General features: G+C 72.1%; 52 protein-coding genes, 2 pseudogenes and 1 riboswitch (1 of these 55 cut by a window edge). Of the genes and pseudogenes, 7 read left to right on the plus strand and 47 right to left on the minus strand.

Going from position 1 to position 56,788, the window contains the following annotated elements; all coding sequences use genetic code 11:
* From ACFW6P_RS14960 to ACFW6P_RS14985, 6 genes are all read right to left on the minus strand, one after another.
* Positions 1-132, minus strand: partial view of a phosphoribosyl-ATP diphosphatase gene (locus ACFW6P_RS14960; protein ID WP_137305876.1) — the start only. The gene continues 141 nt to the left of window position 1, outside the view; 132 of the gene's 273 nt are visible here — the first part of the coding sequence; its start codon is at positions 130-132; its stop codon lies off the left edge, out of view.
* Positions 133-166: 34 nt separating this feature from the next.
* Positions 167-652 (minus strand): 6,7-dimethyl-8-ribityllumazine synthase, encoded by a 486-nt coding sequence (gene ribH, locus ACFW6P_RS14965; protein ID WP_386358136.1) that lies wholly within the window; start codon positions 650-652, stop codon positions 167-169.
* Positions 653-671: 19 nt separating this feature from the next.
* Positions 672-1,964 carry a bifunctional 3,4-dihydroxy-2-butanone-4-phosphate synthase/GTP cyclohydrolase II gene (locus ACFW6P_RS14970; protein ID WP_386423827.1) on the minus strand — a complete coding sequence of 431 codons (1,293 nt, stop codon included), beginning with the start codon at positions 1,962-1,964 and terminating at the stop codon, positions 672-674.
* Positions 1,961-2,602: a nicotinamide riboside transporter PnuC gene (locus ACFW6P_RS14975; RefSeq protein ID WP_386358139.1), complete on the minus strand. Its 642-nt coding sequence runs from the start codon at positions 2,600-2,602 to the stop codon at positions 1,961-1,963. Before ACFW6P_RS14975 ends, ACFW6P_RS14970 begins: the two co-directional genes overlap by 4 nt.
* Positions 2,599-3,207 carry a riboflavin synthase gene (locus tag ACFW6P_RS14980; RefSeq protein WP_386358141.1) on the minus strand — a complete coding sequence of 203 codons (609 nt, stop codon included), beginning with the start codon at positions 3,205-3,207 and terminating at the stop codon, positions 2,599-2,601. Before ACFW6P_RS14980 ends, ACFW6P_RS14975 begins: the two co-directional genes overlap by 4 nt.
* A 146-nt stretch (positions 3,208-3,353) precedes the next feature.
* Positions 3,354-3,484, minus strand: a riboswitch (FMN riboswitch).
* Positions 3,485-3,640: 156 nt separating this feature from the next.
* On the minus strand, positions 3,641-4,951 hold the full coding sequence (locus tag ACFW6P_RS14985; RefSeq protein ID WP_386358143.1) for an ROK family transcriptional regulator: 1,311 nt from the start codon (positions 4,949-4,951) through the stop codon (positions 3,641-3,643).
* Positions 4,952-5,087: 136 nt separating this feature from the next.
* Here ACFW6P_RS14985 and ACFW6P_RS14990 point away from each other — a divergent pair, with 136 nt between their 5' ends.
* A complete protein-coding gene (locus ACFW6P_RS14990; protein WP_386358144.1) occupies positions 5,088-6,293 on the plus strand; it encodes an MFS transporter in 1,206 nt (401 codons plus the stop codon).
* Here ACFW6P_RS14990 and ACFW6P_RS14995 read toward each other — a convergent pair.
* Positions 6,253-6,711, minus strand: a complete 459-nt coding sequence (locus tag ACFW6P_RS14995) for an acyl-CoA thioesterase (RefSeq protein ID WP_386358146.1) — start codon at positions 6,709-6,711, stop codon at positions 6,253-6,255. The genes ACFW6P_RS14990 and ACFW6P_RS14995 overlap by 41 nt on opposite strands.
* A 187-nt stretch (positions 6,712-6,898) precedes the next feature.
* Here ACFW6P_RS14995 and ACFW6P_RS15000 point away from each other — a divergent pair, with 187 nt between their 5' ends.
* Entirely contained in the window at positions 6,899-8,278 is a 1,380-nt protein-coding gene (locus ACFW6P_RS15000) for a uracil-xanthine permease family protein (RefSeq protein WP_386423829.1), read from the plus strand.
* Between the two features lie 287 nt (positions 8,279-8,565).
* On the plus strand, positions 8,566-9,279 hold the full coding sequence (locus ACFW6P_RS15005) for a DUF5995 family protein (protein WP_386358150.1): 714 nt from the start codon (positions 8,566-8,568) through the stop codon (positions 9,277-9,279).
* 10 nt (positions 9,280-9,289) lie between these two features.
* Here ACFW6P_RS15005 and ACFW6P_RS15010 read toward each other — a convergent pair whose 3' ends face one another.
* Both ACFW6P_RS15010 and ACFW6P_RS15015 read right to left on the minus strand, forming a co-directional pair.
* Positions 9,290-10,987: a flavin monoamine oxidase family protein gene (locus ACFW6P_RS15010; RefSeq protein WP_386358152.1), complete on the minus strand. Its 1,698-nt coding sequence runs from the start codon at positions 10,985-10,987 to the stop codon at positions 9,290-9,292.
* A 50-nt stretch (positions 10,988-11,037) separates the two neighbouring features.
* Complete coding sequence (locus ACFW6P_RS15015; RefSeq protein ID WP_386358154.1) at positions 11,038-11,826, minus strand: carbon-nitrogen hydrolase family protein; 789 nt, start codon at positions 11,824-11,826, stop codon at positions 11,038-11,040.
* 299 nt (positions 11,827-12,125) lie between these two features.
* On the opposite strand from ACFW6P_RS15015, the pseudogene ACFW6P_RS15020 reads away from it, so the two are divergent.
* A pseudogene (locus tag ACFW6P_RS15020) lies at positions 12,126-12,663 on the plus strand (Repetin).
* On the opposite strand, the gene ACFW6P_RS15025 reads toward ACFW6P_RS15020, so the two are convergent.
* The 7 genes and pseudogenes from ACFW6P_RS15025 to rpe all read right to left on the minus strand — a co-directional run bounded on the left by ACFW6P_RS15025 (position 12,632) and on the right by rpe (position 18,649).
* Complete coding sequence (locus ACFW6P_RS15025; protein WP_386423831.1) at positions 12,632-13,828, minus strand: MFS transporter; 1,197 nt, start codon at positions 13,826-13,828, stop codon at positions 12,632-12,634. The pseudogene ACFW6P_RS15020 and the gene ACFW6P_RS15025 sit on opposite strands and share 32 nt — an antisense overlap.
* Before the next feature lie 137 nt (positions 13,829-13,965).
* Positions 13,966-14,418 (minus strand): Lrp/AsnC family transcriptional regulator, encoded by a 453-nt coding sequence (locus tag ACFW6P_RS15030; RefSeq protein ID WP_031116678.1) that lies wholly within the window; start codon positions 14,416-14,418, stop codon positions 13,966-13,968.
* 10 nt (positions 14,419-14,428) lie between these two features.
* Positions 14,429-14,830 (minus strand): annotated as a pseudogene (locus ACFW6P_RS15035) (amino acid permease); the annotation flags it as partial.
* Between the two features lie 82 nt (positions 14,831-14,912).
* Entirely contained in the window at positions 14,913-16,355 is a 1,443-nt protein-coding gene (locus ACFW6P_RS15040) for a GuaB1 family IMP dehydrogenase-related protein (RefSeq protein WP_386423859.1), read from the minus strand.
* A 107-nt stretch (positions 16,356-16,462) separates the two neighbouring features.
* Positions 16,463-16,816 (minus strand): barstar family protein, encoded by a 354-nt coding sequence (locus tag ACFW6P_RS15045; protein WP_386358192.1) that lies wholly within the window; start codon positions 16,814-16,816, stop codon positions 16,463-16,465.
* Between the two features lie 24 nt (positions 16,817-16,840).
* Positions 16,841-17,884 (minus strand): sugar-binding domain-containing protein, encoded by a 1,044-nt coding sequence (locus ACFW6P_RS15050; RefSeq protein WP_356445108.1) that lies wholly within the window; start codon positions 17,882-17,884, stop codon positions 16,841-16,843.
* 78 nt (positions 17,885-17,962) lie between these two features.
* On the minus strand, positions 17,963-18,649 hold the full coding sequence (gene rpe / locus ACFW6P_RS15055) for a ribulose-phosphate 3-epimerase (RefSeq protein WP_386358158.1): 687 nt from the start codon (positions 18,647-18,649) through the stop codon (positions 17,963-17,965).
* Positions 18,650-18,729: 80 nt separating this feature from the next.
* Between rpe and ACFW6P_RS15060 the strand changes: the two genes are divergently transcribed.
* The gene (locus ACFW6P_RS15060) at positions 18,730-20,868 is read left to right on the plus strand and encodes an MMPL family transporter (protein WP_386358159.1); all 2,139 of its coding nucleotides are present in this window, start codon (positions 18,730-18,732) and stop codon (positions 20,866-20,868) included.
* On the opposite strand, the gene ACFW6P_RS15065 is transcribed toward ACFW6P_RS15060, so the two are convergent.
* Both ACFW6P_RS15065 and fmt read right to left on the minus strand, forming a co-directional pair.
* Positions 20,849-22,276, minus strand: coding sequence for an RsmB/NOP family class I SAM-dependent RNA methyltransferase (locus ACFW6P_RS15065; RefSeq protein ID WP_386358161.1), 1,428 nt, complete (start codon positions 22,274-22,276; stop codon positions 20,849-20,851). The two genes, ACFW6P_RS15060 and ACFW6P_RS15065, sit on opposite strands and share 20 nt — an antisense overlap.
* Before the next feature lie 118 nt (positions 22,277-22,394).
* Positions 22,395-23,327, minus strand: a complete 933-nt coding sequence (gene fmt, locus ACFW6P_RS15070) for a methionyl-tRNA formyltransferase (RefSeq protein ID WP_386358162.1) — start codon at positions 23,325-23,327, stop codon at positions 22,395-22,397.
* Between the two features lie 296 nt (positions 23,328-23,623).
* On the opposite strand from fmt, the gene ACFW6P_RS15075 reads away from it, so the two are divergent.
* On the plus strand, positions 23,624-24,160 hold the full coding sequence (locus ACFW6P_RS15075; protein WP_386358163.1) for a hypothetical protein: 537 nt from the start codon (positions 23,624-23,626) through the stop codon (positions 24,158-24,160).
* Between the two features lie 349 nt (positions 24,161-24,509).
* On the opposite strand, the gene ACFW6P_RS15080 is transcribed toward ACFW6P_RS15075, so the two are convergent.
* The 14 genes from ACFW6P_RS15080 to pyrR form a co-directional block, all read right to left on the minus strand.
* On the minus strand, positions 24,510-26,669 hold the full coding sequence (locus ACFW6P_RS15080) for a primosomal protein N' (RefSeq protein ID WP_386358165.1): 2,160 nt from the start codon (positions 26,667-26,669) through the stop codon (positions 24,510-24,512).
* A 113-nt stretch (positions 26,670-26,782) separates the two neighbouring features.
* Positions 26,783-27,991, minus strand: a complete 1,209-nt coding sequence (metK, locus tag ACFW6P_RS15085; protein WP_386358166.1) for a methionine adenosyltransferase — start codon at positions 27,989-27,991, stop codon at positions 26,783-26,785.
* A gap of 236 nt (positions 27,992-28,227) precedes the next feature.
* Entirely contained in the window at positions 28,228-29,430 is a 1,203-nt protein-coding gene (coaBC, locus tag ACFW6P_RS15090) for a bifunctional phosphopantothenoylcysteine decarboxylase/phosphopantothenate--cysteine ligase CoaBC (RefSeq protein WP_386358168.1), read from the minus strand.
* Positions 29,431-29,544: 114 nt separating this feature from the next.
* Positions 29,545-29,817, minus strand: a complete 273-nt coding sequence (rpoZ, locus tag ACFW6P_RS15095) for a DNA-directed RNA polymerase subunit omega (protein WP_003988945.1) — start codon at positions 29,815-29,817, stop codon at positions 29,545-29,547.
* A 69-nt stretch (positions 29,818-29,886) separates the two neighbouring features.
* Positions 29,887-30,480, minus strand: coding sequence for a guanylate kinase (gene gmk / locus ACFW6P_RS15100; protein WP_386358170.1), 594 nt, complete (start codon positions 30,478-30,480; stop codon positions 29,887-29,889).
* A 57-nt stretch (positions 30,481-30,537) separates the two neighbouring features.
* Entirely contained in the window at positions 30,538-30,861 is a 324-nt protein-coding gene (locus ACFW6P_RS15105; RefSeq protein WP_003977346.1) for an integration host factor, read from the minus strand.
* Positions 30,862-31,149: 288 nt separating this feature from the next.
* Entirely contained in the window at positions 31,150-31,995 is an 846-nt protein-coding gene (pyrF, locus tag ACFW6P_RS15110; RefSeq protein ID WP_386358172.1) for an orotidine-5'-phosphate decarboxylase, read from the minus strand.
* On the minus strand, positions 31,992-33,098 hold the full coding sequence (locus ACFW6P_RS15115) for a quinone-dependent dihydroorotate dehydrogenase (RefSeq protein ID WP_386358174.1): 1,107 nt from the start codon (positions 33,096-33,098) through the stop codon (positions 31,992-31,994). The genes pyrF and ACFW6P_RS15115 overlap by 4 nt, the downstream gene beginning before the upstream one ends.
* Positions 33,099-33,167: 69 nt before the next feature.
* A complete protein-coding gene (gene carB / locus ACFW6P_RS15120) occupies positions 33,168-36,476 on the minus strand; it encodes a carbamoyl-phosphate synthase large subunit (RefSeq protein WP_386423833.1) in 3,309 nt (1,102 codons plus the stop codon).
* Positions 36,469-37,608, minus strand: coding sequence for a glutamine-hydrolyzing carbamoyl-phosphate synthase small subunit (carA, locus tag ACFW6P_RS15125; RefSeq protein ID WP_386358178.1), 1,140 nt, complete (start codon positions 37,606-37,608; stop codon positions 36,469-36,471). The genes carB and carA overlap by 8 nt, the downstream gene beginning before the upstream one ends.
* On the minus strand, positions 37,605-38,174 hold the full coding sequence (locus ACFW6P_RS15130) for a hypothetical protein (protein WP_386358180.1): 570 nt from the start codon (positions 38,172-38,174) through the stop codon (positions 37,605-37,607). The genes carA and ACFW6P_RS15130 overlap by 4 nt, the downstream gene beginning before the upstream one ends.
* The gene (locus tag ACFW6P_RS15135; RefSeq protein ID WP_386423835.1) at positions 38,171-39,457 is read right to left on the minus strand and encodes a dihydroorotase; all 1,287 of its coding nucleotides are present in this window, start codon (positions 39,455-39,457) and stop codon (positions 38,171-38,173) included. The genes ACFW6P_RS15130 and ACFW6P_RS15135 overlap by 4 nt, the downstream gene beginning before the upstream one ends.
* A 5-nt stretch (positions 39,458-39,462) precedes the next feature.
* Positions 39,463-40,491 (minus strand): aspartate carbamoyltransferase catalytic subunit, encoded by a 1,029-nt coding sequence (locus tag ACFW6P_RS15140; RefSeq protein WP_386358184.1) that lies wholly within the window; start codon positions 40,489-40,491, stop codon positions 39,463-39,465.
* Positions 40,492-40,593: 102 nt separating this feature from the next.
* Entirely contained in the window at positions 40,594-41,160 is a 567-nt protein-coding gene (pyrR, locus tag ACFW6P_RS15145) for a bifunctional pyr operon transcriptional regulator/uracil phosphoribosyltransferase PyrR (protein ID WP_386423837.1), read from the minus strand.
* Between the two features lie 266 nt (positions 41,161-41,426).
* On the opposite strand from pyrR, the gene bldD reads away from it, so the two are divergent.
* Complete coding sequence (gene bldD, locus ACFW6P_RS15150) at positions 41,427-41,930, plus strand: transcriptional regulator BldD (protein WP_161229145.1); 504 nt, start codon at positions 41,427-41,429, stop codon at positions 41,928-41,930.
* Positions 41,931-42,137: 207 nt separating this feature from the next.
* On the opposite strand, the gene nusB is transcribed toward bldD, so the two are convergent.
* The 15 genes from nusB to rpsD form a co-directional block, all read right to left on the minus strand.
* Complete coding sequence (gene nusB / locus ACFW6P_RS15155; protein ID WP_386423838.1) at positions 42,138-42,572, minus strand: transcription antitermination factor NusB; 435 nt, start codon at positions 42,570-42,572, stop codon at positions 42,138-42,140.
* A 2-nt stretch (positions 42,573-42,574) separates the two neighbouring features.
* Positions 42,575-43,141 carry an elongation factor P gene (efp, locus tag ACFW6P_RS15160; RefSeq protein ID WP_070030057.1) on the minus strand — a complete coding sequence of 189 codons (567 nt, stop codon included), beginning with the start codon at positions 43,139-43,141 and terminating at the stop codon, positions 42,575-42,577.
* 49 nt (positions 43,142-43,190) lie between these two features.
* Positions 43,191-44,303, minus strand: coding sequence for an aminopeptidase P family protein (locus ACFW6P_RS15165; protein WP_386423840.1), 1,113 nt, complete (start codon positions 44,301-44,303; stop codon positions 43,191-43,193).
* A gap of 441 nt (positions 44,304-44,744) precedes the next feature.
* On the minus strand, positions 44,745-45,581 hold the full coding sequence (locus ACFW6P_RS15170) for a Pro-rich N-terminal domain-containing protein (RefSeq protein ID WP_386356137.1): 837 nt from the start codon (positions 45,579-45,581) through the stop codon (positions 44,745-44,747).
* A 162-nt stretch (positions 45,582-45,743) separates the two neighbouring features.
* Positions 45,744-46,835 carry a 3-dehydroquinate synthase gene (gene aroB / locus ACFW6P_RS15175; RefSeq protein WP_386423842.1) on the minus strand — a complete coding sequence of 364 codons (1,092 nt, stop codon included), beginning with the start codon at positions 46,833-46,835 and terminating at the stop codon, positions 45,744-45,746.
* Positions 46,832-47,347 (minus strand): shikimate kinase, encoded by a 516-nt coding sequence (locus ACFW6P_RS15180; protein WP_386356143.1) that lies wholly within the window; start codon positions 47,345-47,347, stop codon positions 46,832-46,834. Before ACFW6P_RS15180 ends, aroB begins: the two co-directional genes overlap by 4 nt.
* Positions 47,344-48,528, minus strand: a complete 1,185-nt coding sequence (aroC, locus tag ACFW6P_RS15185) for a chorismate synthase (RefSeq protein ID WP_386356146.1) — start codon at positions 48,526-48,528, stop codon at positions 47,344-47,346. Before aroC ends, ACFW6P_RS15180 begins: the two co-directional genes overlap by 4 nt.
* A gap of 317 nt (positions 48,529-48,845) precedes the next feature.
* Positions 48,846-49,085 (minus strand): hypothetical protein, encoded by a 240-nt coding sequence (locus tag ACFW6P_RS15190; RefSeq protein WP_386356149.1) that lies wholly within the window; start codon positions 49,083-49,085, stop codon positions 48,846-48,848.
* 51 nt (positions 49,086-49,136) lie between these two features.
* Positions 49,137-49,964, minus strand: coding sequence for a shikimate dehydrogenase (locus ACFW6P_RS15195; protein WP_386423844.1), 828 nt, complete (start codon positions 49,962-49,964; stop codon positions 49,137-49,139).
* 11 nt (positions 49,965-49,975) lie between these two features.
* On the minus strand, positions 49,976-51,685 hold the full coding sequence (gene mltG / locus ACFW6P_RS15200; protein WP_386356155.1) for an endolytic transglycosylase MltG: 1,710 nt from the start codon (positions 51,683-51,685) through the stop codon (positions 49,976-49,978).
* Positions 51,686-51,806: 121 nt separating this feature from the next.
* Positions 51,807-52,271, minus strand: a complete 465-nt coding sequence (gene ruvX, locus ACFW6P_RS15205; RefSeq protein WP_386356158.1) for a Holliday junction resolvase RuvX — start codon at positions 52,269-52,271, stop codon at positions 51,807-51,809.
* 16 nt (positions 52,272-52,287) lie between these two features.
* The gene (gene alaS / locus ACFW6P_RS15210; protein WP_386423845.1) at positions 52,288-54,960 is read right to left on the minus strand and encodes an alanine--tRNA ligase; all 2,673 of its coding nucleotides are present in this window, start codon (positions 54,958-54,960) and stop codon (positions 52,288-52,290) included.
* Positions 54,960-55,313, minus strand: a complete 354-nt coding sequence (locus ACFW6P_RS15215) for a hypothetical protein (RefSeq protein ID WP_386356164.1) — start codon at positions 55,311-55,313, stop codon at positions 54,960-54,962. Before ACFW6P_RS15215 ends, alaS begins: the two co-directional genes overlap by 1 nt.
* A 9-nt stretch (positions 55,314-55,322) precedes the next feature.
* The gene (locus ACFW6P_RS15220; RefSeq protein WP_386356167.1) at positions 55,323-55,763 is read right to left on the minus strand and encodes a DUF948 domain-containing protein; all 441 of its coding nucleotides are present in this window, start codon (positions 55,761-55,763) and stop codon (positions 55,323-55,325) included.
* A 175-nt stretch (positions 55,764-55,938) separates the two neighbouring features.
* Positions 55,939-56,553, minus strand: coding sequence for a 30S ribosomal protein S4 (gene rpsD, locus ACFW6P_RS15225; RefSeq protein ID WP_386356170.1), 615 nt, complete (start codon positions 56,551-56,553; stop codon positions 55,939-55,941).
* Positions 56,554-56,788: the final 235 nt, after the last annotated feature.

Below are 56,788 nucleotides of genomic sequence, written 5' to 3' on the forward strand. Positions count from 1 at the left end.
CTCGACGACCTTCTTGCCGATGGCGTGGACGCCCTTCCCGACCAGTTCGGCGGTACGGGAGGTGGCGGGGTCGCCCTGAGCGGCCTTCTGCTGGAGCTCGGCGAAGAGCTCCTCGAACGTCTTCTTGGACATGGTGACGCTCAGCCTATGCCACAGGCGGCTCCCGTCAGCGCCAGGGTTCGGATACCGAGCGGAGCGTGGCCGCCGTCGCCACCGCGGCCGTCACCGCCTCGTGCCCCTTGTCCTCGCTGGAGCCCTCGATGCCGGCGCGGTCCAGGGCCTGCTCCTCGGTGTCGCAGGTCAGTACGCCGAAGCCGACGGGGACGCCGGTGTCGACGGAGACCTGGGTGAGGCCCTGGGTGACGCCCTGGCACACATAGTCGAAGTGGGGGGTCCCGCCGCGGATGACGACGCCGAGGGCGACGATCGCGTCGTAGCCGCGGCCCGCGAGGACCTTGGCGACGACCGGGAGCTCCCAGCTGCCGGGGACCCTGAGCAGGGTCGGCTCGTCGATGCCCAGGTCGTGCAGGGCGCGCAGGGCGCCCTCGACCAGACCGTCCATCACCTTCTCGTGCCACTGGGCCGCGATGACGGCGACCCGGAGGTCACCCACATTGCGTACGGACAGCTCCGGTGCACCCTTGCCGCTCACGTCTCTCCCTCGTGCTCTCTTACTGGTTGCCGCAGGCCGGCACGGCGGGCGTGTCCAGCCAGGGCAGGTCGTGTCCCATCCGGTCCCGCTTGGTGCGCAGGTAGCGGAGGTTGTGCTCGCCTGCGCTCACCGGCATCGGCACACGGGCCTTGACCGTGATGCCGTGGCGGACGAGCGCGTCGGTCTTGTCGGGGTTGTTGGTCAGCAGGCGGACGCCGCGCACGCCGAGGTCGGCGAGGATCTGCGCGCCCGCGCCGTAGTCCCGGGCGTCGGCGGGCAGGCCGAGTTCCAGGTTGGCGTCGAGGGTGTCGCGGCCGCGCTCCTGGAGTTCGTAGGCGCGCAGCTTGGACATCAGGCCGATGCCGCGTCCCTCGTGTCCGCGCAGGTAGACCACCACGCCCCGGCCCTCGGACTGGATGCGGGCCAGGGAGGTGTCCAGCTGGGGGCCGCAGTCGCAGCGGGCGGAGCCGAAGACGTCGCCGGTGAGGCATTCGGAGTGGACGCGGACCAGGACGTCGTCGCCGTCGGCGATCTCGCCGTGCACCAGGGCGACGTGCTCGACGCCGTCGGCCGTGGAGCGGTAGCCGTAGGCGGTGAAGGTGCCGTGGGCGGTGGGCAGCTGGGTCCTGGCCTCACGGCGGACGGTGGGCTCGCTGCCGCGGCGGTAGGCGATCAGGTCCTCGATGGAGATGATCGTCAGGCCGTGCTTGCGGGCGAAGGGGATCAGCTCGGGCAGGCGCAGCATGCGGCCGTCCTCGCCGGCGATCTCGACGATGGCGCCCGCCGGGCGCAGGCCCGCGAGCCGGGCGAGGTCGACGGCGGCCTCGGTGTGGCCGTTGCGGGTGAGGACGCCACCGGACCGGGCGCGCAGCGGGAAGATGTGGCCGGGGCGGACGAAGTCGCCGGGGCCGGAGACGCCGTCGGCGAGCAGTCGCAGGGTGGTGGCGCGGTCGGAGGCGGAGACGCCGGTGCTCACGCCGTGTGCGGCGGAGGCGTCGACGGAGACCGTGAAGGCGGTCTTCATCGACTCGGTGTTGTCCTCGACCATCTGGGGGAGCTGCAGCCGGTCCAGTTCGCCGGCCTCCATGGGGGCGCAGATCAGGCCGCGGCACTCGCTCATCATGAAGGCGACGATCTCGGGGGTCGCCTTCTCGGCGGCGATGACGAGGTCGCCCTCGTTCTCCCGGTCCTCGTCGTCGACGACCACGACCGGGCGGCCGGCCGCGATGTCGGCGACGGCCTGCTCGACGGGGTCGAGCGCGAGGTCCTCGAACGCTCCGTCGGTGCTGTACAGGATCGGTGCCGTGCTCATGCCGGCGCTCCTTCCGGGGTGGGCCGCGCGGCCTGACGCGAGCGCAGCCACCAGTCGCGCAGGCCCCACAGGACGAGCGCGCCGTAGATGACGTAGACGAAGCCGGAGAAGGCGTAACCGTTGGCGAAGTTGAGGGGGACGCCGACGAGGTCGACCAGGAGCCAGGCGAACCAGAACTCGACCATGCCGCGGGCCTGGGCGTACATGGCGACGACGGTGCCGACGAAGATGTAGGCGTCGGGCCAGGGGTCCCAGGACAGGGTCGGGTACGCCGTGAACAGCAGTGCCACCGCGACCGTGCCGGCGACGGCGGCCGCGGCCATCGCGGCGCGCTCGCGCCAGGTGGCGAACCGCACGGCGATGTGGCCGTCCTCGCCCTGCCCCTTGCCGCGCTGCCACTGCCACCACCCGTACAGGGCGACGAGCATGACGACCGCCTGCTTGCCCGCGCTGCCGGTGAGGTGGCCGAAGAAGGCGCCGAAGAGGATCAGGCCGGCCAGGAACTGCACGGGCCAGGTCCAGATGGAGCGCCGCCAGCCGAGGGCGAGGGCGGCCAGGCCGAAGAGGTTGCCGACCATGTCGGACCAGAGGATGTGCTGGCCGAAGAGGACGAACGCCTCGGAGTTCAGGGTGTTCACCGGGCCGCCCCCTGCGCGCGCTCGCCCAGCATGCGCTCGACGTACTTGGCGATGACGTCGACCTCGAGGTTGACCGGGTCGCCGGGCTGTTTGTGGCCGAGCGTGGTCAGGGCGAGGGTGGTGGGGATGAGGCTGACGGTGAAGTGGTCGGGGCCTGCGTCGACGACGGTGAGGCTGATGCCGTCGACGGTGATGGAGCCCTTCTCCACGACGTAGCGGGTGAGATCGGCGGGCAGGGAGATCTTCACGATCTCCCAGTGCTCGGAGGGCTTGCGCTCCAGGATCTCGCCGGTGCCGTCCACGTGGCCCTGCACGATGTGCCCGCCGAGGCGTTCGCCGACGGCCATGGGGCGTTCGAGGTTGACGCGGGAGCCGGCCTGGAGGGCGCCGAGGCTGGAGCGGTGGAGGGTCTCGGCCATGACGTCGGCGGTGAACTCGTCGCCCTCGTGGTCGACGACCGTGAGGCAGACGCCGTTGACGGCGATCGAGTCGCCGTGCTTCGCGCCCTGGGTGACGACGGGGCCACGCAAGCGGAAGCGACAGGCGTCGTCGAGGGTCTCGACGGCGGTGACCTCGCCCAGCTCTTCGACGATTCCGGTGAACACTTCCCGGGTCCTCCTGCCTCTTCGGGCACGGACTCCGGGGCTGCCGAGGACGGCAGAGGACACGAGCAGGAACATCGGGGACGACGCCGGAACGGAGCCCGCCCTCGGGACGGACTTCCTCGGCGGCGCGCACGGATGCCCGCTCGCCGCGCACTGCCTCCCATCCGGACTTTAACCGTCGGTCCAGGAATTCCACCTGGTCAACCGGTCGCTGGAGGCGACCGGGTCGCGGACTGTAACCGCCGGTTCGGACTTTCACCGACCCCGGAGTGCGCTGCTGCTGATACAGGGCCAGTGTGCCACGCCCGATCCGTGTTCCGAGAGGCAGGGGGTGTGGGGTGGCTCACAGAACGTGGCCCGGCCCTTGCCGAGCGCGACCGGCACCCGGGCGCCCGCGTCGGCGAAGCCCCCTGGGCTCCGATCTGGTCCAGACCTATTGACCCTTTGGTCTCGTCCTTTCTGCTGACCGGCCCGGCGGCGGTGACGAGGGCCCTTGCCCGCCGTCCGGCCTCTCCCTGCGGACGCCCCCCGCCGTGAACAGCTCCTCCTGGGCGAGGTCCCGCGCCGTCAGCAGGGCCCCCCGCAGGACGGCGCCGCCCCCCAGCGTGGTCGGCCGCACCTCGGTCGGCAGCGGTGTCATCCGGGCGAGGCGCTCCTGCACGCGCCGGGCGAGTTCCTCGCCCCCCGCCCGACCGACCTCGCCGCCGAGCACCACGCATCCGGGGTCGAGGATCGCGACGACCGAGGCGGCACCGACGGCGATCCGGCCGGCGAGGGTGTCCAGGAAGCGGGCGGCGGGGCCGGCCCCCACCTCCCCCACCAGTTGCACGGCCGACCGCACGGCCGCGGCCGCCGCCCGCACCACCGTCGGCTCCTCCCCCGCCGACGCGGCCCCGCGGCGCCCCACCGGAAGTCCGCACTCCGTCGCCAGTTCCACCACCGCGGCCGACGAGGCCAGGGAATGGAAGCCGCCCTCGCAGTCGGTCGCGGACGGCAGCACGGCCGTGCCGGGCACGGGCAGGAAGCCGATCTCGCCGGTACCGCCGGAGGCGCCGCGGCGCAGCGCCCCGTCGAGGACGACCGCCGCGCCCGTACCGTGGCCCAGCCAGAGCAGGACGAACGTGTCGCGGTCCCGGGCCGCCCCGTCGCGCTGCTCGGCCAGCGCCGCGAGGTTGGTCTCGTTCTCCACGCTCACCCCGGCCTCGGGCAGCCGCTCCTGGAGGGCGGCGACGAGGCGGCGGTGCCACTCGGGCAGCCCGGAGGAGTCGCGCAGTTCGCCGCCGTCCGGGTCGATCAGCCCGGGCGCGCCGATGCCGACGGTGTGCAGCCGGTCCGCGCCCGCCTCCTTCACCACCCGCTCGACCAGCGCGACCGCCTGCTCCACCGCGGGTCCGGTCCCCGCGTCGGTGCCGATCGGCACCGACGCCTCGGCCAGCACCCGGCCGACCAGGTCCGCCACGGCCAGGGCGACGCTCTCCGTGCGTACGTCCAGCGCGGCGAGGTGCGCCCGGTCGGCGACGATGCCGTACACCTTGGCGTTGGGGCCGCGCCGCTGCTCCCCCGCCTCTCCGACCACCGCGATCAGGCCGGCGGCCGTGAGGCGTTCGACGAGGTCCGCGACGGTGGGCCGGGACAGGCCGGTCAGCTGCTTCAACCGCCCTGCCGTCAGCGGGCCCTCCTGCTGGAGCAGACGCAGGGCGAGCCGGTCGTTGATGGCCCGGGCGGTGCTCGGGGATGCGGGCATGCCGGGATCCTTCCAGATCGGCGGATCCGTCGACCGGAGCCCGCCGGGAAACCCTCTTATTATCAGGAAGGGTTCCTGATAGTTTACGGCCCGCACGCCGTGTGAGCGCCGCGGAGAACCGGAGGGGGGCCGCAGAATGGGCACAGTGGTCGACGAACTGCACGAGGTGAAGCGGTCGCGGTACGCCGTGGCCGCCGTCTTCGCCGTGCACGGGGCGGTGACCGGCTCGTTCGCCACCCGCGTTCCGTGGATCCAGGACCACGCGGGGGTGAGCGCGGGCCAGTTGGGGATCGCGCTCGCCTTCCCCGCGCTGGGCGCGTCCATGGCGATGCCGCTCGCCGGCAGCATCAGCCACCGCTTCGGCGCCCGCAACGCGCTGCGCGGCCTCATCGCCCTGTGGACGATGTCGCTGGTCCTGCCGTCCCTCGCCCCGAACCTGATCACGCTCTGCGTGGCCCTGTTCGTCTACGGCGCCACGGCGGGCATGGCGGACGTGGCGATGAACGCGCTGGGTGTCGAGGTCGAGAACCGTCTGCGCCGGTCGATCATGTCCGGGCTGCACGGCATGTGGAGCGCGGGCGCCCTGATCGGCTCGGCGGCCGGCACGCTCGCCGCGCACCTCGGCTCGGACGCCCGGCTGCACCACCTCCTGGCCGCCGTGGTCCTGACCGCCGTCGGTGTGCTGTGCTGCCGGTGGGTGCTCGACCTCCAGCCCGCCGAGGACGAGGCAGCGCCCCCGCGGTTCGCGCTGCCGCCCCGGTCGGCGCTGCTCATCGGCGCGATCGGGTTCTGCGCGGTGTTCGCGGAGGGCGCGAGCCTGGACTGGTCGGCGGTCTATCTGCGCGAGCAGCTGGAGACCTCGGCCGGTCTGGCGGCGGCCTGCACGACCGGCTTCACGCTCACGATGGCCCTGGCCCGGATCGCCGGCGACAAGGTCGTGGACCGCTTCGGCGCCGTGCGGACCGTGCGGGCGAGCGGGGTGTTCGCCGTGCTCGGCGGGCTGCTGATCGTCGTCGCGGAGCACCCGGCGACGGCCATGACCGGGTTCGCGCTCATGGGGCTGGGCATCGCCGTCGTCGTGCCGCTGTGCTTCGCAGCCGCCGGGCGCAGCGGCTCCAACCCGAGCCTGGCCATCGCGGGCGTCGCGACGATCACCTACACCTCGGGGCTGATCGCGCCGAGCGCGATCGGCATGCTGGCCCAGGCGACGAGCCTGATGGTGTCGTTCTGCCTGGTGACGGTGCTGTCGGGTGGCCTGCTGGCGTTCGCGGGCGTACTGCGCCCCGGCGAGCGGACGAGAGTCAGGCGGCCGGACGCAGCAGTTCCCGACCCGCGGCCCTGAACTCCTCGCTCCAGGGGGCGGGGCGCAGCGTCGCGGGATCCAGCCGGACCAGCACGCGGGTCCCCTGGGCGTAGGTGGTCGCTCCGTCCGCCGAGCAGAAGCGGAAGCCGTACGTCAGCCCGGTGGTGCCCAGGCGTTCCAGCCAGAGGTGGACGGCGTAGGCGCCCGGACGGTTCACCGGCGCCTCGTAGCCGATCCGCAGTTCCCTCACCGCGTTGCAGGCGTCGCCGGCGGCCGCCCAGTCGCCGTCGAAGCGGATGCCCCGCTCCTGCCACAGCTCGACCCAGGCCCGCTCCACCAGCAGCGGATAGCGGGCGTTGTGCAGCAGTCCGAGCGCGTCGAGGTCGTCGAAGTGGACGGTGACGGGGACCAGCAGGCCGTGGGACAGGGCGGGGGCGGGCAGGGCTTCGGCGGTCACGGCGGGACTCCTGGCGTGCGGGATCGGTGCTCACTACAGCGAACATCATCCTAAGCGGACGCTCACGGGTCCGGGCGCTCGCGTGGACGGACGCTCACGGGTCCGGGCGCCCACGTGGACGAAGCACGCCAGGTCAGCGTCGACAATGGTCCGGACTCAGCTGCCCGCACGACGAAAGCGACACCCCATGGATCTCGGCGTCCGCTGGAAACTGCACGGCGACGGACGCACCCCGGCGCCCGGCGCGGTGGTCCGGCCCGATGAACGGCTCTCCTGGCCCCGCACCGCGGGGCTCGGCGCCCAGCACGTGGTGGCCATGTTCGGGGCGTCCTTCGTGGCCCCGGTGCTGATGGGCCTGGACCCCAACCTCGCGATCATGATGTCGGGCGTCGCCACCGTCGTGTTCCTGCTCGCCACGCGCGGCCGCGTCCCCAGCTACCTGGGCTGCTCGCTCTCCTTCGTCGGGGTGGCGGCGGTGATCCGCGCGCAGGGCGGCAGCAGTGCCACGGTCACCGGCGCGGTCTTCGTCGTCGGGGCCGCGCTGTTCCTGGTGGGGCTCGCCGTGCGGCGGTTCGGGGCGCGGATCATCCATGCCGCGATGCCGCCGATCGTGACCGGCGCCGTGGTGCTGCTGATCGGCTTCAACCTGGCGCCGGTGACGGCCGCGACGTACTGGCCGCAGGACCAGTGGACGGCCCTGCTGGTGATGCTGTTCACCGGCCTCGCGGTCGTCTGCCTGCGCGGGTTCTGGTCCCGGATCGCGATCTTCCTGGGCCTGGTCTTCGGATACGGCATCTCCTGGTTGTTCGACCTGGTCTTCGGGAAGATCCACTCGGCGGACGGCAGCGGCAAGGTCACCGACCACTGGCGGCTGGACCTGTCCGGCGTGGGCCAGGCCGACTGGATCGGGCTGCCCACGCTGCACGGCCCGTCCTTCGAGTGGTCGGCGATCCTCGTCGCCCTGCCGGTCGTCATCGCCCTGGTCGCGGAGAACGCCGGGCACGTGAAGGCGGTCGGCGAGATGACCGGCGACCCGCTGGACGACGAGCTCGGCACGGCGATCGCGGCCGACGGCGTCGGCTCGATGCTGTCCACCGCGGTAGGCGGCCCGCCCAACACCACCTACTCCGAGAACATCGGCGTGATGGCCGCGACCCGCGTCTACTCCACGGCCGCCTACTGGGCCGCCGCCTGCTTCGCCCTGCTGTTCGGCCTCTGCCCGAAGTTCGGTGCGGTCGTCGCGGCGATCCCGGGCGGAGTGCTCGGCGGCATCACCGTCATCCTGTACGGGATGATCGGCCTGCTCGGCGCGCAGATCTGGATCAACGCCGAGGTGGATCTGCGCAATCCGCTGAACCTGGTCCCGGCCGCGGCGGGCATCGTCATCGGCGTCGGCAACGTCTCCCTGACGTTCACCGACACGTTCTCGCTGAGCGGCATCGCGCTCGGCACCCTGGTCGTCATCACCGGCTACCACGCCCTGCGCGCGTTCGCCCCGGCCCACCTCAAGACGCAGGCGCCGCTGCTGGACGAGGGCACCTCCTCCTACGACGAGGACAAGTCGTAGGCGCAGGACGCCGAACGCCCCGGGCCTGCCCGTGCAGCCCTCCGAACCGCCCGGCGGCTCGCGCCACAGGCAGGCGTCGACGCGGGCCTCGCCGGTGGCCGGGGCCGGTGTCCGGCCGAGCTCGCGGGCGGCCGGGCGGGCGGCTCTGCGGGCGGCCAGGCGCCTCGCACGCGAGCCTGGCACGGTGGTGCGCCGCCCTCCCCCTGCGGCGGGCGGTGTTCCCCCGTTTCGGGGAAGTGCCGGGCCCGCCGGTGCTCCCGGCGGCCCGGAACTGGGACTCTGCCCGCATGCCGCGATGCGAACAGGTCCCCCCAGCCGTGGACACACCGGTCGACGGAGTCATCCGCCGTATGCGCGCCCTCGACGCGGCCCTGCACCCCCGTGACGGGGTGGCGGTCTTCAACCGCGTCTACCTCGCCGTGACGGAGGAGGTGGACCGGTACGTCGACACCGGGCGGTTCGCGGACCCGCACGCCGCGATCACGCTGGACGTACGGTTCGCACGGCGGTACCTGGACGCCGTCGAGGCGGTGGCGGAGGAGCGGCGTCCGCCGGCCTGCTGGAGGCCGCTGTTCCAGTTCCGCCGGCATCCCGGCGTACGGCCGTTGCAGTTCGCGCTGGCGGGCATCAACGCGCACATCGGGCACGATCTCGCGCTGGCCGTCGTGGACAGCTGCCGTACGCTTCGCTGCGCTCCCGCCGAGCTGGAGGACGAGTTCGACACCGTGGGCGATCTCCTCGTCTCGCTGGAGGAGCGCGTCCGCGAAGAGCTGATGCCGGGTCCCGACCTCTTCCGGATCGCCGACCCGCTGACCCACCTGCTCGGCTCCTGGAGCCTGGAGCGGGCCCGCGAGGCGGCCTGGACGGCGGCCCGGGCGCTGTGGGTCCTGCGTGAACTCCCCGACATCGCCGAGGAGTTCACCGAACGGCTGGACACGGCGGTGGGCCTCGCGGGGCGCATGCTGCTCACGCCCCTGGCCCAGCCGCCGCCGCGCCACTAGTCCCCGGGCCCTAGTCCTCCGGCAGCTCCACCGGGGCGATCTCGTCGTACACGTCGCCCGGGCCCGGATTGGTCGGGTCGGTCGTGCCGCCGAGGTGGTGCATGACGCCCCACACCGCGTTGAGGGCGGTCTGGATCGCGCCCTCGGCCCAGCCGGCCGTCCAGGAGATGTCGTCGCCGGCGAGGAAGACGCCGCGCTTGTCCTCGGGCAGCCCGTCCTGCATGAAGTGTGTGAACAGGCGCCGTTGGTAGCGGTAGTGACCGGGCAGGTTCGCCTTGAACGCGCCCATGAAGTAGGGCTCGTTCTCCCAGGAGACCGTCACCGGGCTGCCGATGATGTGCTTGCGGATGTCGACGTTGGGATAGATCTCGCCGAGCGACTTCAGCATGACCTCCATCCGCTCGTTCGCGGACAGCGGCAGCCACTTCAGGCTGTCGTCGCACCAGGTGTAGGAGAGGCAGATGACGGCGGGCTTGTCCGGGCCGTCGTCCAGGAGGTAGGTGCCGCGCGTCATGCGGTCGGTGAGCGTCATCGACATGACGTCCCGGCCGGTCTCCTCGTCCTTGTCCAGCCAGAAGGGCCGGTCGACGGGGACGAAGAGCTTGCTGGACTCCATGTAGTGGGTGCGCTCGATCGCCGTCCAGTGATCGATCGGGAAGAGCGAGTCGTCGCAGGCGATCTTCGACAGGAGCATCCAGGACTGGGCGGTGAAGATCGCCGCCTTGTAGGTGCGGATGTCGCCGTCGTCGTCCGTCACCGTGATCCGGTTGCCGGCGGTGCGGTGCAGGCGGGTCACGGCCGGGCGGGGCTCGCCGCCCTCGTGCAGGGTCGCGAGGGAGGTGCCGAGGGCCCAGTGCACGATCTTCTGGGGCTCGCGCACCCACAGGCGCAGCGGCAGCTGCTGGGAGCCGCCGACGATGCCGCGGTGGTGGTCGTCGGCCTCGGTGTAGACGACGCGCAGGATCTCCAGGATGGAGTTGGGGAAGTCGGTGTCCCAGCCGCCGGTGCCGAAGCCGACCTGGCCGAAGATCTCCCGGTGGCGGAAGGACTTGAACGCCTCCGAGTCGCAGAGGAAGCCGTAGAAGGTCTGGTTGTCGAGCTTCTCGACGAGCTTGGACCAGATCTCGCGGATGCGCGGCACGTCCCGCTCGCGCAGGGCCCGGTTCATGTCGGTGAAGTCGGCGCCCTCCTCCAGGCAGCGGCCCCAGGCCTCGGCGACGTCCCGGTAGACCTGCGGCAGGTCGTCGATGGTCTCGGCGTAGTGCGACTCGCCCTTGAGGTCGACGACGGTCGACGGCGTCGCCTCCGCCAGCGGGTTGGGGAACGGCCGGGTCTGCAGTCCGACCAGGTCGATGTAGTGCTGCAGGGCCGTGGAGGACGGCGGGAAGCGCATCGCGCCCATCTCGGCGGTGAGGGAGGTGTCGCACCCGTCGAAGCCGACGGTCCGCAGCCGGCCGCCGATCTGGTCGGCCTCGTAGACGACGGGCTTGAGGCCCATCTTCATCAGCTCGTACGCGGCGACGATGCCGGAGAGCCCGCCGCCGATGACCGCGACCTCCGTGCCGTGCTCGGTCGCCGGGATCTGCCCGAGGCCCGCCGGGTGGGCGAGGAAGTCGTCGTAGGCGTACGGGAAGTCCGGGCCGAACATGGTGATCGGCGGCTGCTGCGCGTCTGCGTGCTCGACGGCGTTGGGCACGGTGGACGTCATGGGGTACGGACTCCTTGCGGGGGACGAACGGGCGGTTCGGGAACAGGGATTCAGACGAGTGACCCGTAGAGGCCGGGCCGCCGGTCGCTCAGATACGGGTTGGCCTCCCGGGAGGCGGCGAGGAACACCGGGTCGACGTCGGCGAGGAGGAGTTCCTCACCGCGTCCGGCCCGGGTCCGGGAGATCCCGTCGGGGCCGGCGAGTGAGGACAGCCCGACGAACTCGAACTCGCCCTCCGGGCCGACCCGGTTGACGTACGCGACGTACATCTGGTTCTCGAAGGCCCGCACCGGGATCACCGACTCGGCGACGAACTGGAAGGGGTGCATCTGCGCGGTCGGGACGACCAGCAGGTCGGTCCCGGCGAGGGCGTGGGCCCGGACGTTCTCCGGGAACTCGACGTCGTAGCAGATCACGACGCCGACGCGCAGGCCGTCGATCTCGGCCTGGACGACCGGCCGGTCACCCGCCGTGAAGTGGTCGCGCTCGAAGCAGCCGAAGAGGTGGGTCTTGCGGTAGTTGGCCAGACGGGTGCCGTCGGCCGAGATCAGCTGCGCGGAGTTGAACACGGCGCCGCCGGACCGCTCGGGGTAGCCGTAGGCGACGGCCAGGCCGTGCCGGGTCGCGGTGTCGGCGATCGCGTCCGCGCACTCGCCGTCGGCGGGCTCGGCGAGCCGGCCGATCCCGTCGCCGATGGCGTACCCGGTCAGGAACATCTCCGGCGTGACGAGCAGCGAGGCGCCCGCGGCGGCGGCCCGGCCCGCGGCCTCGTCGAGGACCTTGAGGTTCTCGACGGTGGAGCCGGGGCGTCCGGAGCTCTGGAGCAGGGCGGTGCGCATGCGTGTTCCTCACCGGGCGGAAGGGTGGTTGGAGGGGCCACGTAGACGGTACGGGCGGCTGACCAGGGGGGACAAGAAGGAGCCGTTGCGCGCCGGTGGACAGTTCGTTGCGTGCGCCGGGGGCCGGGCGGCGATTCGTTGCGCGCCGTGAGGCGTAGCCCGGCTCCTCCTCGGCGCCCGGCCCGGGCCCCTCCGCCCCGCCGTTCGGCGGAGGCGGGGTCACGTCCTGAGCGCGATGTCCCGTCGGCGCCGGGCCGGGAGAGTGAGGGCTGTCCACTCGACCTGCGGAAAGGACGGACATGCGCCGTACGAAGATCGCCGTGCTCGGCCTCGCGGTGGTGCTGCTCACCACCGGGGCGGCCTCGGCCGCGACGGCCCCGGACACGCCCCGGCCGCGGGAGGCCGCGGCCCTCACCGGCACGGCCAAGCTGTACCGGTCGGCCGGGGACGACATCACCTTCTCCTTCGACGCAACACCTGGCGGCGGAGCACGGGGCCGACCCGTCGAAGGCCACCGGCACCTTCACCTTCAGCCACTACCTCGACGACTTCGGCGCCCGGGCCGGGGTGAAGGTCGACTGCCTGGTCACCGGCGGCAAGGTGGCCGTGGTCTCCGGTGTCGTCACCGAGTCCGACCTGCCGGGCGCCGAGGGCAGGCGGGTCGGCGTCACGGTCCACGACCTCGGGCGCCACGACCGGCTCGGCTACAGCTGGGCCGCGACGGGCAGCCCCGCCGAGGGCGCCGAGCCGCCCAAGTGCGTGAGCTCCGCCCCCTTCGAGAGGGTCAGGAAGGGGACGGGCGACTTCACGGTCGTGCCGTGGCGGCCCGCACTCTGACCAGTGCGACGGCGGTCACCAGGTAGGGGATCGCGAGTACCGCGAAGACGGTGCCGTGGGCCAGGCCGGTGCCGAGCAGCGCGTAGACGCCGAAGGTGGCGACGGTGACCAGCTCGGTGCCGAGTCCCGCCACGGAGGTGAGCGTGGCCCGGCGCGACTCGTCGATGCGGTGCTGCAGCCGGACGTCTGCGAGCACCTCCGCCAGCTGGAATCCCGCGAAGGCGAGACCCACGAGGGCGACACCGGCCGGGGAACGGGCCACGGCTCCCGCGGCGAGAGCGAGGGCGGCGCCCGCCAGCAGTGCCGCGAGCCCGGCCGTGCCGAGGCGCTCGGCCGGTCCCGCCAGCAGGCTGCCGGCGGTGACGCACGCCCAGATCAGCATGATCAGGTAGGACACGGTCGCCTCGGCGACGCCGGTCTCCCGGACGAGCAGCGGGGTGTACTCGTCGAGCGCGCCCCACACCGCCGCCACGGCCGGGACCAGCAGCAGGGCGCCCCGCACCGCACGGTCCCCGCGGGCCTCGGCGAGCCCGGTCCGCAGGGTCGCCGCCCAGCTGTCGCCGGTGCCCTCCGGGCGGACGCGGTGCTCGGGGAACCGGGTCGCGACGAGGGCGGTCAGCACACAGGCCAGGAGGCTGGCCGCACCGACGGCCGCGTAGCCGCCCCGGGCGAGGACGGGGCCCGCGAGGCCGATGGAGACCACGGTGCCGGCCAGCCGCGCGGCACGGGCCCGGCCCATGACCCGGGCGTACCGGCCGGCGGCGCCGAGCCGGTCCAGTTCGTCGTACACCAGCGCTTCGAGTGAGCCGGAGCCGAGCGCACCCCCGGCGCCCCACAGGACGAATCCGGCCGCGAAGGCCGCGTACGACGGGACGGCCACCCACAGTGCGAAGCCGGCGGCGGTCAGCAGCGGTCCGATCCACAGCAGCCGGCGGCGCGACATGGCGTCGGCCCAGGCGCCGGACGGTACTTCCAGCACCACGGCGGTGACCGACCACAGGGCGAACAGGGAGGAGATCTGCCCCAGGGACAGACCGGTGTCGGCGAACAGCAGCGCGTACACCGGGTAGAGCAGGACGAAGTCGTCGAGGAACGCGTAGCCGTACAGCGTGGCGGTCAGCCGGCGGATCCCGGCGGCGGGCACGCGTGCGGGTGTGAGTGTCATGAGGCCTTCCCGGAAGGACTGGTCGGATGCCGGAGGTACGGCGTCCGAGGCGGTCCTCGGGAGGCACGGCGGGTGGATCAATGTCGCCAGGTCATGACACCGATGCTAGACGCGTTCGGCGCGGTGCGCCGCCGGTTTCAGGTGGGCGAGCCCGACGAGAAGCGGCGCAGCAGCGGCGACAGCACGAGCACGGACTTGGTCCGCTCGACGAACGGCTCCCCGGCGATGCGCTCCAGGACCCGTTCGAAGTGCCGCATGTCGGAGGCGAAGACCTGGGCGATCGCGTCCGCGTCCCCGGTGACGGTGGACGCGGCCACGACCTCCTGGTAGCGCTCCAGGCCGCGCTGGATGGTCTCCGGGGAGGTGTTGCCGCGGCAGTAGATCTCGACGAACCCCTCGGTCTCCCAGCCGAGCGCCCCCGGATCCACCCGTACGGTGAAGCCGGTGATGGCCCCGGTGGCGCGCAGCCGGTCCACGCGTCGCTTCACGGCGGGTGCGGACAGGCCGACGAGGTGGCCGATGTCGGCGTAGGAGCGGCGGGCGTCCTCGGCGAGGGCGTGCACGATGCGTTCGTCGAGATCGTTCAGCACTGTGGGTCGGTCACTTCTCGGAGGGTGCCAGTCGGGAGCGGCGGTAGCCGTACCCGAAGTAGAACACGAGACCTGCGGCCGTCCAGACACCGAAGACCACCCAGGGCACGGTCGGCAGGCTGCCCGGCATCCAGACGCAGAAGCCGAAGCCGAGCGCCGGCATGACCGGGGACAGCGGCACGCGGAAGGTGCGCGGCATGTCCGGCTTGGTCCGGCGCAGCACCACGACGGACACGTTGACCAGCGCGAAGGCGAACAGGGTGCCGATGCTGGTGGCGTCGGCCAGCTGCCCGAGCGGGATCGCGGCGGCCAGGACACCGCAGAACAGCGGGACGATCAGGGTGTTGGCGCGGGGCGTGCCGGTCTTCGGGTGGACCCTGCCGAACACCTTGGGCACGAGTCCGTCGCGGGCGGTCCGCACCACGCGGAACGGCCCCCGTCCGACCGCGCAGCGGTGCGACGGGAGCCGTTGACAGGGGGTGGCGAGGAGTGCGTCAGCTCCAGCTGGCGTGCAGCGGCTTGCCCTCGGCGTAGCCGGCGGCGCTCTGGATGCCGACGATGGCCTTCTCGGCGAACTCCTCCAGGGAGCCGGCGCCGGCGTAGGTGCAGGAGGAGCGGACGCCCGCGATGATCGAGTCGATCAGGTCCTCGACGCCGGGGCGGGCCGGGTCGAGGAACATGCGGGAGGTGGAGATGCCCTCCTCGAACAGCGCCTTGCGGGCCCGGTCGTAGGCCGACTCCTCCGAGGTGCGGTTGCGCACGGCACGGGCGGAGGCCATGCCGAAGGACTCCTTGTAGGCGCGGCCCTGGGCGTCGTGCTGGAGGTCGCCGGGGGACTCGTAGGTGCCCGCGAACCAGGAGCCGATCATCACGTTGGACGCGCCTGCGGCGAGCGCCATGGCCACGTCGCGCGGGTGGCGGACACCGCCGTCGGCCCACACGTGCTTGCCGTACTTCCTCGCCTCGGCGGCGCACTCCAGGACGGCGGAGAACTGCGGCCGGCCGACGCCGGTCATCATGCGGGTGGTGCACATGGCGCCGGGGCCGACACCGACCTTGACGATGTCCGCGCCCGCCTCGACGAGGTCGCGCACACCGGCCGCGGCCACCACGTTGCCCGCGACGATCGGAACCCGCGGGTCGAGGTCGCGCACCAGCTTCAGGGCGCTGATCATCGACTCCTGGTGGCCGTGCGCGGTGTCGATGACGAGCGTGTCGACGCCCGCGTCCAGCAGCTGCCGGGCCTTGCCCGCGACGTCGCCGTTGATACCGACGGCGGCGGCGACGCGCAACCGGCCCCGGGCGTCGGTCGCCGGCGTGTAGAGCGTGGCACGCAGGGCGCCCTTGCGGGTGAGGATGCCGGCGAGCATGCCGTCGCCGTTCACCGCGGGGGCGTAGCGGCGGTTGGCGTGGTCGAGGGTGTCGAAGGCCCGGCCCGGGTCCATGTCCGCGTCGATGAGCAGCAGATCGCGGGACATGACCTCGGAGAGCTGGGTGAAGCGGTCCACGCCGGACAGGTCGGAGTCGGTGACCACGCCGACCGGCTTGTGGTTCTCGTCTACGACGACGCCGGCGTTGTGGGCCCGCTTCGGCAGCAGGGAGAGCGCGTCCGCGACCGTCTGGTGCGGGGACAGGATGATCGGGGTGTCCAGGACCAGGTGCCGGCTCTTCACCCAGGAGACGACGTCGGTGACCACGTCGATCGGGATGTCCTGGGGCACGACCACGAGCCCGCCGCGGCGGGCCACGGTCTCGGCCATGCGGCGCCCGGCGATGGCGGTCATGTTGGCGACGACGAGCGGGATGGTGGTGCCCGTGCCGTCCGGGGCGCTGAGGTCGACGGCCTGCCGGGAGCCTACGGAGGAACGGCTCGGCACCATGAAGACGTCGTCGTACGTCAGGTCGTACCCGGGCTGGATGTCGTTGAGGAAACGCACGTGCTGCACATCCCAGTCGATCAGAGGCGACCCCCTGGCCGGCCGGCCAGGGGAAAGAGCACGTACTTCATTCTCCCATGCCGGGGGCACGCCCGGCCCCCGGCGAATCATCCAGGCTGGTCAGGAGCCTGTTCGGAGGTTTCTCCAAGTCCGAGGGTGACGAAGAGGCCGGGGCCCCGGTCGGTCGCCTCGGCGAAGATCTCCTCGGCGACCTGCCACTCCTCGGGCCGCGTCTCGGCGTACGTCCGCCAGCCCTGGACGACCAGCAGGAGCCCTCGGTCGCGGGACCCCTCCGGCCAGAGACCGGGGTCGGAGAGGCAGTCGGCGAGGGCGTCCCAGTTGCGGCCGAACCAGTCGGGCAGAGCGAGGTCGCGGGCGCAGCGGTCCATGAGGCCCGCCTTGTCCGTGACCCCGTCGAGGTCCAGGACGACCACGATCCGGCCCGCCGGGTCCTCCGGCACCCCGTGCGTGCGCCCGGCCACCCGTCAGACCCCGTCCGGGTCGGCCCGGTTGAGCGCGGACCTCGGCGTGGGGCCCGCCGTCATGAGGTAGTCCGCGGCCGACGTGTCCGTCACCAGGCTGGTGACGAGCCCGGACCGCAGCACCGCGTCGATCGCCGGCCCCTTGCGCTGCCCGCCCGCGATCGCGACGACCTCGGGGATCCGGCGCAACTGGTCGGCCTTGACGGTGATGCACCGCTCGCCCAGGTCCCGGCCGACCCGGCGGCCCTCGGCGTCGAAGAGGTGCGCGGACATCTCGGCGGCGACACCGAGGGAGGCGTAGTGCGCGCGCTCCTCCTCGGTGAGCATGTCGTGGACCGTGGAGATGCCCGGCTCCCAGGAGCCGATGGAGACACAGGCGACGGTGACCTTGTCGAAGTGCTCGAAGGCCCGGGCGATGCCCGTCTGGTTGCGCAGGGCCGAGGCCGTGGCCGCGTCGGGCAGCAGCATGGGGGCGTAGATGGGGTAGGCGTCGCCGCCGGCCACCTGGGCGGCGCGGCGTACGGCCTCGACGGAGCCGCGCTCGGCGGTCCCGGCGTCGTAGACGCCCGTCAACTGCACCACCGTGCACGGGGGCAGCCGGTCGAGCGCCGCCGCCATGTGGATGGTGGAGCGGCCCCATGCCAGCCCCAGCACATCCCCCTCGTCGACCAGTTCGCCGAGCAGGTCGGCGGCCACCTCTCCCAGGTTCTCGGGGTCGGGTGTCTCCTCGGCCTCGGCCGGGGACTCGACCACCACGGCGTGCCTGAGGCCGTAGCGGGCGCGGAGCGCGTCCGAGCGCTCGGCGTCCAGCTCCGCAGGCACACGGATCTCGATACGCACGAGATCCCGTTCGAGGGCGGTCTCCAGGACCCGGGCCACCTTGAAGCGGCTGACGCCGAACTCCTCCGCGATCTGGATCTTGGACTTCCCCTCGAGGTAGAAGCGGCGGGCCATGGCCGCCGCCTGCACCAGCTCAGCGGGTCCCATCCGCATGGCTGACCGGCCCGCCGACATACCCGACACGGCGATCTCCTCACTACTGTTCACACTCTGGATTCGCCGTTCATCCTTGCAGATCCGGCGCTCTTGATCAGCCCCGATGAGAGCCGTTCACCTTGCTGTGGCTCAGTGGTCGCAGGCCCAGGAGGCCTTGGCCGTGGTCGCCTCCGCCTGCGTGCGCAGTGCACGTACCGCCGCTGCCGGGTCGTTCGCCCCGTAGACCGCCGATCCGGCCACGAAGACGTCGGCTCCGGCGTCGGCACAGCGCTCGATCGTGGAAGCGGAGACTCCGCCGTCGACCTGCAGCCAGAGCTCCAGTCCGTGCTTGCTGATCAACTCGCGGGTGCGGCGAATCTTCGGAAGCATGATGTCGAGGAAGGCCTGTCCCCCGAAGCCCGGCTCGACCGTCATGATCAGCAGCATGTCGAGCTCGGGGAGCAGGTCCTCGTACGGCTCGATCGGGGTGGCGGGCTTCAGCGCCATGGAGGCGCGGGCGCCCTTGGCCCGGATCTCCCGGGCGAGCCGGACCGGCGCGGCGGCGGCCTCGACGTGGAAGGTGACGGATCCGGCGCCCGCCTCCACGTACTCGGGCGCCCAGCGATCGGGTGCCTCGATCATCAGATGGCAGTCCAGCGGGGTGTCCGTCGCACGGGCCAGTGACTCCACGACCGGTACACCGAGCGTGAGGTTCGGGACGAAATGGTTGTCCATCACGTCGACGTGGAGCCAGTCGGCTCCCTCCACGGCCTTCGCCTCGTCCGCGAGGCGGGCGAAGTCGGCGGAGAGGATGCTGGGGTTGATCTGCACGGCCATGGCCCCAGCCTATGCGCTGCACCGGCCTGCGGAGGTGGGGGTCCCGGAAGGCGGGCGGTTCCGTTACGGAAGGGGACGCGGTGAGAGGCGGCATCGCACATCTCGTCTGCGGGCGGCGGGCCAAGTGGCTGGTCCTGGCGCTGTGGCTGGTCGTGCTGTTCGTGACGGCACCGCTCGCCATGAAGCTCACCGACGCCCAGGACAACGACGCGGCGTCCTGGCTGCCCGGGTCCGCCGAGTCCACGCGGGTGCTGGAGATCTCCAAGGACTTCCGGCCGGAGCAGATCCCGGCGGTGGTGATCTACGCGCGCGACAGCGGGCTGACGGCACAGGACCGGGCGGTGATCGCCGGGGACGTGCGGCAGCTGGAGCAACTGCGCGATCACGGCATCCTGGGCGGGCAGACCCGGGGGCCGGTGTTCGACCGGCAGACCGATCCTCGGGCGGCGCAGGTCTACGTGCCGATCACGATGGACGAGAAGGGCTGGGAGCGGATCGCCCCGGCCGTCGACTCCATCCGGAACGTGGCCCAGGGGGGCGGCGGGCTGGCCGTGCACGTCACCGGCCCGGGCGGCACCTCGGCGGACTTCGCGGAGAGCTTCGAGGGCATCGACTCCACGCTGCTGTTCTCGGCGATGGCCGTGGTCGTCGTCATGCTGCTGATCACCTACCGCAGTCCGACCCTGCTGCTGGTGCCGCTGGTCGCGGTGATCTGCGGGCTGTTCGCCGCCCAGGCGGTGATCTACCTGCTGGCGGAGCACGGGACCCTGACGGTCAACGGCCAGAGCGCCGGCATCCTCACCGTGCTCGTCTTCGGCGCCGGCACCGACTACGCCCTGCTGCTGGTGGCCCGCTACCGGGAGGAGCTGCGCCGGCACGAGGACCGGCACGAGGCGATGGCGCTGGCGCTGCACCGTGCGGGCCCGGCGGTGCTGGCCTCCGGCGCCACGGTCGTACTGAGCATGCTCGTGCTGCTGGGCGCCGAGATGAACTCGACCAGCAGCCTGGGCCCGGTCGCCGCGATCGGTGTCGCGGTCGCCCTGCTGGCGATGATGAGCCTGTTCCCGGCGCTGCTGGTGGTCTTCGGCCGGTGGATCTTCTGGCCGGTGATCCCGCGCCTGGGCTCCCCCGATCCGACCGAACGCGGCGTCTGGGCGCGCGCGGGCCGCCGTATCGCGCGCCGTCCCCGCACGACCTGGGCCGTGACGGCCCTCGTGCTGGCGGTCTGCTCGCTGGGGCTGGTCCAGCTGCGCGCGGAGGGCATCGGCAACGCGGACGCCTTCACCGGGAAACCGGACTCCATCACCGGCCAGGAGGTGTCGGCACGCTACTTCCCGGCGGGCAGCGGCGATCCCCTGGTCATCGTCAGCAACCGGGCGCAGGCGCTGCAGGTGGGCCGTACGGTCGCCGCGACGCCGGGCGTGGTCCCCCAGTCCCTGGGCCTGCCGCCCGGCGCGAAACCGGCCTTCGAGGGCAAGGTCCTCTTCGAGGCCACCATGACCGCCCCGGCGGACAGCGAGGCCGCCAAGCTGACGGTCGAGCGGGTCCGGGACGCCGTGCACGCGGTGCCGGGCGCCGACGCCCTGGTCGGCGGCGGTACGGCGGCCCTGCTCGACATGGACAGGGCGACCACGCACGACAACATGCTGATCATCCCGCTGGTGCTGGTGGTCGTCCTGCTGATCCTCTGCGTCCTGCTGCGTGCCCTGATCGCCCCGCTGCTGCTGATCGGGACGGTGATCCTGTCGTTCGCGGCGGCCCTGGGCATCAGCGCCCTCGCCTTCCGGCACCTCTTCGACTACGCGGGCGAGTCGACCGACTTCCCGCTGTTCGTCTTCGTGTTCCTGGTCGCCCTGGGCATCGACTACAACATCTTCCTGACCACCCGCATCCGCGAGGAGGCGACCCGGCAGGGCACCAGGGCGGGCGTGGTCACGGGCCTGGCCGCCACGGGCTCGGTCATCACCTCCGCCGGCCTGGTGCTGGCCGGCACCTTCGCCGCCCTCGGGACCCTCCCGATGGTCGCCTTCGCAGAGATCGGCTTCGCGGTCGCCCTCGGCGTCCTCATCGACACGTTCATCGTGCGCTCGGTGCTGGTGACCGCGCTGTTCCTGGACGTGGGCCCGAAGGTGTGGTGGCCGCACCGGCTGGCCCGGGAGGACGGCGGGGCGGCCGCCCGGAAGGGTGCCGGGGCGGGGGTCAGCCGGTCCGGCGGATGAGCGCCAGGTACATCGCGTCGGTCCCGTGCAGATGCGGCCACAGCTGGATGTCGGGCCCGTCGCCCAGGTCCGGTACGCCGGGCAGCAGCGGCCGGGCGTCGAGGAGGTCGGCGTCCGGGAACTGCTTGAGCACGTCGGCGACGACGGCCCGGGTCTCGGCGAGGTGCGGGGAGCAGGTCGCGTAGCCGACGACGCCGCCGACGCGCACCGACTCCAGGGCGGTGCGCAGCAGGCCGCGCTGCAGCGGCGCGAAGCCCTCCAGGTCGTCCGGGCGGCGCCGCCAGCGCGCCTCTGGGCGCCGCCGCAGGGCGCCGAGGCCGGTGCACGGCACGTCGACCAGCACCCGGTCGAAGCTGCCGGGCCGCCACGCCGGCCGGGTCCCGTCCGCCGCGATCACCTGGTACGGACCGGGATTGCCCTCCAGCGCCCGGGCCACGAGTCCCGCCCGGTGGGTCTGCTTCTCGGAGGCGACGAGGGCGGCGCCCCGCCGGGCGGCGAGAGCACCGAGCAGCGCGGCCTTGCCGCCCGGCCCGGCGCATCCGTCCAGCCAGCGCCGGTCGGACCCGTCCAGGGGCGCGTTGGCGAGGGCGATGGCCACGAGCTGGCTGCCCTCGTCCTGCACACCGGCGCGCCCGTCCCGCACGGCGGGGACGGCACCCGGTTCACCGCCCTCGCTCAGCCGCACGGCGTACGGCGACCAGAGTCCCGGCACGGCGGCGTCCTCGGCGAGCAGTTCCTCGGGGGTGGCCCGCCCAGGACGCGCCACCAGGGTCACCTCGGGCCGCTCGTTGTCGGCGCGCAGCAGCTCCTCGATGCCCGCGCGCCCGCCGCCGAGGGAGTCCCACAGCGCGGAGACGACCCAGCGCGGGTGGGAGTGCACGACGGCCAGATGGTCCTCGGGGTCGTCGTCGTAGGGCGGGGCGACCCGCTCCAGCCAGCCGTCCAGATCGTGCTGGGCGACCTTCCGCAGCACGGCGTTGACGAACTTGGCGCGCCCGTCGCCGAGCACGACCCGCGCGAGTTCCACGGTCGCGGACACGGCCGCGTGCGTCGGGATGCGGGTGCCGAGCAGCTGGTGAGCGCCGAGGCTCAGCACGTCCAGCACGGGCGGGTCGACCTCCCGGAGCGGCCGGTCCACGCAGCCCGCCAGGATCGCGTCGTACGTCCCCTGGCGCCGCAGCGTCCCGTACACCAGCTCGGTGGCGAGCGCCGCGTCCCGCGCGTCGAACTGCTCCGGCCCCTCCTTCTCCCGCGCCTTGCGCAGCAGGGGCGGCATCACGAGGTTGGCGTACGCGTCCCGCTCGTCCACGGCCCTCAGCGCCTCGAAGGCGAGAATGCGGACGGGGTCCTTCTTGGGCCGGCGGTAGGGCTTGCCGGCCGGGCGGGGCCGACGGGGCTGGTCGCTCACGAAAAAGGTGCTCCGGTGGTGAGGTGAAGTGCGCCGTCCAGCCTACGCCGCCGGGCCGGAGGGCAGGCAGCCGGAGGGGCGGCGGCCGGTGTCCCGGGTCCGCCGACTCCACGCCGCCTCAGATCCCGAGCCACTCCCCCTCGGCGATGCGCACGCCGCGCGCCCAGTCCGCCGCCCGCATCGGCTTCTTGCCCTGCGCCTGCACCCAGAGCAACTCGACCGCGTACGAGCCGGTGCCGACGAAGACGTTGTTCTTCAGGGCGGCGATCCGCCCCGGGGCGAGGTCCGTCCGCTCGGGCACGGGCCGGACCTGGATGAGCTTGAGCCGCTCCGCGCGGAACGTCGTCCAGGCGCCGGGCGCCGGGGTGCAGCCGCGCACCACCCGGTCGACCCGCAACGCGGGCGCGCTCCAGTCGAGGTGGGCGTCCTCCACGGTGACCTTCGGGGCGAGGCTGACGCCTTCGGCCGGCTGCGGGACGGCCTTCAGCGTGCCGTCCTCGATGCCGTCCATGGTCGCCGCGAGCAGCCCGGACCCGGCGAAGGCGAGCCGCGTCAGCAGGTCCCCGCTGGTGTCGGTGGCCCGGATCTCCTCGGTGACCGTCCCGTACACCGGTCCGGAGTCGAGCCCTTCCTCGATCAGGAAGGTCGACGCCCCGGTGATCTCGTCGCCGGCCATGATGGCGTGCTGCACGGGCGCGGCACCCCGCCAGGCCGGCAGCAGGGAGAAGTGCAGGTTGACCCAGCCGTGCGCCGGGATGTCGAGGGCGACCCGGGGGAGCAGCGCGCCGTAGGCGACGACGGGACAGCAGTCCGGCGCGATCGCGCGCAGCCGCTCCAGGAACTCGGGGTCCTTCGGCTTCGCCGGCTTCAGCACCTCGATCCCGGCCTCCTCCGCCCGCTCGGCGACGGGCGACGCGACGAGCCTGCGCCCGCGCCCGGCCGGCGCGTCGGGCCGCGTGACGACGGCGGCCACCTCGTGCCGCCCGGAGGCGAGAAGAGCGTCCAGAGCGGGAACGGCGACCTCGGGTGTACCGGCGAAGACGAGCTTCATGGGGTGGTGGGGGCCTCTCGGGCGGGAACGGACGACGGGCGGCACACCAGTCTAGGAGCCGTGGGGAGGAAAGCCGCAGACGGCGGGCACGGACGCCGGTCCCCCGGCCGGCCGGTCCGGGCGCGCGGCGAAGGGCGGGCCGAGGCGCACGGCCCGCGCGAAGAGGCGCGTGCGACCACTCCTACGCCCCACACCGTGACCCGAGGGTCGAATCCGCGTTGGTCAAGACACAGTTGACCCCAGAGGGCCGCATGGGCGGCCCGTTCCCTTGCAACGCCGGTTCGAGAGGCTTGTTCATGGCCGACCACGCAACCCACGACGCCCAGGCTCGGGCCAGCCTGCACTTGCTGGTGCGGGACATCGAGCGGGTCCGCCGGCAGGTGGACGCACTGCGCACCCTCACCGCCCAGTTGGGCAACGTCTACCGCCCGCGCCGCTCGGGCCCGTCCACGGGCTTCGTCGTCTACGGGCGCGCCCCCGCCCCGACGGTCCGTCTCGCCCAGGAGCTGCGGGACAGTGTCGAGACCCTGGTCACCGCGGCGGTGGACTTCGACCGCTCGCTCGGCTTCTCGTGGGACGCGGTGGGCTCCGCGCTCGGAGTCACGAAGCAGGCCGTGCACCGCCGTTACGGCGCCCGCCGCGCCACGGCCCAGACGGCCGCGCCCGAGCCGGACCGCACGCCCGAGCCGTCGGGCACGCGCACGGTCAACGTACCCGCCGGTCTTCCGTCGGTCCCCGCGGCCCGCTCCATGCCGACACAGCCGACGGCGGGCAGCCCGGTCCTGCGTGAGGAGGCCCGGCCGACGGCCTTCCCGGGCCCGCGCAACGGCTGACCGACCACCCCCACGCGAGTGCCCTCCCGGAACGCCCCGGGGAGGGCACTCGCGTTCGCGTGGGGCGCGGGCGGTTCGAGAGGCAGGGGCCGGACAGCGACCGGCCTCGGCGGAGCCTGAGCCGGACCCGCGTGCCGCCGGCCACGGAAGCGGACCCGGACGGGCACTCCGCATGCACGTGCCGCCGGCCGGAAACGCAGAGGCAGCGGCAGCGGCAGACGCAGACACAGACGCAGACACAGAGGCTGACGCAGACGCAGGCGGGCACCCCGGATCCGCGGAGCACCGGGATCCGCTGACGCGGCGTCAGCGAGCCCCCTCATCCGGCATCACCCGATGCAACCCGATATCATCCGATATCGGCCGGATCGATCCGCACCCACACCCCGGACCCGACGGCGCCCCCGCTCCCCCGGGCCATCCTTGCCGCCTGCGCGGCCTTGAGGGCCGCGGCCAGCGCCGCCCCCTTCCCCGGCGGCACCCGCAGCAGCGCGCGCTCCCACTGCTCCCCGGGCGGCGGCCCGCCGGTCCGCCGCGGGCGCCCCGCGGGGGTGACGGGCAGCGGCACCGGTCCCAGGACCTCGGCCTGCGGCGGCAGTTCGGCCGCACGGAGGAACTCGGCGACCGCCTCCGGCGGCCCCGAGACCGCCGCCATCCGCGACACCGGCGGGAATCCCAGCTCGGCCCGCTCGGCCAGTTCCCGCACCGCGTGCCCGACGGGGTCCCACCGGACGAGCGCCTGGACGGGCCGGAGCGTCGGCTCGGCCACGGCCACCACCGTGCCCCCCGCCGGCTGGGGCCGGACCAGCGACGCGGCCGTGATCCAGCGGCGCAACGCGTCCTCCCCGGCCCGCAGATCGGGCCGCGTGAGCATGGCCCATCCGTCGAGCAGGAGCGCCGCCGCGTAGCCGCCCTCGGCGACGGGCTCGGCCCCGGGTGTGCTGACCACGAGGGCGGGTGTGCCCGGCACCGTGTCGAGCACGTGTTCCCGCCCCGAGGTCCGCACCGGGACCGCCGGGAAGGCACGGCCGAGTTCCTCGGCGGTCCGCCGCGCCCCGACGACCGAGGCGCGCAGCCGGAAGGAGCCGCACTCCGGGCAGTGCCAGGCGCTGTCCTCACGGCCGCACCAGCCGCAGCACAGGGCACCGCCGTCCCGCGTCTGCAGCGGCCCGGAGCAGTGCCGGCAGCGCGCCGGCTCGCGGCAGGCGGCGCACGCCATGCGGGGCACGTATCCCCGCCGGGGCACCTGCACCAGCACGGGCCCCTGCCGCAGCGCCTCCCTGACGACCTGCCAGGCGAGGGTGGGCAAGCGGGCGGCCCGGGCGGCCTCGTCCCGCGCCAGGTCGGCGTCCCCCACGGTCCGCACGAGCGGGGCGGCCGCCCGGACCTGCACCCGGCTGGCGACGATCGGGCCCGCCCACCCCGTCTCGACGAGTTGCGCGGCCTCCACCGTGCAGGCCCAGCTCCCCAGCAGGAAGCCGCACTTGTCCTGCGCGGCCCGCAGCAGCAGCACCTCCCGGGCGTGGGGCTGGGGGGCGTGCAGTTCGCTGTGGCTGTCGTCCCCGTCGTCCCAGAGGGCGACGAGACCGAGGTCCTGGACCGGCGCGAACATCGCGGCCCTGGTCCCGATCACGGCCCGCACGGACCCACGCCGCACCGCAAGCCACTGCGCGTACCGCTTCTCGGGACCGGCGTCGGCGGTGAGCACCGCGTGCCGCCCCTCCCCCAGCAGGGCGGTCAGGGCGGCGTCGACCCGGGCGACGGCCCGCCCGTCGGGCAGCACGGCGAGCGCCCCGCGCCCGGAGGCCAGGGTCGCCGCGACGGCCCGGGCCAGCTTCTCGCTCCACTGCGGCCCGGGCAGCGCGTTCCACACGGCCCGGGGCGCACCGCCGGAGGCCAGGGACTCCACGAAGGCCACTCCCCGCTCGTACCGCTGCCAGGACCCCGCCCCGGGCGCCGGGGGCGGCGGCAGGGGCTCGGGCGAAGGGCGCCGCTCGGCCCGGGCGTTGCGCGGCGGTACGGCGAGCTGCAGGACGTCGGCGAGGCTGCCCGCGTACCGGTCGGCTACCGCCCGGGCCAGTCCGAGCAGTTCCTCGCTCAGCACCGGCTCGGGGGACACGACCTGGGCGAGGGCTGCCAGCGGGCCGGCGTAGTCGGACTCGTCCAGCCGCTCCACGAGGAACCCGTCGATCAGGCCGCCGCCCTCGCGGCGTCCCTCCCGCACCCGGTGCCGCCCGGCCCCGAACCGCACCCTCACCCGCACGCCCGGCTGGGCCTGCTCGTCGAGCTCCTCGGGTACGGCGTAGTCGAAGTACCGGTCGAGGTGGAGCACGCCCTTGTCGACGAGCACCCGGGCGACGGGCCGCTCCCTGGCGAGCGCGGCCCCCCGCCACGTCCGCGGCTTGGCCCGGGGCGTGGGGGCCTTGCGCACACTCTCCCGGATGAGCGCGAGCTGCTCGGGCGGCGCGCCCTCCGCACCGCCGTCCGTCCGTTCGTTCTCGCTGCTCACGCCTGCATTCTTACCAAACGCCACTGACAGGCGACGGTCCCCGCCAGAGGGCAGGGGACATGACGAGGCCCGGCTCCCCGAGGGGAGCCGGGCCGCACGCCGTGGGACCGGGACTACACCCCGGCGGCCTGCCGCAGCGCGTCCACGCGGTCCGTGCGCTCCCACGTGAAGTCGGGGACCTCGCGGCCGAAGTGACCGTACGCGGCGGTCTGGGAGTAGATCGGGCGGAGCAGGTCGAGGTCGCGGATGATCGCGGCCGGGCGGAGGTCGAAGACCTCGTCGATCGCCTTCTCGATCCTCTCCGTGGAGACCTTGGCGGTGCCGAAGGTCTCCACGAACAGGCCGACCGGCTCGGCCTTGCCGATGGCGTAGGCCACCTGGACCTCGCAGCGGGAGGCCAGGCCCGCGGCGACCACGTTCTTCGCTACCCAGCGCATCGCGTACGCCGCGGAGCGGTCGACCTTGGACGGGTCCTTGCCGGAGAAGGCACCGCCGCCGTGGCGGGCCATGCCGCCATAGGTGTCGATGATGATCTTGCGGCCGGTCAGGCCGGCGTCACCCATCGGGCCGCCGATCTCGAAGCGGCCGGTGGGGTTCACCAGCAGGCGGTAGTTCTCCGTGTCGAGCTTGATGCCCTCGTCGAGCAGGGCCTTCAGCTCCGGCTCGACCACGAACTCCTTGATGTCGGGAGCCAGCAGCGAGTCGAGGTCGATGTCGGAGGCGTGCTGGGAGGAGACCACGACGGTGTCGAGGCGGAGCGCCTTGTCGCCGTCGTACTCGATGGTGACCTGGGTCTTGCCGTCGGGGCGCAGGTAGGGGATGGTGCCGTTCTTGCGCACGTCGGACAGGCGCTTCGACAGGCGGTGGGCCAGGAAGATCGGCAGCGGCATCAGCGTCGGCGTCTCGTCCGTCGCGTAGCCGAACATCAGGCCCTGGTCGCCCGCGCCCTGCTTGTCGAGCTCGTCCTCGTCGCCCTCGACGCGGGACTCGTACGCCGTGTCGACGCCCTGGGCGATGTCCGGGGACTGCGCGCCGATCGACACGGACACACCGCAGGAGGCGCCGTCGAAGCCCTTCTTCGAGGAGTCGTAGCCGATTTCGAGGATCTTGTTCCGGACCAGCGTCGCGATGTCCGCGTACGTCTTGGTCGTGACCTCGCCGGCCACGTGCACCAGGCCGGTCGTGATCAGGGTCTCGACGGCGACCCGGGAGGCCGGGTCCTCGCGCAGGAGCGCGTCGAGAATGGTGTCGCTGATCTGGTCAGCGATCTTGTCGGGGTGACCCTCGGTCACGGACTCCGAGGTGAACAGGCGACGGGACACAACGCTCCCTGGGGTTGCAGCGGCTGCTGGCTGATCATTGGCGGACGGCGGGGGCTGCACCCGGCGCCGTCCGTGGAACAGTTTATCGGTGACGCTTCGGCCACGGCCCCCTGTCTCGCCACTCGGGAGTGCTGTGACCTGCGGCACGGGCATTCTGCCCAATGCCGAGCGGCATTGGCCAGAGGCGCCACGCCGGGATCGACCCGGTTTCGAGGAGGACGGCGGGAAAGGGGACATCAGGCCAGCCGGTCGGCCACCAGGTCCCACACGGTGTCGGCCAGGGCTTCCTTGGGGCCGTGCGCCACCGGGGTCTCGCTGCCGTCGGTGCCGAGCACCACGGCCTCGTTCTCCTCGGAACCGAACGTCTTGCGCTCCCCCACCTCGTTCACCACCAGCAGGTCGCAGCCCTTGCGCTTCAGCTTGGCGCGGCCGTGGGCGAGGACGTCGTCCGTCTCCGCGGCGAAGCCGACGACGATCTGCCCGGCGCGGGCCCGGTCGGCGGAGATCTCCGCGAGGATGTCCGGATTCCGCACCAGGGTGATCGGCTCGGGCTCCTGGTCGTCCTTCTTCTTGATCTTCCCGGCCGCGTACGCCGCCGGCCGGAAGTCCGCCACCGCCGCGGCCATCACCACGGCGTCGGCGTCGGCGGCCGCCTTCAGGACCGCCTCGCGCAGCTGTACGGCCGTGCCGACCGGGACGACGTCGACGCCGGCCGGGTCCGGCAGGGCGGTGTTGGCCGCGATCAGGGTGACCCGGGCGCCGCGGGCGGCGGCGGTGCGGGCGAGGGCGTAGCCCTGCTTGCCGGAGGAGCGGTTGCCGAGGAAGCGGACCGGGTCCAGGGGCTCGCGGGTGCCGCCGGCGCTGACGACGACGTGGCGGCCCTCCAGGTCCGGCTCCCTCACACCCCGGGCGAGCACCCGCCGGCAGACCTCGAAGATCTCGGCGGGGTCGGGCAGCCGGCCCTTGCCGGTGTCGGCGCCGGTGAGGCGGCCCACGGCCGGTTCGACGACGAGGGCGCCGCGGCGGCGCAGCGTCGCCACGTTCTCCTGGGTGGCGGGGTGCTCCCACATCTCCGTGTGCATGGCGGGCGCGAAGACGACCGGGCAGCGGGCCGTGAGCAGGGTGTTGGTGAGGAGGTCGTCGGCGATGCCGTGCGCCGCCTTGGCGAGCATGTCGGCGGTGGCGGGGGCGACGACGACCAGGTCGGCGTGCTGGCCGATGCGGACGTGCGGCACCTCGTGGACGTCGTCCCAGACCTCGGTGGAGACCGGGTTCCCGGACAGCGCGGACCAGGTGGCGGCGCCGACGAAGTGCAGCGCGGAGGCGGTGGGCACCACGCGCACGTCGTGGCCCGACTCCGTCAGCCGCCGCAGCAGCTCACAGGCCTTGTACGCGGCGATCCCGCCGCTGACCCCCAGAACGACCTTCGGCTTGTCCACGTCTCTCCCCGGACCTCGGCAACCTGGACACCGTACGACTCCATGACACACCACAGGCCCGGCAGCCAGCCTGCCGGGCCTGTGGAAAAGTCAGCGTCAAGCCGCTGATACTACTTACTGCGCCGGGCCCTCGACGGCCTCGGACGTCAGGAGCCCCGCGTTGATCTCACGGAGGGCGATCGAGAGCGGCTTCTCGTGGACGTGGGTGTCGACGAGGGGACCGACGTACTCGAGGAGGCCCTCACCGAGCTGCGAGTAGTACGCGTTGATCTGGCGGGCCCGCTTGGCCGCGTAGATCACGAGGCTGTACTTCGAGTCGGTGGCCTCGAGGAGCTCGTCGATCGGCGGGTTGATGATGCCCTCGGGCGCGGAGATGGAAGAGGACACGCTCTACCTTCCGATGGATGGGAAAGATTCTGTCGGGATGATCAGCGAGGACCGGAGGATCACCGATGGTCACACGACGTTCGTCAAGGCTAGCAGCTCGCGCGCCACGTCCTCGACGGAGGTGTTGACCAGGGTCGTGTCGAACTCCGGTTCGGCGGCCAGTTCGATCTTCGCCGCCTCCAGCCTGCGCTCGATCACCTCGGGCGGTTCGGTGCCCCGCCCGGTGAGCCTGCGCACCAGCTCCTCCCAGGAGGGAGGGGCCAGGAACACCAGCTGGGCCTCGGGCATCGAGCTCCGGACCAGGCGGGCCCCCTGCAGGTCGATCTCCAGGAGGACGGGCTCGCCCTTCTCCAGGCGCTCCTGGACGGCTCCGCGCGGCGTGCCGTAGCGGTTGCCGGCGAACTCGGCCCACTCCAGCAGCTCGCCGTTGGCGATCAGCTTGTCCATCTCGTCGTCGGTGACGAAGAAGTAGTGGACACCGTGCTGCTCGCCGGGGCGCGGCTTGCGGGTCGTCGCCGACACCGACAGCCAGACCTCGGGATGCTCCTTGCGCATATGGGCGACGACCGTGCTCTTGCCGACCCCGGAGGGGCCGGAGAGCACGGTCAGCCGCGGACGTGCGTCCGGGGGTACGGGGGTCGTCCCCCGGGGTGTTACAGCCATGCAGCGATTATCCAGCAATCCCGGAGTGCCCGGCACTCGCTGCCCCGGGAGGCCGGTTCAGGAGCCGGTGCTGCCGAACTCGCGCTCCAGGGAGGCGATCTGGTTGGACCCGAGACCGCGCACACGGCGGCTCTCGGAGATGCCGAGTCGCTCCATGATCTGCTTGGCGCGGACCTTGCCCACGCCCGGCAGCGACTCGAGGAGGGCGGAGACCTTCATCTTGCCGATGACGTCGTTCTCCTGGCCCTGCTTGATGACCTCGTGAAGGGAGGCGCCGGAGTGCTTGAGTCGATTCTTGACCTCGGCCCGCTCCCGGCGAGCCGCGGCGGCCTTTTCGAGCGCGGCTGCGCGCTGTTCAGGGGTAAGGGGCGGAAGAGCCACGCCTACGTCACCTCGGATGTCGAACTGTCGGATACGGACCGGTGAGGAACCTAGTCGCCCCACACCTGGGGAGCCACGAGCAACACACGCTTGCCCGTTCTCTCGTCGGAGACTAGCGGGCAAGCGCGCCAGAGTCAGCGAGAACAGCGGAAAAGTCCTGGTCAGCCTTCACTTGAACGGACATTGAGGACATACTGCCCTGGATTTGAGGATCTATCCAGACTCAAGCGTGCCCCGGACCGCTCATCGGAGTTCCCGGGCACGGGTCCCGGGGCGGTCCGCCGGAGGTCAGGACGGCGTCACGGCCTGCCGGATCTCCTCGGCGAAGCGTGCCGAGGCGTCACGCAGGGTGACCGGATCGGGGCCGTGGCGGAGCACTCCCCGGCTGACGTTCGGCACGACGTTGCGCACCGCCGGCCCGAAGACCGCCGGAAGATCGGCCGGGGTGGCCCCCTGGGCGCCGATGCCGGGCGCGAGGAGCGGGCCGTTGATGGCCAGGTCGTACGTCGACAGGTCACCGAGGGTGGCGCCGACGACCGCGCCGAAGGAGCCCAGCGGCTCCTCCCCCGCGTTCTCGGCGGCCAGGTGCGCCAGCATCGTCGCTCCGACGTTCCGGCCGTCGGGGCGCACGGCGTGCTGGACCTCGCCGCCCTCCGGGTTGGAGGTCAGCGCCAGCACGAACAGTCCGGCCCCGCTCTCCCGGGCCAGTGCGACGGCCGGGCCGAGGGAGCCGTAGCCGAGGTAGGGCGAGACGGTCAGGGCGTCCGAGAACAGCGGCGCGTCCTTGTGCAGGAAGGACTCGGCGTAGGCGGCCATGGTCGAGCCGATGTCGCCGCGCTTGGCGTCCATCACGACCAGGGCGCCTGCCGCCCGGGCCTCGGCGACCGTACTCTCCAGCACGGCCACGCCGCGCGAGCCGAAGCGCTCGAAGAACGCGCTCTGCGGCTTCAGCACGGCGACCCGGTCGGCCACCGCCTCGACGACCGTGCGGCTGAACCGCTCCAGGCCCGCCACGTCGTCGTTCAGGCCCCACTCGGCGAGCAGGGAGGCGTGCGGGTCGACGCCGACGCACAGCGGGCCGCGCTCGTCCATGGCCCGGCGCAGACGCGCGCCGAAGGGTTCCAGGGCACTCATGCCGTCTTCCTCACATCGGCGCCCACCGCGTCGGCGAGCGTGGCGTACGGGCTCGTGGCCAGGCGTGCGGCGAGCCCCTTGTGGATCGCGCGGGCGTAGAAGGGCCCCTCGTAGACGAAGGCGCTGTAGCCCTGCACCAGGGTGGCGCCGGCCAGGATGCGCTGCCAGGCGTCCTCGGCGTTCTCGATGCCGCCGACGCCCACCAGGGTGATCCGGTCGCCCACGCGCGCGTAGAGGCGCCTGAGGACCTCCAGGGAGCGCTCCTTCAAGGGCGCGCCGGACAGGCCGCCGGTCTCCTTGACCAGGGCCGGGTCGGACCTCAGACCGAGGCCCTCGCGCGCGATGGTGGTGTTCGTGGCGATGATCCCGTCCAGGCCGAGTTCCACGGCGAGGTCGGCCACGGCGTCGACGTCCTCGTCGGCGAGGTCCGGCGCGATCTTGACCAGCAGCGGGACGCGCCGCGCGGGCACGGCCCGGTCGGCGGCCTCGCGCACGGCGCTCAGCAGGGGGCGCAGCGCCTCGGTCGCCTGCAGGTTGCGCAGGCCGGGCGTGTTCGGCGAGGAGACGTTGACCACGAGGTAGTCGGCGTGGGGCGCGAGCCGCTCGGCGGACTTCACGTAGTCCGCGACGGCCTCCGCCTCCGGCACGATCTTGGTCTTGCCGATGTTGACGCCGACGACCGTCCTGAAGACGGTCCTGCGGGAGGCCAGGCGGGCGGCGACCCGGAGCGAGCCGTCGTTGTTGAAGCCCATGCGGTTGATCAGCGCCCGGTCCTGGACCAGGCGGAACAGCCGCTGTTTGGGGTTGCCGGGCTGCGGTTCGCCGGTGACCGTGCCGATCTCGACGTGGTCGAAACCGAGCATGGCCATGCCGTCGATGCCGACGGCGTTCTTGTCGAAGCCGGCCGCCAGCCCGAAGGGGCCGTGCATGCGCAGCCCGAGGGCCTCGGTGCGCAGCTCCCTGTGGCGGGGCGCGAGGGCGGCCGCGAGGAAGGTCCGCAGCACGGGGACGCGTGCGGCCAGGCGGATCCAGCGGAAGGCCAGGTGGTGGGCCTGCTCGGGGTCCAGCCGCTTGAAGACGAGACGGAAGAAGATCTTGTACATGCTGTCCTCACGAGGACGTACGTCCTCACGAAGAGGGGGACACCGTTTCCGGTGTCCCCCTCGGGGCTGCTAGTCGCGGGCCGCGGTCAGGTGTTCCGCGTGTTCCTGGAGCGAGCGGACGCTCACCTCGCCGCGGTTGAGGGCGTCGATGCCCTGGACCGCCGCCGCGAGCGCCTGCACGGTGGTCAGGCAGGGCACGGACCGCGCCACGGCCGCCGTACGGATGTCGTAGCCGTCGAGGCGGCCGCCGGTGCCGTACGGGGTGTTGACGATGAGGTCGACCTCGCCGTCGTGGATGAGCTGGACGATGGTCTTCTCGCCGTTCGGGCCCGTGCCCTCGGACTGCTTGCGCACGACCGTGGCGTTGATGCCGTTGCGCTTGAGGACCTCGGCCGTGCCGGAGGTGGCGAGCAGTTCGAAGCCGTGCGCGACCAGCTCGCGGGCCGGGAAGATCATCGAGCGCTTGTCGCGGTTGGCGACCGAGATGAACGCGCGGCCGTTGGTGGGCAGCGGGCCGTAGGCGCCGGCCTGCGACTTGGCGTACGCCGTGCCGAAGACGGAGTCGATGCCCATGACCTCACCCGTGGAGCGCATCTCCGGGCCGAGGATCGTGTCGACGCCGCGGCCGTGGATGTCGCGGAAGCGCGACCACGGCATGACGGCCTCCTTGACGGAGATCGGCGCGTCCAGCGGCATCTCGCCGCCGTCGCCGTCGGCCGGGAGCAGGCCCTCGGCGCGCAGCTCGGCGATGGTCGCGCCGAGCGAGATGCGGGCGGCGGCCTTGGCCAGCGGCACCGCGGTCGCCTTCGAGGTGAAGGGGATCGTGCGGGAAGCGCGCGGGTTGGCCTCCAGGACGTAGAGGATGTCGCCCGCGAGCGCGAACTGGATGTTGATCAGGCCGCGCACGCCGACGCCCTTGGCGATGCCCTCCGTGGAGGCGCGCAGGCGCTTGATGTCGAAGCCGCCGAGGGTGATCGGGGGCAGGGCGCACGCCGAGTCGCCGGAGTGGATGCCGGCCTCCTCGATGTGCTCCATGACGCCGCCGAGATAGAGCTCCTCGCCGTCGTAGAGCGCGTCGACGTCGATCTCGATCGCGTCGTCGAGGAACCGGTCGACCAGGACCGGCCGGGAGGGGCTGATCTCGGTGGACTCGGCGATGTAGGACTCCAGCCGGGTCTCGTCGTAGACGATCTCCATGCCGCGTCCGCCGAGGACGTAGGACGGCCGCACCAGGACCGGGTAGCCGATCTCGTCGGCGATGGCCTTGGCCTCGGCGAACGTGGTGGCGGTGCCGTGCTTGGGGGCCGGGAGGCCGGCCTCCTTGAGGACCCGGCCGAAGGCGCCCCGGTCCTCGGCGGCGTGGATGGCCTCGGGGGACGTGCCGACGATCGGCACCCCGTTGTCCTTCAGCGCCTGCGACAGCCCCAGCGGGGTCTGGCCGCCGAGCTGGACGACGACGCCCGCGACGGGTCCCGCCTGCTGCTCGGCGTGGACGACCTCCAGCACGTCCTCCAGCGTCAGCGGCTCGAAGTAGAGCCGGTCGGAGGTGTCGTAGTCCGTGGAGACGGTCTCCGGGTTGCAGTTGACCATCACCGTCTCGTAGCCCGCCTCGCTCAGCGCGAAGGAGGCGTGGACGCAGGAGTAGTCGAACTCGATGCCCTGGCCGATGCGGTTCGGGCCGGAGCCCAGGATGATGACGGCCGGCTTCTCGCGGGGCGCGACCTCGCTCTCCTCGTCGTAGGAGGAGTAGAAGTACGGCGTCTTCGCGGCGAACTCGGCGGCGCAGGTGTCGACCGTCTTGTAGACCGGGCGGATGCCGAGCGCGTGCCGCACCTCGCGGACGACGTCCTCGCGCAGGCCGCGGATCTCGCCGATCTGCTGGTCGGAGAAGCCGTGCCGCTTGGCCTCGGCGAACAGGTCGGCGGTCAGCTCGGGCGCCCCGGCCAGTTCGTCGGCGATCTCCTTGATCAGGAAGAGCTGGTCGACGAACCAGGGGTCGATCTTCGTGTAGTCGAAGACCTCCTCGGGCGTGGCGCCCGCGCGGATGGCCTGCATGACGGTGTTGATACGGCCGTCGGTGGGGCGGACGGCCTGCTCCAGCAGCTGTGTCTTGTCGCCCGGCTCGCCGACGAAGGTGAACTGGCTGCCCTTCTTCTCCAGGGAGCGCAGCGCCTTCTGGAAGGCCTCGGTGAAGTTCCGGCCGATGGCCATGGCCTCGCCGACCGACTTCATGGTGGTGGTGAGGGTGGAGTCGGCGCTGGGGAACTTCTCGAAGGCGAAGCGCGGGGCCTTGACGACCACGTAGTCGAGCGTCGGCTCGAAGGAGGCCGGGGTCTCCTGCGTGATGTCGTTCGGGATCTCGTCGAGGGTGTAGCCGATGGCGAGCTTGGCGGCGATCTTGGCGATCGGGAAGCCGGTCGCCTTGGAGGCGAGCGCCGAGGAGCGCGAGACGCGCGGGTTCATCTCGATGACGATGACCCGGCCGTCCTCGGGGTTGACCGCGAACTGGATGTTGCAGCCGCCGGTGTCGACGCCGACCTCGCGGATGATGGCGATGCCGACGTCGCGCAACACCTGGTACTCGCGGTCGGTCAGCGTCATCGCGGGCGCGACGGTGATCGAGTCGCCGGTGTGCACGCCCATGGGGTCGAAGTTCTCGATGGAGCAGACGACCACGACGTTGTCGTGCTTGTCCCGCATCAGCTCCAGCTCGTACTCCTTCCAGCCGAGGATGGACTCCTCCAGGAGCACCTCGGTGGTCGGCGAGAGCGTCAGACCGGTGCCCGCGATGCGGCGCAGCTCCTCCTCGTCGTGCGCGAAGCCGGAGCCGGCGCCGCCCATCGTGAAGGAGGGGCGGACGACGACCGGGTAGCCGCCGAGCTCCTCGACGCCCTTGAGGACGTCGTCCATGGAGTGGCAGATGTAGGACCGGGCGGACTCGCCGTGCCCGATCTTCCTGCGGACCTCCTCGACGACCTCCTTGAACAGGTCGCGGTCCTCGCCCTTGTGGATCGCCTCCACGTTGGCGCCGATCAGCTCGACGCCGTACTTGTCGAGGACCCCGTTCTCGTGCAGGGAGATGGCGGTGTTGAGCGCCGTCTGGCCGCCCAGGGTGGGCAGCAGCGCGTCGGGCCGCTCCTTGGCGATGATCTTCTCGACGAACTCGGGCGTGATCGGCTCGACGTAGGTGGCGTCGGCGATCTCCGGGTCGGTCATGATCGTCGCCGGGTTGGAGTTCACCAGGATGACGCGCAGGCCCTCGGCCTTGAGCACGCGACACGCCTGGGTGCCGGAGTAGTCGAACTCTGCGGCCTGGCCGATCACGATCGGGCCGGAGCCGATGACCAGGACGGACTGGATATCGGTGCGCTTAGGCACGCTGGCCCTCCATCAGGGAGACGAAGCGGTCGAACAGGTAGGCGGCGTCGTGCGGACCGGCTGCCGCTTCGGGGTGGTACTGGACGCTGAAGGCGGGGCGGTCGAGGAGCTGCAGCCCCTCCACCACGTTGTCGTTCAGGCAGACGTGCGACACCTCGGCGCGGCCGAAGGGGGTCTCGGAGACCTGGTCGAGCGGGGCGTCGACGGCGAAGCCGTGGTTGTGCGCGGTGACCTCGACCTTGCCGGTCCTACGGTCCTGCACGGGCTGGTTGATGCCGCGGTGGCCGTACTTCAGCTTGTAGGTGCCGAAGCCGAGGGCGCGGCCCAGGATCTGGTTGCCGAAGCAGATGCCGAAGAGCGGGGTACCGCGCTCCAGGACGCCCCGCATCACGGCGACGGGGTGGTCGGCGGTGGCCGGGTCGCCCGGGCCGTTGGAGAAGAACACGCCGTCCGGGTTCACCGCGTAGACGTCGTCGACGGTGGCGGTGGCCGGGAGGACGTGCACCTCGATGCCGCGCTCGGCCATGCGGTGCGGGGTCATGCCCTTGATGCCGAGGTCGACGGCGGCGACGGTGAACTTCTTCTCACCGATCGCGGGCACGACGTACGGCTCGGTGGTGGCGACCTCGGCGGAGAGGTCGGCGCCCTTCATCCGGGGCGCTTCCAGCACGCGGGCGAGGAGCGCGCCGTCGTCCTGGACGGCGTCGCCGCTGAAGATGCCGACGCGCATGGCGCCGCGCTCGCGCAGGTGGCGGGTGAGGGCGCGGGTGTCGATGCCGGAGATCCCGACGACGCCCTGCGCGGCCAGCTCCTCGTCCAGCGTGCGCCGGGAGCGCCAGCTGGACGGCACGCGCGCGGGGTCGCGCACGACGTAGCCGGAGACCCAGATCCGCCGGGACTCCATGTCCTCGTCGTTGACGCCGGTGTTGCCGACGTGCGGGGCGGTCATCACCACGACCTGACGGTGGTAGGAGGGGTCGGTGAGGGTCTCCTGGTAGCCGGTCATGCCGGTGGAGAACACCGCTTCGCCGAAGGTCTCCCCCACGGCCCCGTAGGCGCGGCCGCGGAAGACCCGGCCGTCCTCCAGGACGAGTACGGCGGGAGTTGTGGCTCCCCTGGTGGAGGTGGTCATCGTTCGGCGCCTTCCGTGCTGTTCGTTTCGATCATGGTGGTGAGGGCTTCGACCCACTCGTTGTGCTCGGCCGCGTGGTCGGAGCGGAAGCCGGAGTCGATCAGCCGGTCGCCGTGCGCCCAGGTGACGACCAGCAGGCCGCCCTCGGTGAGCACCTTGCCGGCGATGCCCTTGTCGAGCCGTGCCTCGCGCAGCTGCGCGGCCGGCACGAAGAAGTCGTTCGCCCCGGGGCGCACGACGTCCAGGCCGGCGTCCGTCAGTGTGAGCTCGGCGCGGCTGCGGGTGCCCAGGCCGTGGGCGACGATCCGGTCGAGCCACTGCCCGGCGGTGGTGGAGCCGTGGTAGCGGCCGCTCAGGGTCAGGCGCGCCGGGCCCGGGTCGTCCGGGGTGGCGGGCAGCCCGGGCAGGTCGCCCTGGAGGGTGCCGCGCCACTTCCAGCCCTCGCGCATCAGCCAGTAGACGAGGGCGACGAACAGGGCGAGGCCGGCGACCCAGCCGATGCGGGCGGCCCAGTCGGTCACTTGCGCCGATTCCTTCTCGGCGGCCAGCAGGAGTACAGGTGTCACGTGAGCTTCCCGTCGACGAGCGTGGCCTTGCCCCGCAGCCACGTGTGCGTCACACGGCCCGGCAGCTCGCGGCCCTCGTAGGGGGTGTTGCGGCTGCGCGAGGCGAAGCCCGCGGGTTCCACGAGCCCACGGTATGCCGTGTCGACCAGGGTGAGGTTGGCGGGCTCACCTGCCGAGACGGGGCGGCCGTGGCCCGTGGCCTGTCCGATCTGCGCGGGCTTGAAGGACATGCGGTCGGCGACGCCGGCCCAGTCCAGCAGGCCCGTGTCGACCATGGTCTCCTGCACCACCGACAGCGCGGTCTCCAGGCCGACCATGCCCATGGCGGCCGCGGCCCACTCGCAGTCCTTGTCCTCGTGCGGGTGCGGGGCGTGGTCGGTGGCGACGATGTCGATCGTGCCGTCGGCGAGCGCCTCGCGCAGCGCCATCACGTCGCGCTCGGTGCGCAGCGGCGGGTTGACCTTGTAGACGGGGTTGTAGGAGCGGACCAGCTCGTCGGTGAGGAGCAGGTGGTGCGGGGTGACCTCGGCGGTGACGGCGATGCCGCGGGACTTGGCCCAGCGGACGATCTCGACGGACCCGGCGGTCGACAGGTGGCAGATGTGGACCCGGGAGCCGACGTGCTCGGCGAGCAGGACGTCCCGCGCGATGATCGACTCCTCGGCCACCGCGGGCCAGCCGCCGAGACCCAGCTCGGCGGAGACGACGCCCTCGTTCATCTGGGCGCCCTCGGTGAGCCGCGGCTCCTGCGCGTGCTGCGCGACGACGCCGCCGAAGGCCTTCACGTACTCCAGGGCCCGGCGCATGATCACGGCGTCGTGGACGCACTTGCCGTCGTCGGAGAAGACGGTCACGCCGGCGGCGGACTCGTGCATGGCGCCCAGTTCGGCGAGCTTCCTGCCGTCGAGGCCGACGGTGACCGCGCCGATCGGCTGGACGTCGCAGTAGCCGTGCTCCTTGCCGAGCCGCCAGACCTGCTCGACGACACCGGCGGTGTCGGCGACCGGGAAGGTGTTGGCCATGGCGAAGACGGTGGTGTAGCCGCCGGAGGCCGCGGCCCGGGTGCCGGTGAGGACGGTCTCGGAGTCCTCGCGGCCGGGCTCGCGCAGATGGGTGTGCAGGTCCACCAGGCCCGGCAGCAGCACCTTGCCGCCGGCCTCGACGACCTCGGCGCCCTCGGCGGACAGCGCGCTGCCCACCTCGGCGATGGTCCCGCCCTCGATCAGGACGTCCTGCGGCTCGCCGCCGAGCACCTTCGCACCACGGATCAGGGTCTTGCTCATCTGTCTTACTTCTCCTCGGCCGCAGAAGGGGTGTGCGCGGAGCGCTCGCTGGAAGGGTGGTGGTGGGCGACGGGCGGGCGGGTGACGGCGGGCTCGTTTCCACCGAGCAGCAGGTACAGGACGGCCATCCGGATGGAGACCCCGTTGGCGACCTGCTCGACGACCGTGCAGCGGTCGGAGTCGGCGACCTCGGCGGTGATCTCCATGCCGCGGACCATCGGGCCGGGGTGCATCACGATGGCGTGCTCGGGCATCCGCGCCATGCGCTCGCCGTCGAGGCCGTAGCGCCGGGAGTACTCGCGCTCGGTCGGGAAGAACGCGGCGTTCATGCGCTCGCGCTGGACGCGCAGCATCATCACCGCGTCGGACTTGGGCAGCGTGCTGTCGAGGTCGTAGGAGACCTCGCAGGGCCAGGTCTCGACGCCGACCGGCAGCAGGGTCGGCGGGGCGACGAGTGCGACCTCGGCGCCGAGGGTGTGCAGCAGGTCGACGTTGGAGCGGGCGACGCGGCTGTGCAGGACGTCGCCGACGAGGGTGATGCGCCGGCCCGCGAGGTCCTGGCCGAGCCCGGCGTCGTGGCCGACCAGGCGGCGGCGCATGGTGAAGGCGTCCAGCAGGGCCTGGGTGGGGTGCTGGTGGGTGCCGTCGCCGGCGTTGACGACGGCCGCGTCGATCCAGCCGGAGTTCGCCAGGCGGTAGGGGGCTCCGGAGGCGCCGTGCCGGATGACCACGGCGTCGACGCCCATGGCCTCCAGTGTCTGGGCGGTGTCCTTCAGGGACTCGCCCTTGGAGACGCTGGAGCCCTTGGCGGAGAAGTTGATCACATCGGCGGACAGCCGCTTCTCGGCGGCCTCGAAGGAGATCCGGGTCCGGGTGGAGTCCTCGAAGAAGAGGTTGACGATCGTGCGGCCGCGCAGGGTCGGCAGCTTCTTGATCGGCCGGTCGGCGACCCGGGCCATCTCCTCGGCGGTGTCGAGGATCAGGACGGCGTCGTCGCGGGTGAGGTCGGCGGCCGAGATGAGATGACGCTGCATCTGTCAGGCTCCGTAAGGCAGTTCAAACGGGAGATTCGGGGCAGACGGGCGCGCGCGAGCGCGCACTGAGCCGGCGTACGACGGCGGCGTACGCCTGAGGCGCTACTGGGCGGCCGGCTTGGCACCGAGCAGCACGGTGTCGCGACCGTCCTCCTCGGCGAGCTGGACCTTGACCGTCTCCCGCAGCGACGTGGGGAGGTTCTTGCCGACGTAGTCTGCGCGGATGGGCAGTTCGCGGTGCCCGCGGTCGACGAGGACGGCGAGCTGCGCCGCGCGCGGGCGCCCGATGTCGTTCAGGGCGTCGAGGGCGGCACGGATGGTGCGGCCGGAGAAGAGCACGTCGTCGACGAGGACGACGAGTTTGCCGTCGATGCCGTCACCGGGGATATCGGTGCGGGCGAGCGCACGCGGGGGGTGCATCCGCAGGTCGTCGCGGTACATCGTGATGTCGAGCGAGCCGCACGGAACCTTGCGCTCGGTGATCTGCTCGAGCTTGTCGGCGATCCGCCGGGCGAGGAAGACGCCCCGGGTCGGGATGCCGAGGAGGACCACGTCGTCGGCGCCCTTGGCGCGTTCGACGATCTCGTGGGCGATGCGGGTCAGCACCCGCGCGATGTCGGGCCCTTCGAGAACGGGCCGGGCATCGGACTGCGTGTCGTGCTTGTCCATACGAAACGGACCTCCTTCTCCGCCTCACGGGACGGATCTTAAAGGACGTCGGAATGTGCGCCATCCACCGTAGCAGGCCCGGCGGACCGCCCGAACGGCCCCCTCGGATCACCCGTTCGGCCCAGCGCCGGGTCGATACCACGGAAGAGTCGGCGCGGACCATTCGGCTTGACGCAGCAGAGTAACGCTGCGTAACCTCACAGTGAGTTACCAGCCGCGCGGTACGGCACACTGCCGGCCGCGTCGACACAGTGCCGGGGAGCTATATGTCCAGCGAATACGCCAAACAGCTCGGGGCCAAGCTCCGGGCGATCCGCACCCAGCAGGGCCTTTCCCTCCACGGTGTCGAGGAGAAGTCCCAGGGACGCTGGAAGGCGGTCGTGGTCGGTTCGTACGAGCGCGGCGACCGTGCCGTGACCGTGCAGCGCCTTGCCGAGCTGGCGGATTTCTACGGCGTCCCGGTGCAGGAGCTGCTTCCGGGCACCACCCCCGGCGGCGCCGCCGAGCCGCCGCCGAAGCTGGTCCTCGACCTGGAGCGGCTGGCCACGGTGCCGGCCGAGAAGGCGGGCCCCCTGCAGCGCTACGCGGCCACGATCCAGTCGCAGCGCGGTGACTACAACGGCAAGGTGCTCTCCATCCGCCAGGACGACCTGCGCACACTCGCCGTCATCTACGACCAGTCGCCCTCGGTGCTCACCGAGCAGCTGATCGGCTGGGGCGTCCTGGACGCGGACGCGCGCCGCGCGGTGGCGACCCACGAGGACGCCTGACCGCTCCCGCGGGATCGGGCGCGGGCCCAGAAAAAACGTGCCGCCGGGGTGGCCGTACCCACTGAGGGTCCGGCCACCCCGGCTGTTTCTCTCCCGGGTGCGGTCCCTCGGCCGTTCTCGAACGCCTCAGGGCCCGCAGCGTGAGTGCTGCGGACCCTGAGGCGTTTCCGTCTGCTCGTCTGCTCCGGTCCTGTGCCGGACGTCGCCTCAGGCGTCGTCGCGGCGGAGCGAGGGCTTGAGCTCCTTCAGCCGGCCGAGCAGGCCGTTCACGAACGAGGGCGACTCGTCCGTGGAGAACTCCTTCGCCAGCTGCACCATCTCGTCCAGGACGACGGCGTCCGGGGTCTCGTCGGCCCAGATCAGCTCGTAGGCGCCGAGGCGCAGGAGGTTCCGGTCGACGACCGGCATCCGGTCGAGCGTCCAGCCGACCGAGTACTGGGCGATGAGCTCGTCGATGCGCTTCGCGTGCTTCGCGTAGCCCTCGACCAGCTCCATGGTGTACTCGCTCACCGGCGGCTGCCGGGTGTCCGCCCGGGAGAGCCGGACCCAGTCCGCGAGGACGGTGAGCACCTCGGCGCCGCGCTGGTCTCCCTCGAAGAGGATCTGGAAGGCGCGCTTGCGGGCCGTGTTGCGGGCAGCCACGGTTAGCTGTTCACCCGGCCGAGGTAGTCGCTGGTGCGGGTGTCGACCTTGATCTTCTCACCGGTGGTGATGAAGAGCGGGACCTGGATCTGGTGGCCGGTCTCCAGGGTGGCGGGCTTGGTACCGCCGGTGGAGCGGTCGCCCTGGACGCCCGGCTCGGTCTCCTGGACGGTCAGCTCGACGGCGGCCGGGAGCTCCACGAAGAGCACCTCGCCCTCGTGCTGGGCCACGGTGGCCGTGAAGCCCTCGATGAGGAAGTTGGCCGCGTCGCCGACGGCCTTGCGGTCGACCATGAGCTGGTCGTAGGTCTCCATGTCCATGAAGACGAAGTAGTCGCCGTCCATGTAGGAGAACTGCATGTCGCGCTTGTCGACGGTGGCCGTTTCGACCTTGACGCCGGCGTTGAAGGTCTTGTCGACGACCTTGCCGGAGAGCACGTTCTTGAGCTTGGTGCGCACGAAGGCCGGGCCCTTGCCGGGCTTGACGTGCTGGAACTCGACGACGGACCAGAGCTGGCCGCCTTCGAGCTTGAGCACCATGCCGTTCTTGAGGTCGTTCGTGGAAGCCACGGTTGCGGAATCTCCTGGACTGACGTACGACCCCGGGGCACGCACCTGCCTACAGGGCGAGCAGCTCCTTGGTCGTGATGGTGAGTAGCTCGGGTCCGCCGTCCGCCTCGGGGCGGACGACGAGCGTGTCATCGATCCTGACACCGCCCCGGCCCGGGAGGTGGACCCCCGGTTCGACGGTGACCGGCACGCAAGCGTCCAGTTTACCCATGGCCGCGGGACTCAATTGAGGGTCCTCGTCGATTTCGAGCCCGACACCGTGTCCGGTGAGGGCCGTGAGGCCCTCCTTGTACCCCGCGGAGTCCAGGACCTGGCGGGCCGCGCGGTCGACGTCGCGGCAGGCCGCGCCCGGTACGAGGCTCTCACGCCCGGCCCGCTGCGCGGCGAAGACCAGGTCGTACAGCTCGATCTGCCAGTCCGCGGGTGCCGTGCCGATGACGAAGGTACGGCCGATCTCGCAGCGGTAGCCGCGGTAGGTCGCGCCCAGGCAGACGGAGAGGAAGTCGCCCTCCTCGACGCGGCGGTCGGTGGGGCGGTGGCCCGGGCGGCCGGCGTGGGGGCCGGTGGCCACGGAGGTGGGGAAGGCCGGACCGTCGGCTCCGTGGTCGACGAGGCGTCTTTCGAGTTCCAGGGCGAGGTGGCGTTCGGTGCGGCCCACGAGGATGGACTCCAGCAGTTCGCCGAGGGCCTGGTCGGCGATCTCGGCGCCGATGCGCAGGGCGGAGATCTCCTCCTCGTCCTTGACGACGCGGAGTTGCTCGACGGCGGTGCCGAGGGTGGTGAGGCGCAGGCGGGGGGCGACGGAGTTCAGGGCTCTGTGCCGGGCCACGGTGAGGTGGTGCTCCTCAACGGCCAGGGAGTCGGCGCCCTGGCCTTCGGCGATGTCGGCCGCGGCCACGGCCGGGTCGCCGCCGGCGGATCCGGCGGGCAGGGTCTGCACGCGCAGGTGCTCGTCGGGGCGCTCCGGTGTAGGGCGCTCCGCGTCGGGTCCGGCCCTCACGAGGAGGTCCTCGGTCTTGCCGAGCAGCAGGACGGCGCCCTGGGGGGCGGCGCCCGCGAGATAGCGGACGTTGGCGGGGCGGGAGACGAGCGCCGCCGCGCTGCCGCCCGCGTTGCAGTATTCCCTCAGACGCGTCCGGCGGGCCGCGTACACCTCTGACATGATCCGAGCCTACGAGCGCCGGGGAAATGTCGCCGGTCGGGTGGGGCCGAGTGGGGGTGGGGGTGACCGTCGGGGAGGATGCGTCTGCTGTTGCGTGGTGGGGGCGGGGGTGTGCCGCTGCGGCGACCTCTGCCAAGGCGTGTGGCGTTGTGGGGCCAGGAGCGCAGCACCCTGCACCGAGCCCTGACAAGGCACCTGCCGTCGTGGGGTCGGGGGTGTGCCGGTGCGGCGCGTCCGCCGCGGGGCGGGCCCGGCAGCGCGCGGTCCGGCGTGGCCGACGGGGACCGGCTGAGCGGCGGACTGGGCCGCACCGCCACGCCCCGCTCCCGGCGTCGGCGGGTGCTGTCGCGTGGCACGCCCGCTCAGGGGCGGTGCCTGACCCGGGGTGACGTGAAGGCGGCCCGGGTACGTGGCACGCCCGCTCAGGGGCGGCGCCCCGCGTCACCAGGCCGGGGGGCTCGCTATCGATCTCGCCAGGACGTCGTCCAGGACCTTCGCCGTCTCGGGGACGTCCAGCTGGGAGTTGTCGATGATGGGGAGGCCCGAGCCGTACCAGCCGGCCATGCGGCCGTGGATGCGGGCGACCTCCTCGTCCGTCAGCCGCCGGTTGCCCGAGCGCTCCGCGTTGCGTTCCAGGACGATGTCCAGGCCCGGGAGGAGGACGACCGGGAGCAGACCGGGGCCCACGTGGCGCTTCCAGCCGCCGAGGCCGACGACCGGGCGGTCGGGGAAGACCGCGTCGTCGAGGATGCACGAGATGCCGTTGGCCAGGAAGTTGCGCGCGGCGAAGCCGCAGGTGCGGCGGGCGAGGCGGTACTGGGCTTCGGAGTTGTCGTTCCATCCGGACTGGGGGTCGGCGAAGCCGGAGCGGACCCATTCGCGTACGTCGTCGAGGCTGATGTGCGCGGTGGGGACGCGGCGGTGGTCCGCCCAGTACTTGGCGACGCTGGTCTTGCCCGCGCCCGCGGGACCTATCAGCAGCACCGCGAGCGTCGTGCCCGCGGGGTCGGGGGCCGCGATGGCCGGCACGGCGACCGGGCCGCCCGGCGGCAGCGGGACGTGGCCGGTGGTCTCCGGGGCGGGGGGCACGTGACCCCGCTGGGGTGGCGTGGCCGGGCCCGGCGGGGGCGCGGGGTGGCCCGGCGCCGGGGGAGGCGGGGGCACGGGGGCTGAGCCCTGGTGCGGGCCCGGGTGGTGTGCGGCCGGTGACCAGCCGACGGCCGGTCCGTGCCCCGACTCGTGGGGCGGCGGCAGCGGAGAACCCACTGCGTGCTGCATCCGGTGCCACTCCGTCTCGTACAGGCGATGGGCGCTGACAGCGGGGCGGTGCCCGCTGGAACCGAACGGTACCGCCCCCGGTCGGCGATGTGTGAACGGCCGGAGGCGGTCCGAAGTGCCCGGCCCCTGGGGCGAATTCGGGCGGAAGGCGCGCCGGGGGACTTACTGCCCGACCTCGCCGTACGCGGCGAGCAGCACGGCCGGGTCGGGGCCCTCCAGGACGGTGGGCTTGGCCAGGCCGTCGAGGACGATGAAGCGCAGCAGGTCGCCGCGGGTCTTCTTGTCGACCTTCATGTTCTCCACGAGCTTGGGCCACTGGTCGTGCCGGTAGTGCAGGGGCAGCCCGACCGATTCGAGGATGGTGCGGTGGCGGTCGGCCGTCGCGTCGTCCAGCCGGCCCGCGAGGCGGCCGAGTTCGGCGGCGAAGTGCATGCCGACCGAGACGGCGGCGCCGTGGCGCCACTTGTAGCGCTCGTTCTTCTCGATGGCGTGGCCGAGCGTGTGGCCGTAGTTGAGGATCTCGCGCAGGCCCGACTCCTTCAGGTCCGAGGAGACCACGTCGGCCTTGACCCGGATGGAGCGCTCGATGAGCTCGGCGGTGTGCGGCCCGGCCGGGGTGCGGGCGGCCTCGGGGTCGGACTCGATGAGGTCGAGGATCACCGGGTCGGCGATGAAGCCGGCCTTGATGACCTCGGCCAGGCCGGAGACGTAGTCGTTGACCGGGAGGGAGTCCAGCGCGGCGAGGTCGCACAGGACGCCGGCGGGCGGGTGGAAGGCGCCCACCAGGTTCTTGCCCTCGGCGGTGTTGATGCCGGTCTTGCCGCCCACAGCCGCGTCGACCATGGCGAGCACCGTGGTGGGGACGGCGATCCAGCGCACCCCGCGCAGCCAGGTAGCGGCCACGAAACCGGCCAGGTCCGTGGTCGCGCCGCCGCCGACGCCGACGATGACGTCGGTGCGGGTGAAGCCGGACCGGCCGAGCGCCTTCCAGCAGTAGGCGGCGACCTCGGCGGTCTTGGCCTCCTCCGCGTTGGGGACCTGGATGGCGACCGCCTCGTAGCCCTGCCCGGCGAGGTCGGCGCGCAGGGCGTCACCGGTCTCGGCCAGGGCCTCGGGGTGGAGGACCGCGACCCGCTTGGCCTTGTCGCCGATCAGTCCGCCGAGCTCGCCGAGGAGTTGCCGGCCCACCAGGACCTCGTAGGGGTCGGTCCCCGCGGTGCCGCCGACCCGGATCCGCGTCACTGCCTCAGTCATGCGTCCTCCAACTCCAGTGCGTCCAGGGTGGCTCGGGTGACTTCTTCGGGGGTGCGGCCGTCGGTGGCGACCACGGCCGTGGCGACCTCCTCGTAGAGGTGCCGGCGGGCCTCCATCAGCTCGCGCCACTGCTTGCGGGGATTGACCGCGAGCAGCGGGCGGGCCACGTTCAGGCCGGTGCGCTTGACCGCCTCCTCGACGTCCATCGACAGGAAGACCACCCGTTGCCCGGCGAGCAGCGCGCGGGTGTCGGGGTCGAGGATCGCGCCGCCGCCGAGCGCCAGGACGCCGTCGTGCTCGGCGAGGGCCCGCCGCACGGCCGCCTTCTCGACGGCCCGGAAGGCGGGCTCGCCGTCGTCGACGAAGATCTCGGCGATGGTCCGGTTCTGCTCGGCGACGATGTCGTCGTCGGTGTCCCGGTAGGAGACGCCGAGCCGCTCGGCCAGCAACTGCCCGACAGTGGACTTGCCCACGCCCATCGGGCCGACCAGGACGACCAGCGGCCCGCTCATCGGATGGCGAGGTTGTCGAGGTACGAGGTGACGTTGCGGCGGGTCTCGGCCACCGAGTCGCCGCCGAACTTCTCGGCCACCGCGTCCGCGAGGACGAGGGCCACCATGGCCTCGGCGACGATGCCGGCGGCCGGGACCGCGGAGACGTCGGAGCGCTGGTGGTGGGCCTGCGCGGCCTCGCCCGTGGTGACGTCCACGGTCTGCAGGGCGCGCGGGACGGTCGCGATGGGCTTCATCGCGGCGCGCACGCGCAGCAGTTCACCGGTGGTCAGGCCGCCCTCGGTGCCGCCGGAGCGGCCGGAGGTGCGCCGGATGCCCTCGTCGGTCTTCACGATCTCGTCGTGGGCCCGGGAGCCCGGGATCCGCGCCAGCTCGAAGCCGTCGCCGATCTCGACGCCCTTGATCGCCTGGATGCCCATGAGGGCGCCGGCCAGCCGGGCGTCGAGCCTGCGGTCCCAGTGCACGTGCGAACCGAGGCCGACGGGCACGCCGTAGGCCAGGATCTCGACCACGCCGCCGAGGGTGTCGCCGTCCTTGTGGGCCTGGTCGATCTCGGCGACCATCGCCTTCGACGCGTCCGCGTCCAGGCAGCGCACCGGGTCCGCGTCCAGCTTCTCCACGTCGGCCGGCGTCGGGTACACGCCCTTGGGCGCCTTGGCGGCGGCCAGCTCGACGACGTGGCTGACGATCTCGACGCCGGTGGTCTCCTTCAGGTACGAGCGGGCCACCGCACCCAGCGCCACGCGGGCGGCGGTCTCCCGGGCGGAGGCCCGCTCCAGCACCGGCCGGGCCTCGTCGAAGCCGTATTTCTGCATCCCGGCGAGGTCGGCGTGGCCGGGCCGCGGGCGGGTCAGCGGGGCGTTGCGGGCGAGTCCGGCGAGGACCTCCGGGTCGACCGGGTCGGCCGCCATGACCTGCTCCCACTTCGGCCACTCGGTGTTGCCCACCATGATCGCCACCGGGGAGCCGAGGGTCAGGCCGTGCCGGACGCCGCCGAGGAAGGTGACCTCGTCCCGCTCGAACTTCATGCGCGCGCCGCGTCCATAGCCGAGCCGTCGCCGGGCCAGGTGGTCCGCCACCATGTCCGTGGTGATCGGCACGCCGGCGGGAAGGCCCTCCAGCGTCGCCACGAGTGCGGGACCGTGGGACTCCCCCGCGGTCAGCCAGCGCAACCTGCTCAACGGTGCTCCTCAGTGCTCGCGCCCTGGTACTGCCCGGCGTACGCGTGTGAGCGCGTACGGCGACGGCCCGACCGGGTGCGCGGCCCGGTCCGCCTCTTCCGATCCTCCCACGTCCGGGTCGGCGGCCCGGTGGGTGGTCCATCAAGCGGACGCGTTCGCTTGATGGACCGGCCCTCGCCCGGACGCCGGTGCGGGGCGTACGCCCCGAGGTGGTCGGCAGGGCCGGGCTGCGGCGCGGGCTGTGCCTGCTGCGGGGCGTACGCCCCGAGGTGGTCGGCCCCGCTGCCCTGCTGCCGCTGCCCGGTCGGCTGCTGTGCCTACTGCCCCAGGTAGTCGGCCCCGCGCCCCTGCCCGTACCGGGCTGCGGCACGGAGGGGCTGCCCGGTGCGGACGGCGCGACGGTGGGCGATCTTCCGCTTGATCTTCACGACCCAGGGCGCCACCACGGCGAGCACGATCAGCGCGAGCACCGTCATCTGCACCCAGTCGGGCAGGGAGCCCGGCAGGGCGTCGGACATCCGGGTCTTGACCGATGCCTGGGTCAGGCGTGCGGACATGGTGTGTCCTCCCCTCCCGCGTTCCGGCCCCTGCGGAACCGAGAGCGGGTCTCAGCGGTCGGCGAGAGCCCGCTCGCCCGCTTTTCGCATGGCGTCCAGCGGCGCCGGGGCCAGCCCCGTCATCTGCTCCACCTGCAGCACGGCCTGGTGCACCAGCAGGTCGAGGCCGCTGACGACGGCGCCGCCGTGGGCCGACCAGCGGGCGGCGAGGGCGGTGGGCCAGGGGTCGTAGAGGACGTCGAAGAGGGCCGCCGGCCGCTCCGGGACGCTCCGGGCGAGGGCGTCGGTGACACCGGCGGGCGTGGTACTGATCACCAGGGGTGCGCGCAGAGCCTGTCCGGCGTCCGCCCAGTCGGCGACGCGCACTGCGACGCCCAGTCGCTCGGCCCACCGCCGCATCTCGGCGGCCCGGGCCCCGCTGCGCACGTAGACGGTGATCTCGCCCGGGCAGATCCGGGCGAGCGCGGCCAGCGCGGAGGAGGCGGTGGCCCCGGCGCCGAGGATCGCGGCGGCCTCTGTCCTGTCGATGCCGTGCTCGCGCAGCGCGGCGACCATGCCGGGGATGTCTGTGTTGTCGCCGGTCGTGCGGCCGTCCTCGGAGAAGACGACGGTGTTGACGGCGTCGACCGAGGCGGCGGTGTCGCTGATCTCGTCGAGCAGCGGGATCACGGCCCGCTTCAGCGGCATGGTCAGCGACAGCCCCGCCCACCCGGGCCCGAGCGTCCGGAAGAAGCCGGGCAGCCCCTCCTCGTCGACCTCGAACCTGTCGTACGTCCAGCCGGTCAGGCCCAGTTCGCGATAGGCGGCGCGATGCAGGACCGGGGAGAGCGAGTGGGTTATCGGGGAGCCGAGTACGGCGGCCCGGCGCGGTGCGGCCATCGAAGGTCTCCTCAGTTGTTCCGCGAGGCGTTGAACTGGTCGACCAGTTTCTGGTGTTCGGCGTTCGTCTTCGTGAACTTGCTGGTCTTGCCGTCGAGCGAGATGAAGTAGTACCAGCCCTCGTCCGTCGGGTCGAGCGCGCCCCTGATGGCGTCCTCGCCCGGGTTGTCGATCGGACCGGGCGGCAACCCCTTGTGGTAGTACGTGTTGTACGGGTTGTCGTAGGTGCGCAGTTCGCTCAGGCTCAGGTCGATCTTGCTCTGGTTCTTGATGTAGTTGTAGGTGGAGTCGAACTCCAGCATGCCGTTGGTCTGCGGGTTGCCCGGCTTCATCCGGTTGTAGACGACCTCGGCCATCCTGCGGAAGTCGTCGTGGCTGGTGCCCTCGGCCTGGACCAGGCTGGCGATGGTGACCAGCTGCCAGGGGTCCTCGAGCCCCAGGCTCTCGGCCTTCTTCACCACGCCGAGCTTCTCGTAGGTGTCGGTGGCCCGCTTCACCATCTGCTTCAGGACGGCCTCGGGCTCCTGCCCCTCGCTGACGCCGTAGCTGGAGGGGTAGAGGAAGCCTTCCAGCGGGTCCTTGACGTCCCCGTGGTTCTGCGCCCAGCCCGGCAGGCCGAGCTTGTCGTAGTCCTTCTCGGCGACCGCGGCGGTCGTGCCCTCCTTGACCTTCAGCCGCTTGTCGATGAGCCGGTAGATGTCGGCGTTGCGCTTGCCCTCGGCGATGATCAGGTTGTCGCGGCTCTCGGGGCTGAGCATCAGGCCGACCGCGCTGGCGGCCGACATGTGCTTCCGCAGCGTGTACACACCGGCCTGGATGTTCCGGCCGTCGGGGTTGCCGGCCTGGGCCGAGACGAAGGCGTCCACGCTCTTGACGACACCGGCAGCCTTCAGCGCCCGGCCGATGGCGTAGCCGTCGGAGCCCTCCGGGATCTCGACGGACACCTCCTGCCCGCTGCCGTCACCCGCGAAGTCCGGGGCGTCGCCGAAACGATCCTGGACGAACTGGTAGCCGAAGTAGCTGACACCGGCGAGACCGCCGCCGAGGACCACGACGACCGCCAGGCAGGCGCTTCCGTTGCGGCGCTTCTTCGGCTTGCCGCCGCGTCCGCGCTGGTCGCCGCCGCGTCCGCGGCGCTTCTCCGGCTCGTCGTCGTCCTCGTCGTCCCCGCCCGCGAAGAAGGCGTGCTCGCCCTGGTCGGGGCCGGGGTCCCAGTCGGTGTCCGGTTCCGGTTCGGCGCGTCGGCGATCCGGTGCATCCGGTGACTCCGGGGGCGGATACGCGTCGGGGGCGCCGTAGTAGTCCTGCCGGCCCTCGTCGTAGGAGCCGGGCTGCCCGCCGTAGGGGTCCGACGGGTCTGCGGGGTAGGACACCTGCGGGTGGGCGCCGGTGCTCCAGCCGCCGTTGTCGTACTGCTGCTGGTACCCCTGGTCGTGCGGATGCCCGTGGCCCTGCTGTCCGGGGTACTGCTGATGTCCGTGGGCCTGTGCCGCGTACTGCTGGTCGTACGGGTAGTGCTGCCCCTGGCCGTAGACGGGCTGCTCACCGGTGCCCCAGTCGCCGTACTGCGGCTGCTGCTGCTCTGGGTAGTGCTGCGGCTGGCCGCCGTAGGGGGACTGCTGGCCCTGGTGGGCCTGCTGCCCTCCCCATCCGCCGTCCCCGTACAACGGGTCGTCCGGATGCCACGGTTCGGAGCCTTGGCCCCGGCCATACTCAGTCATCGATCCCCTAGAGCCGCGAGGCGGCGGTCGCGCGGCTTCCGGTTCCGCTTGCGTCCCGCCTCTTGCTGTGCGGCGGCTGTTCGCATGCCTCCGCATCGCGCGGAACGTTACCGTATCGCGATCAGATGACCACTTCGACGCCTTCGCCGGGTGCTTTCCCTGACACCCGTTCGGATTCGAGGGCCTGTTGAAGGATGATCACGGCCGCGGCCTGGTCGATGACGGACCGCCCCTTCCTGGACTTCACGCCCGAAGCGCGCAGTCCCTGGCCGGCGGTGACGGTCGTCATCCGTTCGTCCACGAGTCTGACCGGAATCGGCGCGATCATGCGCGCCAGTTCCTGGGCGAAGCCGCGCACCTTGACGGCGGCCGGTCCCTCGCCGCCCTTGAGGGAGCGCGGGAGCCCGACGACGATCTCGACCGGCTCGTACTCCTCGACGAGTTGCCTCAACCGCCGGTGGGCGGAGGGGACGTCACGCCCCGGGACCGTCTCGACCGGAGTGGCGAGGATCCCGTCGGGGTCGCACGAGGCGACCCCGATGCGGGCGTCCCCGACATCGATCGCGAGTCGACGTCCTCTGCGCATGCTTGCGACCCGTCCCTTACTTGGCGGTCTCGGCGACCAGGCGCTCGACGGCGTCGACGGCGTCACCGACGGCGGCCGGGTTCTGGCCGCCGCCCTGGGCGACGTCCGGCTTGCCGCCGCCACCGCCGCCGAGGGTCTTGGCGGCCGTGCGGACCAGGTCTCCGGCCTTCAGACCGCGCTCGCGGGCGGCCTCGTTGGTGGCGATGACCGTCAACGGCCTTCCGTTCGCCACCGTGAAGAGGGCGACCACGGCGGCCCGTCCGCCCTGGATGCGTCCGCGTACGTCGAGCACGAGCTTGCGCAGGTCGTCGGCGGTCGTGCCGTCCGGGACCTGACCGGTCACGACGGCAACGCCCCGGACATCCTTGGCGGACTCGGCGAGACCGGCGGCGGCCTGGAGGACCTTCTCGGCGCGGAACTTCTCGATCTCCTTCTCGGCGTCCTTCAGCTTGCCGAGCATGGCGGACACCTTCTCCGGGAGCTCCTCCGGGCGGCCCTTGATCAGCTCCTGGAGCTGGGCCACGACCGTGTGCTCACGGGCGAGGAAGCTGTAGGCGTCCACACCGACCAGGGCCTCGATACGGCGGACGCCGGAGCCGATGGAGGACTCGCCGAGCAGCTTCACCAGGCCCAGCTGGGCGGTGTTGTGCACGTGCGTGCCGCCGCAGAGCTCCTTGGAGAAGTCGCCGATGGTCACCACGCGCACGCGCTCCCCGTACTTCTCACCGAACTCGGCGATGGCGCCCTGCTTCTTGGCCTCGTCGATGCCCATGACGTCGGCGCGCACGTCGAGGTCGCGGGCGAGCACCTCGTTGATCTTCTGCTCGACGTCGGTCATCACGGCCGTCGGAACGGCGGACGGGGAGCCGAAGTCGAAGCGGAAGCGGCCCGGCTGGTTCTCGGAACCGGCCTGGGCGGCCGTGGGGCCGAGGGCGTCGCGCAGGGCCTGGTGGGTCAGGTGCGTGGCCGAGTGGGCCCGGGCGATGGCCTTGCGTCGGCGGTCGTCGATGGAGGCGTGGGCGCGGGCGCCGACGGTGACCTCGCCGACCTGGACGACCCCCTTGTGCACGTAGACACCGGGGACCGGCTTCTGGCAGTCGCGGACCTCGATGACGGCGCCCGAGTCCACCTTGATGCGGCCGGTGTCGCCGATCTGGCCGCCGCCCTCGGCGTAGAAGGGGGTGCGGTCGAGGACGATCTCCACCTCGTCGCCCTCGGTTGCGGCCGGGGAGGAGACGCCGTCGACCAGGATGCCGACGACGGTGGTCTCGCCCTCGGTGTCGGTGTAGCCGATGAAGTCGGTGGCGCCGGCGCGGTCGGCGATCTCGCGGTAGGCACCCATGTCGGCGTGGCCGGTCTTCTTGGCCCGGGCGTCGGCCTTGGCGCGCTCCCGCTGCTCCTTCATCAGGCGGCGGAAGCCCTCCTCGTCCACGGACAGCCCCTGCTCGGCGGCCATCTCCAGGGTGAGGTCGATCGGGAAGCCCCAGGTGTCGTGGAGCAGGAAGGCCTTGTCGCCGGGCAGCACGGCGGACCCGGCGGCCTTGGTGTCGGTGACGGCCGTGTCGAGGATGTTGGTGCCGGCCTTCAGCGTCTTGAGGAAGGCGTTCTCCTCGGCGAGGGCGACCTTCTCGATGCGCTCGCGGTCGGTGAGGAGCTCCGGGTACTGCTGGCCCATCATGCCGATGACGACGTCGATCAGGTCCTTGACGACCGGGCCGGTGGCACCGAGCAGGCGCATGTTGCGGATGGCGCGGCGCATGATGCGGCGCAGCACGTAGCCACGGCCCTCGTTGCCGGGGGTGACGCCGTCACCGATGAGCATGGTGGCGGTGCGCATGTGGTCGGTGACCACGCGCAGGGAGACGTCCGAGGTCTGGGCGTCGCCGTAGCGGACGCCGGTCAGCTCGGTGGCCTTGTTGATGACGGCCATCGAGGTGTCGATCTCGTACATGTTCCGCACGCCCTGCAGAATCATGGCGAGGCGTTCGAGGCCGAGGCCGGTGTCGATGTTCTTGCTGGGCAGCTCGCCGAGGATCTCGAAGTTGTCCTTGCCGGTGCCCTCGCCCCGCTCGTACTGCATGAAGACGAGGTTCCAGATCTCCACGTACCGCTCGTCGTTGACGGCGGGACCGCCCTCGGCGCCGAACTCGGGGCCGCGGTCGTAGTTGATCTCGGAGCACGGGCCGCAGGGGCCGGGGACGCCCATCGACCAGTAGTTGTCCTTCATGCCGAGGCGCTGGATGCGCTCCTTCGGCACGCCGACGACCTCGTGCCAGATGCGCTCGGCCTCGTCGTCGTCCTTATAGACGGTGATCCACAGGCGCTCGGGGTCGAGGCCGTAACCGCCCTTGTCCTGGGGGCTGGTGAGCAGCTCCCAGGCGAGCTTGACGGCGCCTTCCTTGAAGTAGTCGCCGAAGGAGAAGTTGCCGCACATCTGGAAGAACGTGCCGTGCCGGGTGGTCTTGCCGACCTCTTCGATGTCCGGCGTGCGCACGCATTTCTGGACGCTGGTGGCGCGGTCGAAGGGCGGCTTGACCTCGCCGAGGAAGTAGGGCTTGAAGGGCACCATGCCGGCCGGGACGAGGAGCAGAGTCGGGTCGTCCGCGATGAGCGACGCCGAAGGGACGACGGTGTGACCGCGCTCCTCGAAGAAGCTCAACCAGCGGCGGCGAATCTCAGCCGACTCCATCAGTGGTCCTCATTCCGGTTGTACGGGTTCGTCTGGTACGTCGAGCCCTCGACGTACTTCGGGTTGTTGCGGTTCTCGATGGCGGCGTACCGCCGGGGTCCGGGCAGTTCGGGGTTCTGGTTGATCCCGAGGGCGTCACCCAGCTCGGCCTCGCGGACGGCCATGTTGTCCCGGACGTCGAGCGCGAAGCCGACCGCGCGGTCCTTGAGGCGGTGACCGGCCTCGAGGGCCTTGTTCCCCGCGGTTCTCGCCAGGCTCTCGGGCGTCAGCTGCTTGAGCTTGCGGTTGACCTTGGTGGTGGCCCACACACCGGCGGCGACGCCCGTGCTGAACCAGAAGGTACGGCGGAACATCGCTGGCTCTCAGTCCCTCTTCCCTCGGGCGCCGCGCCGGGAGACGGTGCGTCCCACGATCACGGTGCGCCTCGGCGCCTGGGCGGGCACGTCCTCCTTGCGGCCGCCGAGGGCCCGGCGCACGCCGTAACCGAAGGCGGCGACCTTGACCAGGGGGCCGCCGAAGGTGGAGGCGACGGTGGTCGACAGCGCGGAGGCGTTCGACGTGACCTCCTGGACGTCGGAGGCGATCGCGTCGACGCGGTCGATCTGGGTCTGCGCGGAACGCACCGCCGTGGAGGCGTCTGCCAGGAGCGGGACGGCCTGGTCGGTCACCTCCGCGACGAGCTTGGTGGTCGCCTTGAGCGTCTGGGCCAGCCTCGCCAGGGCGACGGCGAGGAAGGAGACCAGGATCGCCCAGAAGACGGCCACCAGGATCCCGGCAACCTCTCCACCGGACACTGTGTGCACCCGCTCCCTGAAACGTGCCTGAACATCGAAAAAGTCGTGCCACGAGCCTATCGCGCCGGGGGTGGCGCTCCGTACCGGATTACCGCGCCGGCGGCGCAATCGCCGAAGCCCGCCGCCTCGCCCGCCCGGAAGGGCGGGGAGACGGCGGGCTGACGTACCGCGTGCCTGCCGTGGATCAGCGGGCGTAGTACTCGACGACGAGCTGCTCGTCGCAGATCACCGGGATCTCCTTGCGGTTCGGCTCACGGTCCAGGCGGAACGCCAGGGCCTTGAGGTTCACCTGGAGGTAGCGCGGGGTCTCGCCGTCGGCGGCGAAGCCACCCTCGCGGGCGATCGTGAAGAGCGTCTTCTCCTTGGAGCGGTCGCGGACCTGCACGACGTCGTCCGGACGGACACGGAAGGAGGGCTTGTCGACCTTCGTGCCGTTGACCTGGATGTGGCCGTGGACGACCATCTGGCGGGCCTGGTAGATCGTGCGGGCGATGCCCGAACGCAGGACCAGGGCGTCGAGGCGGCGCTCCAGCTCGATGATCAGGGCCTCACCGGTCTTGCCCTGGACCTTGGAGGCACGCTCGTAGGCGCGGACGAGCTGGCGCTCGGACACGTCGTACTGCGCGCGCAGGCGCTGCTTCTCGAGCAGACGGACCTTGTAGTCCGAGTTCTGCTTGCGGCCGCGGCCGTGCTCACCCGGCGGGTAGGGGCGGGCCTCGAAGTACTTGACGGCCTTCGGGGTCAGCGCGATGCCGAGGGCACGCGACTTCTTGACCTTGGGGCGGGACTGGTTCGCCACTGCTTCTCATTTCCTTGATTCGGCTTGTCAGGGTTGAGGGAGGTCGCATTCGCAGCCGGGGAAACCCGCCACGCCCTGCTCGGGCGGGGTGGGCAGCCGCTCCCCTGATCTGGGCACATACGTGCAGCACGCGAGTGGCCCACCGACCGCTTCCGCCCTGCGGCGGATGGTGGTGGGCTGCCCGCGACACCGTTCGACGGTGCGCGACGCTCCTGGAGCCGGTCCCGGGGACGGT

Source organism: Streptomyces sp. NPDC058741 (assembly GCF_042746715.1).
In the GTDB taxonomy this organism is placed as follows: Bacteria; Actinomycetota; Actinomycetes; order Streptomycetales; family Streptomycetaceae; genus Streptomyces.

What these genes read in the sequence shown, in the direction of transcription:
- ACFW6P_RS14970 (WP_386423827.1), bottom strand. Translation starts at nt 1,964, where the DNA reads ATGAGCACGGCACCGATCCTGTACAGCACCGACGGAGCGTTCGAGGAC.
- ACFW6P_RS14985 (WP_386358143.1), bottom strand. Translation starts at nt 4,951, where the DNA reads ATGCCCGCATCCCCGAGCACCGCCCGGGCCATCAACGACCGGCTCGCC.
- ACFW6P_RS14990 (WP_386358144.1), top strand. Translation starts at nt 5,088, where the DNA reads ATGGGCACAGTGGTCGACGAACTGCACGAGGTGAAGCGGTCGCGGTAC.
- ACFW6P_RS15000 (WP_386423829.1), top strand. Translation starts at nt 6,899, where the DNA reads ATGGATCTCGGCGTCCGCTGGAAACTGCACGGCGACGGACGCACCCCG.
- ACFW6P_RS15005 (WP_386358150.1), top strand. Translation starts at nt 8,566, where the DNA reads ATGCCGCGATGCGAACAGGTCCCCCCAGCCGTGGACACACCGGTCGAC.
- ACFW6P_RS15010 (WP_386358152.1), bottom strand. Translation starts at nt 10,987, where the DNA reads ATGACGTCCACCGTGCCCAACGCCGTCGAGCACGCAGACGCGCAGCAG.
- ACFW6P_RS15015 (WP_386358154.1), bottom strand. Translation starts at nt 11,826, where the DNA reads ATGCGCACCGCCCTGCTCCAGAGCTCCGGACGCCCCGGCTCCACCGTC.
- ACFW6P_RS15025 (WP_386423831.1), bottom strand. Translation starts at nt 13,828, where the DNA reads ATGACACTCACACCCGCACGCGTGCCCGCCGCCGGGATCCGCCGGCTG.
- rpe (WP_386358158.1), bottom strand. Translation starts at nt 18,649, where the DNA reads ATGGCCGTGCAGATCAACCCCAGCATCCTCTCCGCCGACTTCGCCCGC.
- fmt (WP_386358162.1), bottom strand. Translation starts at nt 23,327, where the DNA reads ATGAAGCTCGTCTTCGCCGGTACACCCGAGGTCGCCGTTCCCGCTCTG.
- ACFW6P_RS15075 (WP_386358163.1), top strand. Translation starts at nt 23,624, where the DNA reads ATGGCCGACCACGCAACCCACGACGCCCAGGCTCGGGCCAGCCTGCAC.
- gmk (WP_386358170.1), bottom strand. Translation starts at nt 30,480, where the DNA reads ATGGCTGTAACACCCCGGGGGACGACCCCCGTACCCCCGGACGCACGT.
- pyrF (WP_386358172.1), bottom strand. Translation starts at nt 31,995, where the DNA reads ATGAGTGCCCTGGAACCCTTCGGCGCGCGTCTGCGCCGGGCCATGGAC.
- ACFW6P_RS15115 (WP_386358174.1), bottom strand. Translation starts at nt 33,098, where the DNA reads ATGTACAAGATCTTCTTCCGTCTCGTCTTCAAGCGGCTGGACCCCGAG.
- carA (WP_386358178.1), bottom strand. Translation starts at nt 37,608, where the DNA reads ATGACCACCTCCACCAGGGGAGCCACAACTCCCGCCGTACTCGTCCTG.
- ACFW6P_RS15135 (WP_386423835.1), bottom strand. Translation starts at nt 39,457, where the DNA reads ATGAGCAAGACCCTGATCCGTGGTGCGAAGGTGCTCGGCGGCGAGCCG.
- ACFW6P_RS15140 (WP_386358184.1), bottom strand. Translation starts at nt 40,491, where the DNA reads ATGCAGCGTCATCTCATCTCGGCCGCCGACCTCACCCGCGACGACGCC.
- pyrR (WP_386423837.1), bottom strand. Translation starts at nt 41,160, where the DNA reads ATGGACAAGCACGACACGCAGTCCGATGCCCGGCCCGTTCTCGAAGGG.
- bldD (WP_161229145.1), top strand. Translation starts at nt 41,427, where the DNA reads ATGTCCAGCGAATACGCCAAACAGCTCGGGGCCAAGCTCCGGGCGATC.
- ACFW6P_RS15165 (WP_386423840.1), bottom strand. Translation starts at nt 44,303, where the DNA reads ATGTCAGAGGTGTACGCGGCCCGCCGGACGCGTCTGAGGGAATACTGC.
- ACFW6P_RS15170 (WP_386356137.1), bottom strand. Translation starts at nt 45,581, where the DNA reads ATGCAGCACGCAGTGGGTTCTCCGCTGCCGCCGCCCCACGAGTCGGGG.
- aroB (WP_386423842.1), bottom strand. Translation starts at nt 46,835, where the DNA reads ATGACTGAGGCAGTGACGCGGATCCGGGTCGGCGGCACCGCGGGGACC.
- ACFW6P_RS15180 (WP_386356143.1), bottom strand. Translation starts at nt 47,347, where the DNA reads ATGAGCGGGCCGCTGGTCGTCCTGGTCGGCCCGATGGGCGTGGGCAAG.
- ACFW6P_RS15190 (WP_386356149.1), bottom strand. Translation starts at nt 49,085, where the DNA reads ATGTCCGCACGCCTGACCCAGGCATCGGTCAAGACCCGGATGTCCGAC.
- ACFW6P_RS15195 (WP_386423844.1), bottom strand. Translation starts at nt 49,964, where the DNA reads ATGGCCGCACCGCGCCGGGCCGCCGTACTCGGCTCCCCGATAACCCAC.
- mltG (WP_386356155.1), bottom strand. Translation starts at nt 51,685, where the DNA reads ATGACTGAGTATGGCCGGGGCCAAGGCTCCGAACCGTGGCATCCGGAC.
- ruvX (WP_386356158.1), bottom strand. Translation starts at nt 52,271, where the DNA reads ATGCGCAGAGGACGTCGACTCGCGATCGATGTCGGGGACGCCCGCATC.
- alaS (WP_386423845.1), bottom strand. Translation starts at nt 54,960, where the DNA reads ATGGAGTCGGCTGAGATTCGCCGCCGCTGGTTGAGCTTCTTCGAGGAG.
- ACFW6P_RS15215 (WP_386356164.1), bottom strand. Translation starts at nt 55,313, where the DNA reads ATGTTCCGCCGTACCTTCTGGTTCAGCACGGGCGTCGCCGCCGGTGTG.